This window comes from Halopiger goleimassiliensis (assembly GCF_000455345.1).
Taxonomy (GTDB): Archaea; Halobacteriota; Halobacteria; order Halobacteriales; family Natrialbaceae; genus Halopiger_A; species Halopiger_A goleimassiliensis.
In genome coordinates, this window is record NZ_HG315690.1 from 2,343,928 (window position 1) to 2,398,133 (window position 54,206).

The 54,206-nt window shown below is 67.8% G+C and carries 58 protein-coding genes and 1 pseudogene (2 of these 59 only partly in view); 21 read left to right on the forward strand and 38 right to left on the reverse strand.

Annotation, left to right across the window (positions count from 1 at the left end; genetic code table 11):
- Both TX79_RS11475 and TX79_RS11480 read right to left on the reverse strand, forming a co-directional pair.
- Nucleotides 1-195, reverse strand: the 5' end (the start) of a protein-coding gene (locus TX79_RS11475) for an Eco57I restriction-modification methylase domain-containing protein (protein WP_049927579.1). Its footprint begins 3,795 nt before the window's first position; only the first 195 of its 3,990 coding nucleotides appear in the window; its start codon is at nt 193-195; the stop codon falls past the left edge of the window.
- Between the two features lie 166 nt (nt 196-361).
- Nucleotides 362-1,597, reverse strand: a complete 1,236-nt coding sequence (locus tag TX79_RS11480) for a hypothetical protein (protein ID WP_049927580.1) — start codon at nt 1,595-1,597, stop codon at nt 362-364.
- 145 nt (nt 1,598-1,742) lie between these two features.
- Here TX79_RS11480 and TX79_RS11485 point away from each other — a divergent pair, with 145 nt between their 5' ends.
- A complete protein-coding gene (locus TX79_RS11485) occupies nt 1,743-2,141 on the forward strand; it encodes a DCC1-like thiol-disulfide oxidoreductase family protein (protein ID WP_049927581.1) in 399 nt (132 codons plus the stop codon).
- Between the two features lie 9 nt (nt 2,142-2,150).
- Here the strand turns inward: TX79_RS11485 and TX79_RS11490 are convergent, their stop codons facing one another.
- Nucleotides 2,151-2,945, reverse strand: a complete 795-nt coding sequence (locus TX79_RS11490) for an HpcH/HpaI aldolase family protein (RefSeq protein ID WP_049927582.1) — start codon at nt 2,943-2,945, stop codon at nt 2,151-2,153.
- Nucleotides 2,946-3,073: 128 nt separating this feature from the next.
- On the opposite strand from TX79_RS11490, the gene TX79_RS11495 reads away from it, so the two are divergent.
- A complete protein-coding gene (locus TX79_RS11495; RefSeq protein WP_049927583.1) occupies nt 3,074-3,616 on the forward strand; it encodes a cupin domain-containing protein in 543 nt (180 codons plus the stop codon).
- A gap of 3 nt (nt 3,617-3,619) precedes the next feature.
- Here the strand turns inward: TX79_RS11495 and TX79_RS11500 are convergent, their stop codons facing one another.
- From TX79_RS11500 to TX79_RS11510, 3 genes are all read right to left on the reverse strand, one after another.
- Complete coding sequence (locus TX79_RS11500; protein WP_049927584.1) at nt 3,620-4,846, reverse strand: MFS transporter; 1,227 nt, start codon at nt 4,844-4,846, stop codon at nt 3,620-3,622.
- 73 nt (nt 4,847-4,919) lie between these two features.
- On the reverse strand, nt 4,920-5,234 hold the full coding sequence (locus TX79_RS11505; RefSeq protein ID WP_230198570.1) for an Hsp20/alpha crystallin family protein: 315 nt from the start codon (nt 5,232-5,234) through the stop codon (nt 4,920-4,922).
- A gap of 103 nt (nt 5,235-5,337) precedes the next feature.
- The gene (locus TX79_RS11510; protein WP_049927586.1) at nt 5,338-6,825 is read right to left on the reverse strand and encodes a sulfatase; all 1,488 of its coding nucleotides are present in this window, start codon (nt 6,823-6,825) and stop codon (nt 5,338-5,340) included.
- A gap of 193 nt (nt 6,826-7,018) precedes the next feature.
- On the opposite strand from TX79_RS11510, the gene TX79_RS11515 reads away from it, so the two are divergent.
- On the forward strand, nt 7,019-8,428 hold the full coding sequence (locus tag TX79_RS11515; protein ID WP_049927587.1) for a sulfatase family protein: 1,410 nt from the start codon (nt 7,019-7,021) through the stop codon (nt 8,426-8,428).
- Nucleotides 8,429-8,571: 143 nt separating this feature from the next.
- Nucleotides 8,572-9,093, forward strand: a complete 522-nt coding sequence (locus TX79_RS11520) for a DUF7342 family protein (protein WP_049927588.1) — start codon at nt 8,572-8,574, stop codon at nt 9,091-9,093.
- A 38-nt stretch (nt 9,094-9,131) separates the two neighbouring features.
- Here TX79_RS11520 and TX79_RS19335 read toward each other — a convergent pair whose 3' ends face one another.
- Both TX79_RS19335 and TX79_RS11530 read right to left on the reverse strand, forming a co-directional pair.
- Nucleotides 9,132-9,371: a hypothetical protein gene (locus TX79_RS19335; RefSeq protein ID WP_154660510.1), complete on the reverse strand. Its 240-nt coding sequence runs from the start codon at nt 9,369-9,371 to the stop codon at nt 9,132-9,134.
- 278 nt (nt 9,372-9,649) lie between these two features.
- Nucleotides 9,650-10,609: a nucleoside hydrolase gene (locus tag TX79_RS11530; protein WP_049927589.1), complete on the reverse strand. Its 960-nt coding sequence runs from the start codon at nt 10,607-10,609 to the stop codon at nt 9,650-9,652.
- A 140-nt stretch (nt 10,610-10,749) separates the two neighbouring features.
- On the opposite strand from TX79_RS11530, the gene truA reads away from it, so the two are divergent.
- Nucleotides 10,750-11,610 carry a tRNA pseudouridine(38-40) synthase TruA gene (gene truA / locus TX79_RS11535; RefSeq protein ID WP_049927590.1) on the forward strand — a complete coding sequence of 287 codons (861 nt, stop codon included), beginning with the start codon at nt 10,750-10,752 and terminating at the stop codon, nt 11,608-11,610.
- A gap of 58 nt (nt 11,611-11,668) precedes the next feature.
- Entirely contained in the window at nt 11,669-11,914 is a 246-nt protein-coding gene (locus TX79_RS11540; RefSeq protein ID WP_049927591.1) for a hypothetical protein, read from the forward strand.
- A 7-nt stretch (nt 11,915-11,921) separates the two neighbouring features.
- Here the strand turns inward: TX79_RS11540 and TX79_RS11545 are convergent, their stop codons facing one another.
- Nucleotides 11,922-13,016: a bactofilin family protein gene (locus TX79_RS11545; protein ID WP_049927592.1), complete on the reverse strand. Its 1,095-nt coding sequence runs from the start codon at nt 13,014-13,016 to the stop codon at nt 11,922-11,924.
- Between the two features lie 166 nt (nt 13,017-13,182).
- Complete coding sequence (locus TX79_RS11550; protein WP_049927593.1) at nt 13,183-14,250, reverse strand: mRNA surveillance protein pelota; 1,068 nt, start codon at nt 14,248-14,250, stop codon at nt 13,183-13,185.
- Between the two features lie 263 nt (nt 14,251-14,513).
- Here TX79_RS11550 and TX79_RS11555 point away from each other — a divergent pair, with 263 nt between their 5' ends.
- Complete coding sequence (locus tag TX79_RS11555) at nt 14,514-14,798, forward strand: PadR family transcriptional regulator (protein ID WP_049927594.1); 285 nt, start codon at nt 14,514-14,516, stop codon at nt 14,796-14,798.
- Between the two features lie 291 nt (nt 14,799-15,089).
- Here the strand turns inward: TX79_RS11555 and rqcH are convergent, their stop codons facing one another.
- On the reverse strand, nt 15,090-17,246 hold the full coding sequence (gene rqcH / locus TX79_RS11560; RefSeq protein WP_049927595.1) for a ribosome rescue protein RqcH: 2,157 nt from the start codon (nt 17,244-17,246) through the stop codon (nt 15,090-15,092).
- 476 nt (nt 17,247-17,722) lie between these two features.
- Between rqcH and TX79_RS11565 the strand changes: the two genes are divergently transcribed.
- Nucleotides 17,723-18,382, forward strand: coding sequence for a hypothetical protein (locus TX79_RS11565; RefSeq protein WP_049928372.1), 660 nt, complete (start codon nt 17,723-17,725; stop codon nt 18,380-18,382).
- A 24-nt stretch (nt 18,383-18,406) separates the two neighbouring features.
- Here the strand turns inward: TX79_RS11565 and TX79_RS11570 are convergent, their stop codons facing one another.
- From TX79_RS11570 to TX79_RS11600, 7 genes and pseudogenes are all read right to left on the reverse strand, one after another.
- Nucleotides 18,407-18,736 (reverse strand): hypothetical protein, encoded by a 330-nt coding sequence (locus tag TX79_RS11570; RefSeq protein ID WP_049927596.1) that lies wholly within the window; start codon nt 18,734-18,736, stop codon nt 18,407-18,409.
- Nucleotides 18,737-18,800: 64 nt separating this feature from the next.
- On the reverse strand, nt 18,801-19,862 hold the full coding sequence (locus tag TX79_RS11575; protein ID WP_049927597.1) for an aminotransferase class I/II-fold pyridoxal phosphate-dependent enzyme: 1,062 nt from the start codon (nt 19,860-19,862) through the stop codon (nt 18,801-18,803).
- 275 nt (nt 19,863-20,137) lie between these two features.
- Complete coding sequence (locus tag TX79_RS11580) at nt 20,138-20,536, reverse strand: HVO_A0114 family putative DNA-binding protein (RefSeq protein ID WP_049927598.1); 399 nt, start codon at nt 20,534-20,536, stop codon at nt 20,138-20,140.
- Nucleotides 20,537-20,561: 25 nt separating this feature from the next.
- Nucleotides 20,562-20,859: pseudogene (locus tag TX79_RS11585) on the reverse strand (toxin-antitoxin system TumE family protein).
- Nucleotides 20,860-21,043: 184 nt separating this feature from the next.
- Nucleotides 21,044-22,156, reverse strand: a complete 1,113-nt coding sequence (locus TX79_RS11590; RefSeq protein WP_049927599.1) for an enolase — start codon at nt 22,154-22,156, stop codon at nt 21,044-21,046.
- Between the two features lie 123 nt (nt 22,157-22,279).
- Entirely contained in the window at nt 22,280-23,887 is a 1,608-nt protein-coding gene (locus TX79_RS11595; protein ID WP_049927600.1) for an ABC1 kinase family protein, read from the reverse strand.
- A 66-nt stretch (nt 23,888-23,953) separates the two neighbouring features.
- Nucleotides 23,954-24,418, reverse strand: a complete 465-nt coding sequence (locus TX79_RS11600; RefSeq protein ID WP_081655552.1) for an Hsp20/alpha crystallin family protein — start codon at nt 24,416-24,418, stop codon at nt 23,954-23,956.
- 181 nt (nt 24,419-24,599) lie between these two features.
- Between TX79_RS11600 and TX79_RS11605 the strand changes: the two genes are divergently transcribed.
- The gene (locus tag TX79_RS11605; protein WP_049927601.1) at nt 24,600-25,913 is read left to right on the forward strand and encodes a molybdopterin molybdotransferase MoeA; all 1,314 of its coding nucleotides are present in this window, start codon (nt 24,600-24,602) and stop codon (nt 25,911-25,913) included.
- Nucleotides 25,914-26,833: 920 nt separating this feature from the next.
- Nucleotides 26,834-27,307, forward strand: a complete 474-nt coding sequence (locus TX79_RS11610; RefSeq protein WP_049927602.1) for a DUF7384 family protein — start codon at nt 26,834-26,836, stop codon at nt 27,305-27,307.
- Nucleotides 27,308-27,425: 118 nt separating this feature from the next.
- Here TX79_RS11610 and TX79_RS11615 read toward each other — a convergent pair whose 3' ends face one another.
- Nucleotides 27,426-27,974, reverse strand: coding sequence for an XTP/dITP diphosphatase (locus TX79_RS11615; RefSeq protein ID WP_049927603.1), 549 nt, complete (start codon nt 27,972-27,974; stop codon nt 27,426-27,428).
- 99 nt (nt 27,975-28,073) lie between these two features.
- Here TX79_RS11615 and TX79_RS11620 point away from each other — a divergent pair, with 99 nt between their 5' ends.
- On the forward strand, nt 28,074-28,403 hold the full coding sequence (locus TX79_RS11620) for a cupin domain-containing protein (RefSeq protein WP_049927604.1): 330 nt from the start codon (nt 28,074-28,076) through the stop codon (nt 28,401-28,403).
- Here the strand turns inward: TX79_RS11620 and TX79_RS11625 are convergent.
- A complete protein-coding gene (locus TX79_RS11625) occupies nt 28,400-29,074 on the reverse strand; it encodes a helix-turn-helix domain-containing protein (protein WP_049927605.1) in 675 nt (224 codons plus the stop codon). The two genes, TX79_RS11620 and TX79_RS11625, sit on opposite strands and share 4 nt — an antisense overlap.
- 84 nt (nt 29,075-29,158) lie before the next feature.
- Here TX79_RS11625 and TX79_RS11630 point away from each other — a divergent pair, with 84 nt between their 5' ends.
- Nucleotides 29,159-30,817: an NADH-quinone oxidoreductase subunit D gene (locus TX79_RS11630; RefSeq protein WP_049927606.1), complete on the forward strand. Its 1,659-nt coding sequence runs from the start codon at nt 29,159-29,161 to the stop codon at nt 30,815-30,817.
- Between the two features lie 154 nt (nt 30,818-30,971).
- Here TX79_RS11630 and TX79_RS11635 read toward each other — a convergent pair whose 3' ends face one another.
- Complete coding sequence (locus tag TX79_RS11635; protein WP_049927607.1) at nt 30,972-31,259, reverse strand: DUF5808 domain-containing protein; 288 nt, start codon at nt 31,257-31,259, stop codon at nt 30,972-30,974.
- 198 nt (nt 31,260-31,457) lie between these two features.
- On the opposite strand from TX79_RS11635, the gene TX79_RS11640 reads away from it, so the two are divergent.
- Nucleotides 31,458-32,153, forward strand: coding sequence for a YqjF family protein (locus TX79_RS11640; protein WP_049927608.1), 696 nt, complete (start codon nt 31,458-31,460; stop codon nt 32,151-32,153).
- Nucleotides 32,154-32,209: 56 nt separating this feature from the next.
- Here TX79_RS11640 and TX79_RS11645 read toward each other — a convergent pair whose 3' ends face one another.
- From TX79_RS11645 to TX79_RS11660, 4 genes are all read right to left on the reverse strand, one after another.
- Nucleotides 32,210-32,644 carry a hypothetical protein gene (locus tag TX79_RS11645; RefSeq protein WP_049927609.1) on the reverse strand — a complete coding sequence of 145 codons (435 nt, stop codon included), beginning with the start codon at nt 32,642-32,644 and terminating at the stop codon, nt 32,210-32,212.
- A gap of 93 nt (nt 32,645-32,737) precedes the next feature.
- Nucleotides 32,738-34,456 carry a bifunctional N(6)-L-threonylcarbamoyladenine synthase/serine/threonine protein kinase gene (locus TX79_RS11650; RefSeq protein WP_049927610.1) on the reverse strand — a complete coding sequence of 573 codons (1,719 nt, stop codon included), beginning with the start codon at nt 34,454-34,456 and terminating at the stop codon, nt 32,738-32,740.
- 181 nt (nt 34,457-34,637) lie between these two features.
- On the reverse strand, nt 34,638-34,772 hold the full coding sequence (locus TX79_RS11655) for a 30S ribosomal protein S27ae (RefSeq protein WP_049927612.1): 135 nt from the start codon (nt 34,770-34,772) through the stop codon (nt 34,638-34,640).
- On the reverse strand, nt 34,773-35,105 hold the full coding sequence (locus tag TX79_RS11660) for a 30S ribosomal protein S24e (RefSeq protein WP_049927613.1): 333 nt from the start codon (nt 35,103-35,105) through the stop codon (nt 34,773-34,775).
- 189 nt (nt 35,106-35,294) lie between these two features.
- Between TX79_RS11660 and TX79_RS11665 the strand changes: the two genes are divergently transcribed.
- Together TX79_RS11665 and TX79_RS11670 are read left to right on the forward strand one after the other, a co-directional pair.
- Entirely contained in the window at nt 35,295-36,524 is a 1,230-nt protein-coding gene (locus TX79_RS11665) for a PQQ-binding-like beta-propeller repeat protein (protein WP_049927614.1), read from the forward strand.
- A gap of 2 nt (nt 36,525-36,526) precedes the next feature.
- Complete coding sequence (locus tag TX79_RS11670; protein WP_049927615.1) at nt 36,527-37,342, forward strand: hypothetical protein; 816 nt, start codon at nt 36,527-36,529, stop codon at nt 37,340-37,342.
- On the opposite strand, the gene TX79_RS11675 is transcribed toward TX79_RS11670, so the two are convergent.
- Nucleotides 37,339-38,361: a WD40/YVTN/BNR-like repeat-containing protein gene (locus TX79_RS11675; protein WP_049927616.1), complete on the reverse strand. Its 1,023-nt coding sequence runs from the start codon at nt 38,359-38,361 to the stop codon at nt 37,339-37,341. The two genes, TX79_RS11670 and TX79_RS11675, sit on opposite strands and share 4 nt — an antisense overlap.
- Nucleotides 38,362-38,532: 171 nt before the next feature.
- Here TX79_RS11675 and TX79_RS11680 point away from each other — a divergent pair, with 171 nt between their 5' ends.
- Nucleotides 38,533-39,672: an outer membrane protein assembly factor BamB family protein gene (locus tag TX79_RS11680; RefSeq protein WP_049927617.1), complete on the forward strand. Its 1,140-nt coding sequence runs from the start codon at nt 38,533-38,535 to the stop codon at nt 39,670-39,672.
- Nucleotides 39,673-39,760: 88 nt separating this feature from the next.
- Nucleotides 39,761-40,819, forward strand: coding sequence for an outer membrane protein assembly factor BamB family protein (locus TX79_RS11685; RefSeq protein ID WP_049927618.1), 1,059 nt, complete (start codon nt 39,761-39,763; stop codon nt 40,817-40,819).
- 135 nt (nt 40,820-40,954) lie between these two features.
- On the opposite strand, the gene TX79_RS11690 is transcribed toward TX79_RS11685, so the two are convergent.
- Nucleotides 40,955-41,164: a ribbon-helix-helix domain-containing protein gene (locus TX79_RS11690; protein WP_049927619.1), complete on the reverse strand. Its 210-nt coding sequence runs from the start codon at nt 41,162-41,164 to the stop codon at nt 40,955-40,957.
- 99 nt (nt 41,165-41,263) lie between these two features.
- On the opposite strand from TX79_RS11690, the gene TX79_RS11695 reads away from it, so the two are divergent.
- Nucleotides 41,264-41,593: a DUF5789 family protein gene (locus TX79_RS11695; protein WP_049927620.1), complete on the forward strand. Its 330-nt coding sequence runs from the start codon at nt 41,264-41,266 to the stop codon at nt 41,591-41,593.
- A gap of 15 nt (nt 41,594-41,608) precedes the next feature.
- Here the strand turns inward: TX79_RS11695 and aglJ are convergent, their stop codons facing one another.
- The 6 genes from aglJ to TX79_RS11720 all read right to left on the reverse strand — a co-directional run bounded on the left by aglJ (nt 41,609) and on the right by TX79_RS11720 (nt 49,155).
- Nucleotides 41,609-42,619, reverse strand: coding sequence for an S-layer glycoprotein N-glycosyltransferase AglJ (gene aglJ / locus TX79_RS11700; protein ID WP_049927621.1), 1,011 nt, complete (start codon nt 42,617-42,619; stop codon nt 41,609-41,611).
- 96 nt (nt 42,620-42,715) lie between these two features.
- Nucleotides 42,716-44,029 (reverse strand): UDP-glucose 6-dehydrogenase AglM, encoded by a 1,314-nt coding sequence (gene aglM, locus TX79_RS11705; RefSeq protein WP_049927622.1) that lies wholly within the window; start codon nt 44,027-44,029, stop codon nt 42,716-42,718.
- 168 nt (nt 44,030-44,197) lie between these two features.
- Nucleotides 44,198-44,596 carry a hypothetical protein gene (locus TX79_RS11710; RefSeq protein WP_049927623.1) on the reverse strand — a complete coding sequence of 133 codons (399 nt, stop codon included), beginning with the start codon at nt 44,594-44,596 and terminating at the stop codon, nt 44,198-44,200.
- An 86-nt stretch (nt 44,597-44,682) separates the two neighbouring features.
- A complete protein-coding gene (gene gdhB / locus TX79_RS11715) occupies nt 44,683-45,984 on the reverse strand; it encodes a glutamate dehydrogenase GdhB (protein WP_049927624.1) in 1,302 nt (433 codons plus the stop codon).
- A gap of 2 nt (nt 45,985-45,986) precedes the next feature.
- Complete coding sequence (locus TX79_RS19345) at nt 45,987-46,127, reverse strand: rubrerythrin-like domain-containing protein (RefSeq protein ID WP_154660548.1); 141 nt, start codon at nt 46,125-46,127, stop codon at nt 45,987-45,989.
- Between the two features lie 118 nt (nt 46,128-46,245).
- Complete coding sequence (locus tag TX79_RS11720) at nt 46,246-49,155, reverse strand: bacterio-opsin activator domain-containing protein (RefSeq protein WP_049927625.1); 2,910 nt, start codon at nt 49,153-49,155, stop codon at nt 46,246-46,248.
- A gap of 97 nt (nt 49,156-49,252) precedes the next feature.
- Here TX79_RS11720 and TX79_RS11725 point away from each other — a divergent pair, with 97 nt between their 5' ends.
- Nucleotides 49,253-49,912: a helix-hairpin-helix domain-containing protein gene (locus tag TX79_RS11725; RefSeq protein ID WP_049927626.1), complete on the forward strand. Its 660-nt coding sequence runs from the start codon at nt 49,253-49,255 to the stop codon at nt 49,910-49,912.
- Nucleotides 49,913-50,019: 107 nt separating this feature from the next.
- Here the strand turns inward: TX79_RS11725 and TX79_RS11730 are convergent, their stop codons facing one another.
- Nucleotides 50,020-50,880 (reverse strand): YihY/virulence factor BrkB family protein, encoded by an 861-nt coding sequence (locus TX79_RS11730; protein ID WP_049927627.1) that lies wholly within the window; start codon nt 50,878-50,880, stop codon nt 50,020-50,022.
- Between the two features lie 117 nt (nt 50,881-50,997).
- The gene (locus tag TX79_RS11735; RefSeq protein ID WP_049927628.1) at nt 50,998-51,204 is read right to left on the reverse strand and encodes a DUF2196 domain-containing protein; all 207 of its coding nucleotides are present in this window, start codon (nt 51,202-51,204) and stop codon (nt 50,998-51,000) included.
- Between the two features lie 200 nt (nt 51,205-51,404).
- On the opposite strand from TX79_RS11735, the gene TX79_RS11740 reads away from it, so the two are divergent.
- Together TX79_RS11740 and glmS are read left to right on the forward strand one after the other, a co-directional pair.
- Nucleotides 51,405-52,115, forward strand: coding sequence for a phosphoribosyltransferase family protein (locus TX79_RS11740; RefSeq protein ID WP_049927629.1), 711 nt, complete (start codon nt 51,405-51,407; stop codon nt 52,113-52,115).
- A 361-nt stretch (nt 52,116-52,476) separates the two neighbouring features.
- Nucleotides 52,477-52,926, forward strand: a complete 450-nt coding sequence (gene glmS, locus TX79_RS11745; RefSeq protein WP_049927630.1) for a methylaspartate mutase subunit S — start codon at nt 52,477-52,479, stop codon at nt 52,924-52,926.
- A gap of 38 nt (nt 52,927-52,964) precedes the next feature.
- Here glmS and TX79_RS11750 read toward each other — a convergent pair whose 3' ends face one another.
- From TX79_RS11750 to TX79_RS11760, 3 genes are all read right to left on the reverse strand, one after another.
- Nucleotides 52,965-53,378, reverse strand: coding sequence for an arsenate-mycothiol transferase ArsC (locus TX79_RS11750; protein WP_049927631.1), 414 nt, complete (start codon nt 53,376-53,378; stop codon nt 52,965-52,967).
- Nucleotides 53,379-53,459: 81 nt separating this feature from the next.
- Nucleotides 53,460-53,894 (reverse strand): universal stress protein, encoded by a 435-nt coding sequence (locus tag TX79_RS11755; protein WP_049927632.1) that lies wholly within the window; start codon nt 53,892-53,894, stop codon nt 53,460-53,462.
- Nucleotides 53,895-53,970: 76 nt separating this feature from the next.
- A protein-coding gene (locus TX79_RS11760) for a 50S ribosomal protein L15e (RefSeq protein WP_049927633.1) crosses the window boundary here: on the reverse strand, nt 53,971-54,206 show its 3' portion. It continues 355 nt past the right edge of the window; only the last 236 of its 591 coding nucleotides appear in the window; the start codon falls outside the window, past its right edge; it ends in the stop codon at nt 53,971-53,973.

The following is a 54,206-nucleotide window of genomic DNA, read 5'->3' on the forward strand; positions in this document are numbered from 1 at the left end:
GGCGGTCTCGAGGCGACGCCCGGATCGCTCGTTCGCGGGGGGATCTACTCGCTCCCACAGCCCCTCGATCGCCTCGAACGCCGACGTCGGATCCCTCGCCTCCTCGAAGTGTGCTTCGGTCGCGAACCGCTCGCTCGTCAGCGACGAGCGGGCGAACAGGCCGCGGTTCGTCCGGTAGGAAGGAGCGCGTGCCATCGGTCTTCCCTACCCGACGCCCGTCGCGACCGGCGTTTCGCGCTCGTGACAGTTCCGTGTCATCGCTACTCCGTCACACAGTCACGATCCGGACGGAAAAATATACATGATCGATATAGGGTATTGTGACGGTCTCCGGACTCGAGAACGACCGAACCGGGTCGCACTAGACGGGCTCCCGGAGCGCCCAGCCGTCGTCGGTCGGCTCGAGGCGATGGGGTTCGGTGCCCCTGTCGGCCAGGATCCCGGTGTGATACAGCATCGTCTTCAGCTGGAACACGGTCGGAGCGTGGTAGATCTCGCCGTCGGTCAGCGCGTCCCGGCGTAACGAGCCGTCCTCGGTGAGAACGCGACGCCGGACGGACTCGTCGCCGCGAACGAACAGCTCGACCGCAAAGGACGGATGGAGTTCGTGCATGTGGGTCACCAGCTCGACGAGGGTCGGCTCCGCGTTCCAGTCGTCGTGCATCGTCTGGAGTTCCTCGACGAGCAGTTCCGTCGCCGGATACGCGAACACGACGCGCCTCGCGAGTTGGCCCCACGCGGGCGCGAGGTCGACGAACCGCTTCCGGGAACGGTACCAGTCCGCGAACTCCTCGAGGGCCGCCGTCACCGAGCCACAGCGGTCGATAGCGAACCGGACGACTTCCCGACCGAGTCCCGTCAGTTCCACCCGGGGGCCGTCCGTGATCAACCCCAGAAACGCAGCGCCGCGTCGCGCGTCCTCGACTGCACCCACCACGTCGTACTCGTCGAGCAGCGACGCCGTCTCGCCGTCGGCGTACTGCGCCAGCGGATAGCCGAGGTAGTTCTTCGGATGGTTCAGGCCGAACGACTGGTCCGCCACGCCCTGTGCGCTCGCCTGGAAGCGGATCGCGTTCGCTTCGCCCGTCGTCGTGTTCCCGACGACACGGGGGACCTCGAGCACGGCGACGTCCCCGCCGGCGTCGACGCCGAGCACGCCGACGTTCAGCTCCCGTGCGAGGGTCCGGTCGGTGCCCGAGATGGCGGCCGTCGGCGCGGCGACGTAGGCCGCGTTCGCCTCGTGGAGTCGGTCGTGTGCCTGGACGATCCCGCGTTCGGTGTCGACGCCTCCGCTCGCGTACCCCTTGGCCTCGACGGCGACCAACGGCGGCTCGTCGCCGAGGCGATCGACCGCGAGTAGCTCCGACTCGAGGGGCGCGACGCCGACGAGGTCGGGGTAGCCGCCGCCGACCCGGACGTGGTTGAACGGCGCGAGCACCTCGCGGACCGCGTCGTCGACCGGCCGCCCCGGCAGCCACTCCCGCTGTGCGAACTGGGTGTCGGCGACCACGTACGACGACTCCGTCTCGGGGAACAGCCGCTCTTTGGTGTGAGCCAGCACCTGCGGTTCCGACAGCGACGCGGCCGAACTGCCCATACCCTCGAATGCGCGAGGGGTTTCAAGATCCTTTCGACGGATCGACCCCCTCGCCGGAGACGGAGAGCACGGGTGACGCGGGCGAATCCGACGCGTCCGACCGGCACGCACTGACACCTATAGGACTCGAGTCCGTGACTCCGGTATGGAGCGCGATACGTTCGTCTACGACGACGATTGCGGGTTCTGTACCTGGTGGGCCGACCGCTTCGCCGACCGTACCGACCTCCGGATCGTCGGCTTCAGCGAACTGCCGCCCGACCTGCGAGTGCGACTGCCCGCCGAATACGAGTCCTGTTCGCACCTGGTGACCGACGAGCGGGTCTACTCCTGCGGGGCGTCGATCGAGGAGGCGATCCGCCGAACGGACCTCCTCGAAGAGCAACTCGCGCCCGCGGCGGACGTCCTCGACTTTCTCCGGCAGTTCGAGGACTACGAACGGCTGCGGGAGCGGGCGTACCGACGCGTCGCCGACCGGCGCGATCGCTGGGGACAACTCCTCTCGAAGACCCCGCCGGCCCGACGGGACTCGAGCGAGGAGTAACTGCTCCCGTCAGTCGCGTTCGCCCCGATACTCGGTGTACCACGACTGCACGACGCCCTGTAACGCGCCGGTCGTGCTCCCCAGGTTCAGCAACTGGTAGCCGGTATCGGCCTTCTCGTTGACGTCGTCCATCCCGAAGCCCAGGCCGCCGAGGGGCACGTCGGTCTCGACCGTCGTCGCGCGGATCTCCTCGATCAGGTCCGCGACCTCCTCGTGGTCCGGTTCCCCGGGGTGGCCCGTCGCGACCGCCAGATCGAGCGGGCCAGCGAAGACGAATCCCAGCTCCGGCACCTCGAGGATCGACTCGAGGTTCGCCACTGCGGCCGGGCTCTCGATCGTCGCGCCGACGACGACCTCCTCGTCCTCGGTACCCGCGTAGTCGTCGGTCGTCCCCCAGCGACTCGCTCGTGGGCTGGCGAAGCCGCGTTTCCCGGAATCGCCGTCGAACTCGAACCGGGCGGCCTCGACGGCCCGTCGCACGTCGTCGGCCGTCTCTACGCGGGAGACGAAGAGGTTGCGCACGCCGACGTCGAGCGCCTTGCGAACCATCCCCGGGTCGGGTTCGGGGATGCGAACCAGCAGTTCCGTCCCCGAGACGTCGGCCGCCCGCAGCAGGTCCTCGAGTCGGTCGCCGTCGAACGGGCTCGGGCCGCCGTGCTCGAGGTCGATCCAGACGAAATCGAGGCCGCACTCGCCGTAGAACTCCACGAGCGTCGGATCGTACGCGTTCTCGAGGATGCCGAGCGCGACGTCCCCGTCCGCGAGGGTTCGCCGGAGCGCGTTCGTTCGCGGTGCCGTAACCATGGGCGCTCGACACCGACGACGCCGATAACCCTTCAGGGCGCGTGTGCCGGCGTTCGGTTTCCTGCCCCGCGAACACCGCGTTCTGACACCGGACCAATCACTTTGAGCGAAGCCATCCAACGACCGGTATGGAACACGTCGCGTTCGACGCCGTCGATCCCCAGCCCTACGACGGCGACTGGCAGACGGATCGTCGTCCCCTCACGGAGTCGCTCGGAGCAGAACACGTCGCGATCACGCGATACGTCCTCGATCCGGGCGAACGGCTCAGCGGCTCCGTCCACGCCCACGCCGACCAGGAGGAGATCTTCGTCGTCCTCGCGGGAGAGGCGACGTTCGAGGTGGAGGCTCCGGACGAGACAGCGAGCGAGAGCGATGCCGACGAAGCCAGCGACGGGGGTCTCGAGGAGATTCGGGTCGCCGCCGACGAGGCGATCCGGTTCGCGCCCGGCGAGTTCCAGTCCGGCCGCAACGACGGCGGCGACCCGGTCGTCGCGCTCGCGCTGGGTGCGCCGCGAGACAGCGACGACGTCAGGATCAGTCGGATTCCGGTGCTCGAGGATCGCGACGTCTCCTGTCCCGACTGCGAGTGCGATCATATGCGGGTCGGGTCCGACGTCGACGCCGAGTTCGTCTGTCCGGCGTGTGGGGCGACGATGGACCTCGAGTGACCGCTAGGGTCGTCTGGCCCACAGCGCCGCGCCCGAGCCGGCGATCACGAGTCCCGACGCCGCGAGCAAGGCGAGACCTGGGGCGAACGAGCCGGTCACGTCGTGGAGGGTCCCGATGAGCATCGGGCCGAAGAAGCCGCCGATCTCGCCGACGGCGAAGATGAAGCCCACCGCCGTGCCGGTCAGCCGCGCGCCGATCCCCTCGAGCGCCGGCGGGATCGCCCGGACGAGGGGCGAGACGCCGCCGGTTCCGACGCCCGCGACGACGATGCCAGCGACGACGAGCGGTCCGGACCCGCCCGAGACGATGCCGACGACGCCGACGAACGCGACGAGGCCGCAGCCGACGAGTGCGAGTCGCCGGACGCCGAACCGGTCGGCCAGTTCGGGGACCGAGAGCACGCCGACGACGTAGGCGAGGACGAACAGGCTCGTCGCCTGGCCGGCGAGTCCGGCCGCGATCCCGCGGGACTCGAGCACGGTCGGGAGCCAGCCCTGGACGCCGTGGTTGAGAAACAGGTACATCGTCCCGACGACGACCACCAGCTGGAGGTCGCGGTGAGAGAGGACCAGGCGGAGATCCGCGCGGATCGACTCGAGGGCCAGCCCGTCCTCGCCCGTCCGGTCGTCGATGCCGGTTCGGACGGCGACCGCGAGCCACGCGAGGCCGTAGCCGACGGCGACGACGCCGCTCCAGAAAAAGAGCGGCCGCCAGCCGCCGAGCGCGGGGCCGAGGATCGGTCGGCCGACGGCGAAGACGAACGCCGAACCGGCCGACGCGCCCACGAGGTAGATCGCCGACGGCCGACCCGTCTCCTCGGGCGGGAACAGCACCGAAACCAGCTTCGGGAGGCCGAACGTGATCGTCGTCGCACCGACGCCGATCGACAGGGTCGTCAGGAGCAGCGTCGGGAACCCGGACGCGGCGCTCCGGGCGATCCCCCCGAGGCCGTAGCAGAGGACGCCGACGCCGACGATCCGGCCCGGGCCGATCCGATCGACGGCCAGCCCCGAGAACAGCGCCAGCGGGATGTACGTCACCGGCACCGCGCCCGCGAGCACGCCGGCTTCCGTGCTCGAGAGGCCGACGTCGGCGATGATCGTCGTGAGGTACGCGGGCAGCGAGAACCAGACGACCATCAGGAGCGTGTACCCGAGCGTCGCCGAACACACCAGTCCGTAGGCCCGTCGCCGGTCGAACGGCGCGTTCGCCTCCGCGTCCGCCGTCACTGGTCGACCGATCCCGCGAGAACCACTTAAGGCCGGCTACCGCGGCAGCGCTGACTGCGACCTGGCGGAACGGTTACGGACGGCTCGCGGCCGAACTCGGGTGTCGGACCCTCGAGCGGCGCGTCCCGAGGTCGACCGTCAGGACGCCGTTGTTGCAGAACGCTCGCCGATCGTCGGTGAAGACCCGATCCGACGGCGGCTCGACGTAGCCGTCGAGGGACCTGCCGTCGCGGGAGACCGTCACTCGTAGACGCCTCGAGCCGACGGCTACCCGGACGTCGTCGACGGTGGCAGGGAAGACGTCGGCCACGAGCGTCAGCCGTTCGGTTTCCGGGTCGAACGCGGTCCGTACGGGAATCGTCTCCGAATCGATCGATCGGGAGGGCACGGCTACCGCTCGCGCCAGCACCGAGAAGTCAGTCCGCCTGTCCGTGTGAACGATTGATAGTCCCGGGTGGCTTCCACGTGGGGCTCGCCGGTATCGAGACGGCTCAGAGGTACCCCAGGTCGGCCAGCCGCTCTTTCGTCCCCTCGCGCATCTCGACCGAGCCGTCGGTATCGGCCTCCTCGAGCGGATCGAACCGACCCTCGAGACGCGAACGAAGTTGTCGGACCCGATCGGTCTCGGTCGCCGAGAGGTCCGTGCGCTCGCCGGGGTCGGTCTCGAGGTCGTGCAGCCGTTCGTAGCCGTCGTCGCCGCGGACGTACTTGGACGCGCGGGTCCGGACGGCTCGCAGTCGGCGGTCGTACTCGTAGACGTGCTCGGGCAGGTCGCCGAAACGGTTCTCGAGGCGATCGATCGACGGCTGGGGCGCGACGTACTCGGCGAAGACCGCCTCCCGAGAGTCGCTCGTCGCCGCGGGGTAGAAGGGGCGGCCGGCGGATTGCTCGCGCAACGCCGGATCGTCGACGCCGACGGTCTCGAGCAGGGTGTCGGGGAGGTCGAGCAACTGGACGAGGTCGCGCCGGCGGTCACCGTCGGTGAACGGCCCGCCGTGACAGACCAGCGGGACGTGGACGAGCGTGTCGTAGAGGTTGTACTGGTGACCGAAGAAGCCGCGTTCGCCGATGTGCTCTCCGTGATCGCCACAGACGACCAGCAGGGTGTCCTCCCACTCGTCGGCGTCCTCGAGCGCGGTCCGGAGCTCGCCGAGCTGGTCGTCGACGTAGGCGAGTTCGGCCCGGTAGAGGCCACGCAACAGGTCGAACTCTCGATCCGTCAGATCGTACTCCTCGCAGTCGAACGCGCGCGGATCCTGCCGGATCGACGTGGCCTCGCCGTAGCCGGCGTCGTCGGGGAGGAACGTCTCGGCGTACTCGCGCGGCGGGTCGTACTCGACGTGGGGCTCGATGAAGTTACAGAACAGAAAGAACGGTCGATCGTCGTCGCGGTCGACCAGCCAGTCGGCGATCCAGTCGGTCGAGCGGTCGGCACCGTCGTCGCCGGTCGGCTGCAACACCTCGCTGTAGAGGATGTTCGCCGCGTTTACGAGCGGGTTACCGTCGAAAATGCGTCGTCGAGTGGCCGCCAGTTTCTCCCGCAGGTCCTCGCCGCGGACGACCGCGCCCATGTCGGCGTCGGACTGGACGTATTGCCAGCCTTTCCGCAACTCGTCGAAGCCGCGGTCGAAGCCGAACTCCGCGGTGATCCAGGTGTTGTTCGAGACGCCGACGGTCTCGTAGCCGGCGTCGGCAAACGCCTCGGGCAGTGTCCGCAGATCGTCGTCGAGATAGGTGTGGCCGCCGTGAGCGCCGTGTTCGGAAGGGTAAGTTCCGGTGAACAACGAAGCGTGAGAAGGCAGCGTCCAGGGCGCGGTCGCGAAGGCGTTGTCGAACGCGGTTCCCGCGGCGGCCAGTTCGCACAGCGTCGGCGTCGTCTCCGGACCGACGCTCCGAGCGCGAGCCGTATCGAACACCACGAGAACCACGTTCCGGACCGTCGTATGTGACTCGTCATCACGTCCGTTGGAATCGTCCATGCGTGACTCTCACTCCGCCCCTCGTGCGGAAGGTCACCGGCCCGGATTATGCAGGGATTTCAGGCCGTCGCGTCACGATATTGGAACGCAGATCGCCGTACGGGTCGGCCGACCCAACTGTCCGCAGGAAGCGACAGTCGGCCGACTCGAGACGTGCGAACCCTTACTCCGGCGGTAGCCGTACGGTGGCGACATGCCGCCCAGTATCGTGTTGATCCACACCCACGACCTCGGGACCTACCTCGGGTGTTACGGTGCGGCCGTCGAGACGCCCCGGATCGACGATCTCGCGGCCGACGGCGTCCGCTTCGATCGCCACTTCGTCACCGCCCCCCAGTGTTCGCCCAGTCGCTCGAGCCTGGTGACGGGTCGCCACCCCCACCAGAACGGGCTGCTCGGGCTGGCACACGAGAACTGGGAGATAAGCGAGGACGAACGGTTCCTGCCGGATCTGCTGGGCGAGGTGGGTTACGAGACGCACCTGTTCGGCCTCCAGCACGTGACCGAGTATCCCGATCGGCTGGGCTACGATCGCATCCACACCGACCAGCCGTTAACAGCCGAGAGAGACCCCGCCGTTCACGAGACGTCTCGAGCGCGCGCCGTCGCCGACGAGTTCGAGCGCGTCGTGACCGAGGAGGGACTCGGCGATCCGTTCTTCGCCTCGGTCGGCTTCTTCGAACTCCACCGCGTCGAGGAGAACGGCGGCTTCGGCTTCGACGGCGAGCGGTACGACGCGCCGGATCCCGAGAGCGTCGAGCCCCTCGAGTTCCTCCCCGATCGCCCGGGGATCCGCTCGGACATCGCGGGCATGCAGGGGATGCTCCACGCGATCGACGACGCCGTCGGAACGGTCCGCGACGCGCTCGCGGCGGTCGACCGCGCCGACGACACGCTCGTCGTCTTCACGACCGAACACGGGCTGGCGATGCCCCGCGCGAAAGGCACGTGTTTCGATCCCGGCATCGAGGCCGCGCTGGTCCTCGCTCACCCGACTGCCGTCGAGGGTGGCCGGGTCGTCGACGACCTCGTGAGCAACGTCGACGTCTTCGCCACGTTGCTCGACGTCGCCGACGCGCCGATCCCCGACGTCGAGACCGGCGGGAAGCCCATCGCCGGGCAGAGCGTCGCACCGCTGTTGCTCGAAGGCCGAGATGCCGACGGCTACGAACCCCGTGACAGACTGTTCGCCGGGATGACCTGGCACGATCGGTACAACCCGATCCGGGCGATCCGCACCGAGCGCTGGAAGTACGTCCGCAACTTCTGGCCCCTGCCGGAGGTCTACCTGACGACGGACATCTACTGCAGCGACGCCGGCCGCGAGGTCCGCGAGGACTTCTACGGCAAACAACGCCCCTACGAGGAACTGTTCGACCTCGAGAACGACCCCCTCGAGGTGGACAACCTCGCCGTCGCTGCCCGGAACGCCGACGCGTCGATGGAGACGGCCCCGGACGATCCGGACCTCGAAGCGGTCCGCGACCGCCTCCGGGAGGAACTGCTCGCGTGGATGCGCGAGACCGACGACCCGCTACTCGAGGGACCCGTCCGCCCCAGCGACTGGGAGCGGATTCAGCCGCGATCGGACGACGACCGGTAGATGCGCGTGTGGCGATTTTTGGCCGTCCGTCACGCTCGGGAGAGACGACAGGTAGAACGAGATCAAGTACCTACAGACGAGCAAACACACATATGCTATCCTCGAGCAAATTTATTGAGTTGCAGGTGTAACACGCACCTGTAATGAGCGAGGACCCACCCGGCGTGAACGCGTGGACGGAAGAAACGAGTGCGTTCGATCGTGTAAGGGCCGTGGCCGGGACGCTGTCGGAACCAACCTCGGCTCAGGAGATCGCTGTGGAGGCCCACGTCGCTGAGAACACGGCACGGGAGCATCTTGACCGGCTCGTCGAGATGGGAATCTTGTTAGAGAGCACGGAGGGGAGATCAACCGTGTACTCCCCTGACCCTCTACACACGCGGATGCAAACGCTCAGAGACCTCCTCGAGGAACACGATCACGATGAACTCATCGAACTGAAGGCAGACATGCAGGATCGAATCGAGCAGTGGCAGGATGAGTATGGCGTCGACGGGCCAGCAGACCTCAGAGAAGTAGCTGCAACCACTGAGAACGCAACTGAGACGAGAGATATTATGAAGACAGCCAGTGACTGGGAGCTTCTCGAGTATCGGTTGGACGTCGTCGAGGATGCGATCGAGCGCTACTCGACGTACAGTCGGGACTATCGGGCCAACGCATAGGCATGGTCGGTGATCGATCGTATTCCCCCGGTGAAGCGTCACACCGGGCTCTGCGGGCCATTCAGCGGGAGCTCGAGCGTCACCCGGTCGTCGTCTCGACGCAGGGCTTTCCAAGCGGGCAATTCACGGAGATCGTTGCTGAGATCGCGACGGATCGACTCGAGATCGACACCGAAGAAGCGACGCTCACTGCTCGGTGGTTCGCGGGAGAGCGTCGCGACGATCGCTCGGAGTTCGTCTTTCATTTCAGTTACGACGACGGCGATTGTGGATGGCATCACGAACCGAACCCCCACGTCGACGGCTGGGGACACTTTCAGGAACGCTCATCGGGAAAAGAGTACAGCTACGAACCGTACGAGTTTGGATCGACGACGCCCAGTAGAGTCGTTTGGGAAGTTCTCGAGCAGGTCGAACGCTATGAGTGACTCGAGAAGGCAACCTACCGCTATCGCAGTTCCCAAACGTCACCGACACTCGTGCCCGTCGCCTCGACTGCCACGCGTTGGACGCGCCTCGAGCCCTCCGTCATGCTCGTGGGAGATGACGGGGGCAGTCACTCCGGAACGCTGACGTCAACTCGTTCTACCAGCCGCTCGAGCGAGCCACCGACGAGCGCCCGAAACCGCTCGTAGTCGGCCGCCACGGCGACGCGACCGTTCGGCTCCCGGCCCGTCACGCCGTCGGCGTCGGCGACGAGCGCGCCACGAGCGAGGCCGTCGTCGGCTCCGACCTCGAGCGGGTAGGGGTCGGTCTCGAGGACCCTGTCGTCGGCGACGGCCGCGAGGACGAGCGCGTCGTGGAGCGCGGCCGCGTCGATGCGGTTGCGCTCGAGGTCCTCGGGGCCGTAGTAGGTGAGCCAGGCGTCGATGGACCGGCCCAGCGGATCGTCCCGCGGGAGGCCGTCGATGCGTTCGGGTGGTAGCGTCGCTCGGCGCGTCACGTCGAGGCCGACGACCGTCGGACGGGCGTCCCGGACGACGCGCTTCGCGGCGTGTGGATCGGAGTGGACGTTCGCCTCCGCGAGCGGCGTCACGTTGCCGCGGGTGAACGCGGCCCCACCCATGAAAACGAGTTCGTCCAGCAGGTCCGGCAGTGCAGGCTCCATGGCCAGCGCCAGCGCAACGTTCGTCAGCGGACCGATAGCCGCGAGCACGAGGTCGCCGGTGTGGGCGCGAGCCTGCTCGACGATGAATCGGGCACCGTGGACGTCGATCGGTCGGGTCGCTGCGGTCGGTTCCGGCAGGTCGCCCTGAATGCCACCCTCGCCGTGAATGTGCTCGGCCGTCTCGAGGTCCACGAGCAGCGGTCGGTCCGCACCGCGCGCGACGGGGACGTCCGTGCGACCCACCAACTCGAGGATTCTTCTGGCGTTTTCGGTCGTCTCCGCGACGGGCGCGTTGCCGTGGACCGTCGAGAGACCCACGACCTCGAGATCGGGGCGCTCGAGCGCGTGGAGGAGGGCCACGGCGTCGTCACAGCCTGGATCGGTATCGATCAGGACGGGGCGGCTCATCGGGGCCGTTTCGCCCCCGCCCGGGATAAGCCGACGGGCGGAAAGAGACGGCCTCGATCGGGGGATCGACGGCACTGGCAAACCCCCGTCGTCGCCCGCGGTCGATGCGTCTAACACGCTGGCGTCCCACGCTCGAGTCGATGCCGACCCGTGCGTTCCGGATCGCCTACGACGGCACCAGGTATCGGGGCTTCCAGCGTCAGCCCGACGTTGCGACCGTCGAGGACGCCGTTTTCGACGCGCTTCGAGACCTGGGAGCGCTCCCGGCCGATGCGGACAAACCCGACGGCTACGCCGCCGCGGGCCGGACCGACGCCGGCGTCTCGGCGCTCGCCCAGACGGTCGCCTTCGACGCGCCCGACTGGCTCACGCCGCGGGCGCTCAACGCCGAACTGCCCCCCGACGTCCGAGCGTGGGCCGTCGCCGAACCGGACGCGGGCTTTCACGCCACCCACGACGCCGTCCGCCGAGAGTACACCTATCACCTGTACGCGCCGCCCAACGAAGGCGACTCGAGCCGACGCCGACGACCGATCGCCGCCGAGCACGCGGTCGACGACGATCGCGTGCGAGTTGCCTGCGACCGCCTCTCCGGCCCCCACGACTTCCACAACCTCACGCCCGACGAGCGCAACACCGAGCGCTCGCCCGCCATCGAGGCCGTCCGCGACGGGGACTACCTCGTGCTCACCGTCACCGCCGGCGGCTTCGCGCGCGAACTCGTCCGCCGGCTCGTCTCGCTGATCCACGCGGTGGGAACCGGCGACGCGTCCCTCGAGACGGTCGACCGCGCCCTCGAACCCGACCCGCTCCCGGGTCACGAGGGCATCGCGCCCGCGCCACCCGAACCGCTCGTGCTCACCGACGTCGTCTACCCGGACCTGTCGTTCGAGGCCGATCCGGAAGCGGCCGCGAGCGCTCGAGCGGTCTTCGACGCCAGAGCGGTCGATCGACGGACGGGCGCTCGCGTGGCGCGCCGGATCGTCGACGGGATGCGGTAAGGAGCGACTGACGGCGCGGTTCGCTATTCCTTTGACCCGGGCGGACACACGTCGGCGTATGGAACTGTCGCCCGAGGAGTACGGCGCGTACTGGCGCGCGTCGATCTACGTCGCGGCGGGGTCACTGTTCGTCTTCCTCAGCTACCGGTTCGTGATCGCGTCGCTGTTCGGCTACGGCGAGGCAGGTGCAGTGATCGTAGGGATCTTCATGCTGGCAGCGGTCACCTTCGCGGGGACGTTCGTCGCGATGCTCGGCCTCGCCCGGGCCGTCCGGACGGCCGTCGACGCGGAGATGCGGGGCTGACCGCGGATCACTCGTCCCCGGCGGGCGGTGAACCGCCGTCGGAGGCGACCGCCCGACCCCTCGGCTCGACGCGGTGACGCCGCCGGTGATCGTACAGGCCCATCGCGAGCGCCCCTAGCCCGAGGAGAAACACAACCAGGTTCAACAGCCCCCCGACGAACGGGATTCGGACGAGGACTGCCGCGCCGGCCAGGCCAACGACCAGCGCCAGCCAACGGTTGTCGACGTCGATCGCCCCGAGCAGCCAGGCCGCGACGGCGAACCGGCCGTAGACCAGCCCGATCCAGGCCACCAGTGCGAACAGGAATGCCCCGGCGACCGACAGCGGAATACCGACGACCGTGATCGCGATGGCGATCAGTAGAATCGGCACACCGACGAGCGCGACCAGGCCGGCGACGCCCGTCCGAACGGGGTCGCCTGCCACCCGCTCGGCGACGCCGCTCGAGAACCGCGGGAAGAGCACGAGCAAGGCGGCCCCCAGGAGCAGGTTGAGCGCGAGCGTGTAGAGCGCGAACAGCCACTCCGTGAACGGTTGGATCGTCGGCAGCAACTCCAGGCCGAGCGAGGGGTCGTAGGTGACCTCGCCGGCGACCGCGTCGGTGTCGCCCTCGAGCGAGCCGCCGTAGCGCAGGTCGCCCGCGATCGAGGCGTCGTCCCCCAGGACGACGGTATCCGCTCCGACGCTCACGTCGCCCTCGACGGTACCGTCCAGTTGCACCGTCCCGGCACCGGCCTCGAGCGAGCCGCCCACGGTCGCGTCCTCGGCGACGACGACGTTGCCCGCGGCACCGGCGACGTCCCCCTCGACCTCCCCGAGAACGCGGACGTTGCCGGCAGCCGTGCTTACGTCGCCCTCGACAGTCCCCCCGATGCGAACGTCGCCCGCCAACGCGTTCACGTCGCCGGTGACCGTGCCGCCCTCTTCGACGGTCACGCTCCCCGCGATGCCCTCGATACTGTCGACGGTTTCGCCGTCCGCGACGACGACCTCGCCGCCGATACCCGTCTCCGACTGCGCGCTGGCGATCGGAGCGATCGTCCCCAGGAGGAGCGACGCCACGATCACCGCGATACCGAATCTGACCGTTCGCCTGCGCATGCCTCTCGCCACCTCGAGGAGCGCGATAAAAACCGATCCCACGTGACACGACCGGAGAGTGTTCTCTCCAACGTGATACGACTGGAGAGTGTTCGGCGTCGAACGATCACGAAAACGGGCGGGTGGGCCGGCAGCGGCGATAGGGGTCCCGCCTCGATGCGGCCAGTCACTCCAGTCGGTACCGCAGCAGTGCGGCGATCCCGCCGAGATTCGACAGCTGTTGGCCGGGCGGGAACTCGCTCGAGAAGACGGTCACCTCGCCGCCTTTCTGCTCGGTCGTGCGGACGATGTCGTCGACGTCGACGGCCCACTCGCCGTCGGGGCCGCGCTCTTTCCGCAGACGGTCATCGAGGATCAGCAGTTGCTCGATCGCGCCGAACTCGGCGGCCTGTTTCACTTCCTCGGGGCCGTAGGCGGCTTTCGCACCCTGGGCGATGCGTTCGGTCAGTTCGTCGATGTACTCGGCCTCGCGCTCGATGCGGGTCTCCTGCTGGACGTCCGCGACGGCACCGCGCTTCAGGACTTCGTGGACCCCGCGGTCGCCGACGCTCGCGGTGTCGACCATCGTGACCTTCTCGGCGACCTCGGGGACCTCGTCCTCGACGTACTTGTAGGCGTCTTGCTTCGTGAAGCCGGGTCCGGCGAGGATGATCGCGTCGGCGTCCTGGCGCTTCAGCACGTCCGCGAGTTCGGCGAACAGTTCCGAGCGGTCGCGGGCGTACTCCCCCTTGCCCGTCGGCCCGGTGATCGTCGCCCGTTCCTCAGCGCCGTACTGGGCGACCGTGTGGACGTGGGCTTTCCCCTCCTCGACCGTCGCGATGGCGACGTCGGGGTTCTCGGTGGCCTCCTCGGCCTCCTCGAGGCGGGCCTCCTGATCGGGTTTGAAGCGCTTCTCGATGGAGATCTCGTCGCGCTCCTCGACGTTCAGCGTGTGATGAAAGCCCAGTTGGTCCTCCCGCGAGCAGGCGACGATCTCGCCGCCGACCCGCAGGCGGTTGGCGAACCGGTGGAACTCGATATCGTCGACGGCGATGGCGACCCACATGTGTTCGCGCTCGCCGCCCGTGTCCCGCATCTGGTCGTCGTTGCGCTGAATCCGCCGGGTCGTATCCCCCGCGACGCGGTCGCCGGGCTCGAGGACGTACTGCAGGTGCCAGAGGTCGTCGACGCTCTCCGGGACGAGGGTCACCCGCTCGCGTCCACCCTCGAGTTGCTCCCGGTCGTTGATCTGCATGCCCGTGGGTTCTCGCGGTGGGGCTAAGTGGCCTGCGATCCCTCGAGCGAGGCCGGCCGCCCCCGTCGGGCGGTCACGAACGCGGCGTCGGGAGAGTGGTCGCCCGTCCGGCCCGATACCAGCGGCGACCGTCGGTCGTCACGGCTGTGACAGGAATGGTTGTATGAATGACAGGTTTGTCCGGACGACTGACCGTCACGAGATAGCCGTGACATTCATATTCGACAGATATATTTGTCTTTCTTATCTATCCATACGTAGATATGTACGACCTGACCGGTTTCCAGCGCGACCTGTTGTACGTGATCGGCGGCCTCGACGAACCCCACGGCCTCGCGATCAAGGAGGAACTCGAGAAGTACTACGAGAAAGAGATTCACCACGGCCGGCTGTATCCGAACCTGGACACGCTCGTCGACAAAGGCCTCGTCGAGAAGGGTACCCGGGACCGGCGCACGAACTTCTATACCGTCACCCGGCGCGGTCAGCGCGAACTCGAGGACCGACGCCAGTGGGAAGACCAGTACGTCGAAGAACTCGTCGAGTGATCGGCGACGGCCACACTCGCCCTATCGGTTTCGGTGACCTCCTCCCGGCGATCGGTGTCCCTGCTGCCCCGTCCACCCCTCGACCCCCGCGGTGCCGGCCGGGCCGCCGATTCTCCGACTCCACTACGTCATCGAACCCGCCCGAACGATCACTCAGTTTTCTTTGCATTTTGCCGAACCGGTATTCGTTCGAACTCGTCCGTGACGGATAGAAACTTGCGCTCGGACGGCTGTCAGCCGTTACCATACCCCAGACCTGCGATGGCCGATCCGTCGGGGCAACCGGTCGCGTCACTCCTCCGCGATCCGACTGCCACCCGGCGGCATGAAATGTTGGATACGATCCGGACTCGCGATCTTCCGGACGAACGCCTCGTCCTCGAAGCGCTCGCGGAACCGCCGGTAGCACCGTTTCGCCGCGTCGGCCTGGGCGTACCGACCGGGCTCGAGTTCGATCGTCGTCGCGGCCTGGTCCTCGATGGCCGACGGCGGACCGCCGATGACGCGCGTGTAGGGCTCGCACTGGATGCCGACGGCGACGCCGACCGGCGTATCCCGGTAGTACGTGCGGTCGCCGCGGACCGCGAACCCGCCCTTCTCGAGGTACTCGCCGCTTTCGGGGGTCTTCGTCACCTGGTCGGCGTCGACGGCGTAGACGTCGCCGGCGTAGCGGCCGTCCTTCCAGACCGACGCGTAGGAGACGGCGAACTGGGCGGCTTCCTCGATGCTCGACTCGGGCAGTTCGATGTCCGGTGAGGACGATTCGCTCGGGTCCGTCGCCTTCAACACGGTGACCGGGCCGCCGTGGGCCTGCGTGTGGAGGACTTTATCGCCCGGCTCGAGGTACTTCTTGACGAGTTCCTCGTTCTGGTCGGCGTTGCGGCCACCGATCACGAGGTAGTCGTCGCTGGTGTGGAACCACCGAAAGCGGTCGTACCAGGGTTCGTTCTCCCGGATCGGCACGGAGGCCATCGAGAGCCAGTCGCGATCCGCCTCGTCGTCGTCTTCGTCGTCCGTGTCGGTGTCGTCGGCGTCGTCGGCCTCCCACCGCTCGCGGCGACGTTTGACCGCCTCGAGGTCCTCGCGGGTGTCCTCGATGGCCGCGAGCGCGCCGTCCTTCTTCTCCTCGACGGCCTTCGCTTCCGTGTAGAGGCGGTCGGCGTTCTGCTCGACGCCCTGGTCGACCTCGAGGTCGACGTGTGCGCCGTCGACCTCGACCGTCACCGTCCCCTCGCTGCCGTCGACGTCGACGACGGCCTCGGCCGCCGGGATGCCGCGTTCTTTCCCCTCCTCGAAGCGCTCTTCGATCTCGTCCCACGGGCGGTCCTGCTCGCGAGCCGTCCGGATCGTCGAGAGGATCTCGTCGACCAGGTCGTAGTGGGCGTACAGCGATTCGGCCTGCTCGCGGAGCGCTTCGGCCTGCTGTTCGAACCCTTCGATCGCTCCCTGCTGTTGTTCGATGATCCGCTCGTGTTTGGCGATCTCCTCCTCGAAGTCGGGGCGTTGCTCTGTCGGATCCGGCTCCTCCTCCTCGTCGAGTTCCAGCCGGAAGAAGTAGTCGTCTAACGCCTCGAGGAACGAGTCGTAGGCCTCGGCGGCCAGCCCCTCGGCTTCGTGTTCCTCGAGCGGGAAGGGGGTGACGTCGACGACGCGTTCCGTCGCAGCTTCGTCGTCTGAGTCTCCGTCTTCGTCGCTCTCGCGCTCGAGGTAGAGCCGCGGGTCGACGTTCCCGTTCCGGATGTCGAGCGCGAGCCGTTCGATCGCCTCGTAGACCCGATCGTAGACGCCCTCGTCGGCCTCCGCGATGTCCAGGGCTTTCTCGACCCCGGCGCGGGTACAGAGCTCCTCGGCGTAGAGGCCGCCGAAGTTGAGCTGGGTCGCGAGCGTCCGGACGACGTCCGTATCCGAATCGTCCATCTCGTGGGAGAACGCTTCCCGCGATATCGTGAGGGGGTTCGTCCGCGTCTCGGGGAACTCGTAGCGCGAGCCGGGCACCACCGTGCGGGACTTCAGCCGGACCGTCTCGAGACAATCGATCACCTCGTACTCGCCGTCCGTGACCGCGACGTTGCCCTGTCCGAACAGTTCGACGATGATCCGGGTGGTGCCGTCCTCGCGCTCGAAGACGAACTCGAGGATGCGGTCGAACTCGTACTGCTCGACGCCGACGAAGTCCGCGCCGGAGAGTCGATTCCGGAGCATCATCGCGAACTGCGGCGGCCGCCCCGGGGCGTCCGGTACCCGCTCGGGGGCGACCGTGTGGGCGCGTTTGACCTCGCCCACCTCGAGCAGCAACTCGACCCGCCCGCGGTCGAAATCCCGCATCTTGAGCCGGACGAGGTCGTCGCCGTAGAGGTAGGCCTTGTCGACCTTCGCGCCCTCGTAGGCCCCGAGTTCCCTGACGATGGCGGCGAGGTCGACGCTCGTAAGCTCCCGCTTCGGATCCATACCGTAGACTGCCCGGCGCTGTCAAAAAGACGTGTCGCTCCTAGTTGCACCGATTCGAGTTCGTACGGACGGACCTGCAGTCGGGATTACCAACACCACGAAAGCCCCTGCCTCGCTCGACCACCCGGGGCTCGTTGCGGTCCTCGCTTCGCTGCGGTCCTTACGTCGCCCGGGGAGGATCGAGCGAGGCAGCCCCTTTCATTCCCACCCCGCGGTGGCCAGTCCGGTCAGCCGACACGGGTGGGAATGAAAGGGGCTGGCGCTCTCGGTAGACGAGACGACGCAAGCACCGGAGTGAAACGAGGAGCGCAGCGAGTCGCAGTCAGCGAGAGCGCCAGGGGCTTTCGTGGTGTTCTCGAGTACGCGAACCTCGACGATGACGAATCCAACCGATCTCGAGCAGGAGAGTCGGAACGCCTAACCGGCCCGCTCCCGGACCGTTCGGACATGAACCTCGGTCACGGAGGCCGATGCCCGTGAGCGCGCCGACGGACCAGCGCGGCTGGCAGGACCTGCTCGAGTTGCCCGAGTTCCTCGACCAGCTCGAGGAGCGCGGCGGACTGCCCGTCATGGAGCTACTCGAGGACCTGAACGACCAGGCCGACCTCGGGCTGGAGGCCGACGGCGTCGTCTACCACGACCGCGGGATTCGGGTGCCGGGATACGACGCCACGTTCGTCCACGAGCGGACGGGCGCACGCGGCCGGCCCGCGTTCAGCGTCGAGATCAACACCGTCGGCCCGCGGAACGCGTGGGCGAAGTTCGACCGGACGCTCGAGTGGGACGTCTACCTCCTGCGAACAGAGGGGCTGGCGGCTATCGCCTGGCTCAGCGACGAGGAGTACCAGGTCGAGGAGTCCGAGATGTTCGACTCGAAGGAGCAAGCCGCCCTCGCGGGCCGCTTTTCCTTCGGCGTCTACTGCTACGCCGGCGACGCCTGGGCGGAACAGCGCGAGCGCATCCAGCGCACCGACGCGCCGGCCTATCTCCAGCGCGAGGACGGCTCCGTCATGTTGCCCTCGACCCAGTCTGAGTTCTACCAACTGGTCGACTCCTCGCCGACCGAGTTCCGCACCAGCGGCGGCAACGCACCCTCCTATCTCGGCGTGCTCGAACTCGAGATCACCATCGACTGAGCGAGCGCTCCGTCCATCGAGTCACTACGCCTCGACCCGATACGGCCCGTCCACGGTCTCGAACCGATCGATCTCGAGCACGCGCTCGAGGTCGCGAACGGAGTCGCTACCCGCCGATTCGTCCGGGGCGTCGGGATCGACGTGCAGCGTCAGCCGACAGTCGACTGAGACTGCCAGTCCCGACTCACCCGCATCGACCTCGCCGATCTCGCGGACGTCCGCGTACCGGACGACCGCTAGCGACTCGAGGGCGTCCTGCGCGCCGGCGGCCAGTTCGTCGCCGCGCTCGATCGGCACGTCGACGACGAGCGCCGCCTCGGCGATGGTTTCGGTGACGACGTCGCGACGGACCATGGTCCGACGTAGGGGGCCGAGCCCCGAGAACGATTCGCTCGAGTCGCCCGCCACGCCTGGAGCGTTACCGGCTCTCGAGCACGCCCTCGATCCGCTCGAGTCCCGTCTCGAGTTCCCCGGTCGGGAGGCCGAACCCGATCCGGAACCGGTCGGGGTGGCCGAAGAACTCGCCGGGCGCGAGGACGACCCCCTCCTCGAGGACCGCCTCGCAGAACGCGCGGCCGCTCTCGAACCCCTCGGGGATCGTCACGAAGACGTTGACGCCCACCGGTTCGTACCACTCGAGGTCGTGGCGGTCGACGAACTCCCGGACGCGCTCGCGGTGGTCGACCGCGTGCGCGCGGTTTTCCGCGAGGATCTCGTCCTCGCGCTCGAGGGCCTGGCTCGCGACGTGCTGGCTGATCGTCGGCGGCGAGATCGTGGTGTAGTCCTTCCAGTTCCAGGCGGCGTCGATCACCTCGCGGTCGGCGACGAGCCAGCCGAAGCGGAGGCCGGCGAGGCCGTAGGCCTTCGAGAGCCCCGCCGTCGAGATGGCGCGGGGACCGAGGCTCGCAGCCGGCGGATGGGGCTGCTCGGCCAGTTTGCGATAGACCTCGTCGCAGAACAGGTACGCGTCCGCGTCCGACGCGAGGTCGTACAGCGCCTCGAGCGTCTCCCTCGGGTGGTAGCGCCCGGTCGGGTTGTTCGGGTTGTTCACCACGATCAATTCCGTCTCGGGGCGGACGGCCTCCGATACCGCATCGACCGACAGCTCCCAGGTCGGCGGCTCGAGTTCGACCGTCGTCACGTCGCAGATGGTCTCCGGAATCGTCCGGAGCGACTGGTAGGTCGGCGTGACGACGACCGCGTGATCGTCGGGCTCGAGGAGCGTGTGAAACGCGAGGAAGTTCGCCTCCTGCGTGCCGCAGGTGCACAGCACCTCGTCGGCGTCGCGGTCGTAGCGGGCGGCGATCCGCTCGCGGATCTCGGGATCGCCGTTCGTCGGGATGACGTACCCCAGTTCGCCGGGATCGGTGTCGAACCGGCCGCTCTCGAGGCTCCGAACCCCGCTCTCGGCGAGCATGAGATCGGCGTCGTGTTCGTGTGCGGCGAACCAGCGCTCGAGGGCGAAGTCGTCGATCTGCATGGGCGGCTATTTGCGCGAGCCATACATGCACCTTCGGCTTCGCCGAGCCGACGTTCTCGGCGGGTCGTCCCACCGAAAACACCAGAAAGGGCCGTACGGCATTGCTGACTGCACAGCTATGGGAGTGAAGCGAGACGTGACGAACGGTTTCGGTAACTGGGCGGATACGGACCTTCGTGCCGAAGTCGAGTCGTATCGAACCGAACTGAACTGCGATCTGGTGGAGCAGGTCGATCGGTTTGCGTGACGCGGCGCGGTCGCTTCGAACGAAAGCCTTACGCCGGAGCAACGTCCGGCGAGTGCTTGCCGAGCGGAATGTCGACATCGATCTCGTCGTACCAGATGGTCGGCCGCTTTGCCCGTCCGTTCGGTTCGAGTTCGACTAACCCGTAGTCGGAAAGTTCGGTCACGTTCTGGGTTACTTCAGGCGGATGTCGATCGACGAGCCGTGCGAGCTCACGAATGCTCTCCGGTTCGTGGTTCGCGATCGCCTCGAGCAACTCGAGGTTCGTCGGCCGGAAGATGCGGCCAAACGTCTCGAGATCGTCGACAGTAAGCGTCGACGGCTTCGGATCGACGGCCTCGGTTCCGTCGGCATCGAGGGTTGCGAGGGTGTCCTCGAGATCGTTGCGATCGGACGACGAGCCGATTCGGACGTGAAGTGTTCGGGTCATGATTGGATTTGGGGTCGGGACATCGTTACCAGTCGGATCGTTTCTCCGCGGGGGAGTGCCGCACGCCACGCGCGGTAGAGCGGTTGCAACCCGGGGAAATCGATTTCGAAGACCTCCGAGTCGAGGTGTAGTTCGTTGATGCCGTGGTGATTGTCGAATCGGATGATCGGGTCGTCAGCGCCCGCCTCCCCGTAGTGGTACGCGTACTTGATGCCGTCTGGAAACGTCTCCGACTCGGGGACGGCGAGCACTCGAACCCGGGCAACAGTGCCGTCCGAATACGCTTCGATCTCGTCGCGGACGACGACTACGTCGTCGCTCATCCTCGTTTGTTAGTTCGAACCCTAACACAATAAGCGTTATCTTTGATCCTAACACAACTGTTACAGCCGGACCGAGATGCGTCGAACTGCTCCGGCCGAACAGCGACTCAGCCAAGTGTTGGAACGATTTACTGGCGCAACTACGATCTGGGTAGCGATTGCGAAGGTCTTGCTGGAATCCGTCTCAGTCCCGTCCCACGTTCCACCGAAAACCGACCGGATCGGCCGACGGCTCGAGCGGACTCGCCGGCAGCCCCTCCCCCACGTCGGGATCGTTGTACGCCCGCGGGGCGACGTCGTTGGGGCCGTCGGGATAGAACAGCGAGGCGAGCGTCTGGATCTGCCCGCGGCCGACGCCGAGTTCGAACTGGCCGCCGCCGTAGAGCCGAATCCCGCGCTCCGCGCAGTACTCGATCGTCTCGAGCAGCGACGCGAGCGAGCCAAAGCGCGAGGGTTTGACGTTGAGCCAGTCGGGCTCCCATGGGAGCGCCTCGACGTCCTCGAGGCCGTGGATCGGCGCGTCCCAGGACACCCGGGAGCGAACGTCGGGATCCTCGAACAGCGGCTCCGTCTCGGGCGTCAGCGCCGGATCCTCGATCACCGCCTCGGGGAACCCCTCGAGGACCCGCTCGTAGAGGTCGGGATCGGCGGGGACGTCGACGTCGGTCCCCTCGTACTGCCCCTTGAGGTCGAGGATGCGGACGGCCCCGGTGCCGACGGTCTCGTCGATGGCGTCGACGACCGCGTCGTCCCAGTCCGGCGTCGGGTCGAGTTTGAACTCGAGGTCGGGCACCGCCGCGCGCAGTCGCTCGAGCCGATCGGTCGTCGGCGGGTCGCCCAGCCGGGTGCTGGCGACGAACCGAACGGGCTCGAGCGAACGGTCGAGCAATCCCGCGAGATCCGTGCCGGCCTGGCGCAGCGCCAGATCGAGCGCCGCGCTCTCGAGTCCCCACCGACGGTAGTTCCGGAACTCCTCGCGGTCGGGTCCGTCGCCGGGAAAGAGCTCGAGATCACCGACGTACTCGGAGAACGACGCCAGCGTGTACTCGCCGGTCAGATCCGGCAGGCCGGACGCCGCGAGGGCGTCGTGTTCGGCGGCCTCGTAGGTGACGTCCTCTCCCTTGCCACGGACGGTATCGGCGTTCCCCGTCCCACCGACGGTATCGGCGTCGGGGGCGGGACCCGTGAGGGTGAACTCGGTGGTGACGCGCGTAAACTCGCTCGAGGTCTCGCGCTCGCGGCGCTCCCGTGAGACGTCCGTGATCGACAGCGACAGGTCGGCGAGGCGGTCGTCCATACCCGTCTGATTCGCGGGCCGTCCGTATAGCTCCGGTGCCGGGTCACGAACGCGACGCGCTCGAGGCCCGTGCCGGACCGGAACGATCGGACTCGACGCTCTCGAGGCCGTCGCCGAATCGGCTCACTCGTCCCCGCCGCGGCGCTTGCGCAGGTTCTGGCGGGTGAACTGGGGTTTGACGCGCATCCCCTTCTTCTCCTTGAAGCTTCGGTAGAGGACGATCAGGAACACCACCGAGAGCGCGCCGGCGACGGCCGCCGCCTCGGGGGCCTCGAGCGCGTAGAGCAGCCCCGTCGAGAACAGCGACGTGGAGAGCAACATGCCGTAGACGAGTCGCTTGGCGAGCTGGGTGGCGACGTCCTCGGGGTCCTCCAGCCCCATCCGCACGTAGAGGTCGTCGCGCTCGAGGCGGTCGAGCGCGCGTTCGGTCTTTGGGGCGATCCGCGTGAGCGACTCGCCCGAGCGTCGCACCTGCTGGGCGGTCTCCGAGAGGTACTGGCGGACGGACTCCTCGCGGTAGCCCCGTTCGGTGAGGAAGTCGGTCGCGACCGAGATGAAGTCGAAGTCCTGATCGAGGGTGACGCAGACCCCTTCGACGACCGTCGCCACGCGCAGGACGAGCGCGAGGTTCTTCGGGAGGCGGAAGGGGAAATCGTAGATCGAGTCCTCGATCTGGCCGACGATCTGGTTGACGCGGTACTGTTCGACGTCCTCCCCGCGGGCGTCCCGGATGGCGATCTCCATCACCTCGGCCATCACGGCCCGGTCGGCCTCGGGGCTGAGCGTGCCAACCTCGATCAGGACGTCGAGGATCGCGTCGATGTCCTGGTTCGCGACCGCGACGTAGAACTCGACGATCTTCCCCTGGACGAACTCGTCGACGCGGCCGGACATCCCGAAGTCGTAGAAGACGATCCGGCCGTCGTCGGTCACCGCCAGATTCCCCGGGTGGGGGTCGGCGTGGAAGACCCCGTCGTCGATCACCATCTGCAGGTAGGCCCGCTCCAGCCGTTCGGCGAGTCGCGTCCGGTCGATCCCCTTGCGCTCGAGTTCCTCGAGGTCGTTGATCTTCGTCCCCTCGACGTACTCCATCGTCAGGACCCGCGACCCCGAGTGGCTCTCGAGGTGGTCGGGGACGACGAACCGGTCGTCGCCCGCGAAGTTCGATCGGATCTCCGCGAGCATCGCCGCCTCGCGCTCGTAGTCCATCTCCTCGCGGATCGTGCGGGCGAACTCGTCGGCCAGGTTCTCGAGCGAGAACGACCGGGCGTCGTCGACGAAGTAGAGGATGATCGGCAGCGACCACCGGATCACCCGGAGGTCGGTCTCGACGATGGACTCGACGTTCGGGCGGCGAACCTTCACCGCGACGGGCTGGCCGTCGACCTCGGCCCGGTAGACCTGCCCGAGGCTCGCGCCGCTGATCGCCTCCGTCTCGAACGCGTCGAACCGTTCGTCGACGGGTCCGAGTTCGTCCTCGATCACCGCCTTCGCCGACTCCCACTCGGCCGGGGGAACCTCGTCCTGCAGCGCCGAGAGGACCTCGATGTACGCCGGCGGGAGCACGTCCGGCCGCGTCGAGAGCAACTGGCCGAGTTTGATGAACGTCGGCCCCAGCTCGAGCAAGGAGTCGAGCAACACCTCCGCACGGCGACGGTGGACCTCCGGCCCGGGACGTCTCGAGCGCCCGAACAGGAGAAAGCGCCGGCGGTCACGCGCGTACGCGATCAGCAGCGGCAGGAACTGCCGGGCGACGACGACGAACCGCCAGTACGCACGGAGAGCCGGCAGGATCGGTCACCTCGGTTCGGCGTCGTCGGTCGGCGGCGTCTCTCCGTCGGTGCCCGTGCGTGGCTCCGCTGCACTGGTGTCGTCGGTGTCCGCGGTCGCGTCGCCGTCAGTCGCGTCGGCCCCGGTGTCCCCGCCGCCAGTCGCATCGGCCGCGTCCCGCTTCGGAACGTGAATCTCGAGGACGCCGCGGTCGACGTCCATCGAGAGGCCGTCGCCGCTCGCGTCCTCGGGCAGGGGCAACTCGACGTCGAGGAACACCGGCCGGTTCTCCTCGACGTACTGGAACTCGCCCGGGAGGGACTTCTCCCGCTTGGCCTCCAGTCGTACCGTGTCGCCCTCGACGGCGAGGTCGATCGCGTCGGCGCGCACCCCCGGAACGTCGAGGACGAGGAGATAGGCGTCCTCGCTCTCGAGTAGATCGAAGAAGACGTCGTCTGCGAGGTCCCGCAACGCGTCGCGGAGCGTTGACATAGCTTCGGGTTCGAACGCCGATACGAAAAAGCCCGCGGTCGCGGGATTTCCCACCTGAACCCCTCGAACGCGCGCGGCCCAGCGTCAGCGGTTCGGTGGAACGGTCCCCGGCGGCGACTCGAGTCGCGTGGCTCGGCGGCGGTCCCCCACGCTTTTGCCGTCCGGCGACCCCCGTTCACGTATGAAAGGTGCCGATCGCGAGCGGACGGAGGCCGGCTTCAAGGTACGAACGCCGGCCGCCGAGGCCCGCCGGATCCTCCGGGAGGCGATCCTCGAGCGTGCGCCGACGGACCCGGCGGCGGACGACGAGGCGACCGATCCCCCCACCGGCTCGGAGACCATCGACGTCGAACGCGCCGACGGCCGCGTCCTCGCCGCGCCGGTCGAAGCCGCACGCGACGTTCCCCACTACCGCCGGGCGGCGATGGACGGCTACGCCGTCCGCGCCGCGGACACGTTCGGAGCCAGCGAGCGCTCGCCGGCCGTCCTGCGGGTCGCCGACGGTACCGGGGCGGAGGCCTCGGTCGGACCCGAGACGGCCGCTCGCGTCCACACTGGCAGCGCACTTCCCGACGGGGCCGAGGCCGTCGTACGGATCGAGCGCGTCACCGAACTCGAGTCGGCCGGCGAACTCGAGGTCGAGGCCGCCGTCGCCGAGGGGGAGAACGTCGCCCCCGTCGGCGAAGACGTCGCGGAGGGACAGCACCTCTACGACGCGGGTCACCGGCTCCGTCCCTCGGATCTCGGCCTCCTGCGGTCGGCCGGCTACGCCCGCCTCGCGGTCGCCCAGCGGCCGCGGGTGAGCGTGATCCCGACCGGCGAGGAACTCGTCGCGGGCGACCCCGATCCGGGCGAAGTGGTCGAAACCAACGGACTGACCGTCTCCCGACTGGCAGAACGCTGGGGGGCCCGCACCACCTCCCGCGAGGTCGTCACCGACGACCCCGAGTCGCTGCGTGTGGCGATCCAGCGCGACCTCGCGAAGGACGTCGTCGTCACCACCGGCGGCTCCTCCGTCGGCGAGCGCGACCTCCTGCCCGAAGTGATCGACGACCTCGGCGAGGTGCTCGTCCACGGCGTCGGGATCAAACCCGGCCACCCCGTCTGTCTCGGCGTCGTCGAGGAGACCCCCGTCCTCGCGCTGCCCGGCTACCCCGTCGCCTGTCTCGTCAACGCCGTCCAGTTCCTCCGTCCCGCGCTGCGCTGGCTCGAGGGCACCACCCCCGACTCCTACCCCACAACGCGGGCCGTCCTCGAGCGTAAGATTCCCAGCGAACCCGGCACCCGAACCTTCGCCCGGGTGCGGCTCGAGCGCCGCGACGACGAACTCGAGGACGACGAACCGCAGTACCGGGCCGTGCCGACCCGGGCCAGCGGCGCGGGCGTCCTCTCGAGCGTCGCCCTCGCGGACGGCTGGGTCGTCGTCGACGACGACCGCGAGGGAATTCCCGAAGGCGAGGTCGTCCAGGTCCAGGACTGGGAACCCGATCCGTAACAGTGCTCGAGTTCGAACCCGCACTCGTGGCGGCGATGTGTCGCCTGTCTTGTTCAATCCCTGGTGTGGATTTATCGATGGTGCCACGATAGCAGCGGAACGGATGTCAACGTCTGGATCGGGCTATCGACGACTGGATCGAGAACGCGATGAAAGCCCCCGGCCATCTCGAGTCGGGGGGCTCGCTGCGCGCCTCGGTCTTCGACCTGCGGTGCTTGCATCGCCCGCCTTCCTCGAGATGGCCGGCCCCTTTCAGTCCCGCCCAGACCCTCGTCCTCCCCAGCCGACTTCTGCTCACGGGTGCGCAGCACCCGTTCGCATGGTTCGCGGAACCGAAGGTTCCGCGCTAACGCTCACGCTGTTCGCTCGTCCCTCGCGAGATAGCGAGACGACCTCGCATCTGCTCACGGCTCACTCCGTTCGCCGTTCGCGTTCCGAGGTGCTCCCGTTGGTCGCACCTCGCTTTGCTCGGCCGTCTCGCCAGCGCGCCACTCGGCCGGGAGCGCGGCTCCGCGCCTGTCACGCGGAGCCGTGCGACCCGGGGAAGGGCAGGCTCCTCCCTGGTGGACTGAAAGGGCGAGCCGCTGTGGCGTAACGTGTAGTCGCCTCAGCGACCCCTATCCGCGCTTGCGCGGATATGTCGCTGAGCGACCGCCACAGCGGCGAGGGCTTTCGAGGGGTCCGACGTTCGAGTGCTCGCCGCACTCACGAAAACCAAATCGCCAACTCGCTCCCGAAGTGATCGATTCACACCCGAGCTGTACCGACGAGTCACCGTTCCTTTTGCTCGCGGAGCGCCAAACGGGAACCGATGACCGACAGCTGGGGTGACCTCTTCGAGCGGGCGACGGCGTACGACGTAGATCTCGAACGGATCCGGGCCGCAGACGAGCGACTGCGGGAGGGAGGTGACGAAACGGATGCCTGACCGGCCGAACCCCGCCCGCGTCGTCGCGTCGCCCGCGGTGCTGGCCGCGGACCTCCTCGCCGGCGGCGCGGCCCGCGAGGCGCTGGATCACGTGCGCCGACACTCGTGGGTCGAACTCGTCGCGAGCGACGCGCTGCTCGAGCGCACCGAAACCCTCGTCGCGTCGCTGGCCGATCCGGATCTCGCGGCGGCCCACCGGGAGCGACTCGAGGCCGAGCGCGTCGCGGTCGAGCACCCGCCGGAGGACCACCCGGCGCTGGCCTCGGCCTACCGGGGACGGGCGGCGCATCTGCTCTCGTACGACGAGAACCTGACCTCGGCACAGGCGGGGCTCTCCCTGCAGCCGCGCGTCCCGGTCAGCGTCAGGCCGCCAGAGGCGTTCGCCCGCCTGTTCGACCCGGAGAGCCTGTACGAAGCGGTCGAAGGCGGCTCGTATCCGGGGCCGGACCGGGATCCCAGAGCGTGATCGTTCACGAGAAGGGGTGATCGGGCTCGAGTGACGCGAGAGGGAACGTCGCGACGTCGAGTCGACGAGCAGGTCGCGATGGTCGAGTCGACGAGCAAGATACGACCTCGAGCGACCCCTAGTGCTGGTCGGCGTACCACTCGGCGAACGCCGCGAGGGCGCGCCCGCGGTGGGAGATGGCGTTTTTCTCCTCGGTGCTCATCTCGGCCATCGTCGTCCCGTTGTACTCGAAGATCGGATCGTAGCCGAAGCCACCCTCGCCGCGCGGGGCGACGAGCGTGCCCGCGACCGACCCCTCGAACGTCTCCGTGCGCTCCCCGTCCGCGTAGGCGAGCACCGTCCGGAAGTGCGCCCGCTTGTTCTCCTCGTCCTCGACGAGCCGCCAGAGGCGCTCGACGCCGACCGTGTCCTCGACGTAGGCCGAGTACGGGCCCGGGAACCCCTCGAGCGCGTCGACGAACAGCCCCGCGTCGTCGACCAGCACCGGTTCCGTATCGCCGAGCGCCTCGTAGGCCTCCCGCGCCCCGTGGGCGGCGATCTCTGCGAGCGAGTCGCTCTGGATCTCCGTGTAGTCGTACTCGACCTGGTTGACGGCCGTGATCCCCTCGAGGTACTCCTGGGCCTCGCGGGCCTTCCCGTCGTTGCCGGTGACGAACCGAACGAGCATGTGCGAGGCGCGGCGCTCCGGGTGAATATAGCCGTCGATTCCGCGGATCGTGCCCGATCGACGCGAAACTATTTACTCGATTGACAGTATACCGACCGTATGGACGTCACGGACTGGGACGATCCCACCCGAATCGACGATATCGACGGCGGTGAGCGTCGCGTCCTGGCGTGTACCGACGACCTGATGGTCGTCCACTACGCGCTCGAGGCCGGCGCGGAAGGCGACCCGCACAGCCACGAGGAGACGACGCAGGCGAGTTTCGTCATCGAAGGATCGCTCGAACTCCGCGGTGCGTACTCGCGAACCGTCGAGGCGGGCGACTCGTACGTCGTCCCGCCCGGGACGGAACACGGCGTCCGCGCCCTCGAACCCTGCCGGGTCGTCGACGCGTTCGCGCCTCCGCTCGAGGAGTACCGGCCCGACTAACGATCGGTGAGCGACAGGTCGAGTTCTCCGATTACGGCCGCCTCCGCTTTCCGGAGGTGTTCGGCCGCCGTCCCCGCCGAACAGCCGAGTTCCGCGGCCACGTCCTCGACGCTCGCCTCGCGGGGCACGGCGAAGTAGCCCATCTCGCGAGCGACGCATAGCGCCTCGCGCTGACGGTCGGTGAGCGCCGCGACCGCGGCGTCGCTCCCATCGTACTCGCCCACGCGCTCGACGGTCGCCTCGATCCCGTCGGGGATTCCCTCGAGCGCCCGCCGGAGGTCATCCGACTCACCGACGACCGAGAACCGGACCGTCCAGTCCGAGCGGTACTCGAGCGGCGGCAGCGGGACGAGGCTCCCCCGCGAGAAGGTCTCGAGCAACTGCGTTCCCACGTCGTCGGGCACGTCGCGGACGTAGACGGTGAACGACCGGTCGCCGACGCGGCGCACCTCGAAGCTCCGGATTCCGTCGACCGACTCGAGGGCGGCCTCGTACTCGGCGGCGGCCCCGGCGTCGGCGACGACGTGAAAGATGAACGCGTACTCCTCGGAGCCGGTGAAGTTGCCGTGGACCATCCGGTAGGAGTCGAACGCGTCGCGCTCGGCGACGAACCGGTGCATCGGGTGGATCGTCTCGGCGTCGTGTCGGAGTGTCAGCCGGACGGTCTTCATGGCCTGACGTTCGCCCTCGCACATAAATAGCCTAGCGCGTGGCGCAGCACCGCCTCCCGTCCGCCGTTCGAACGGACGGCTAGCATGACGACACCGGAACTCGAGTCCGCGGCGCGTCGGTCGGGTGGAGCGACCGACTTCGAGGGGCTGTTCGCCGAGTACGCGATCGACCGCGACGACCACCTCAACGCGCCGGCGTTCGTCGTCCGGCCCGACGAGGTTCGGGCGACGCTGCGGCGACTCCGCGAGGAGGCCGGCTTCGATCACTGCGCCTGCGTCACCGCCCAGCAGTACCCCGATCGGTACGAGACGATCTACCACCTCCGCTCGTACGACGACCCGACGCGGGAGGTGAGCGTCGTCGTTCCGACCCCGATCGACGAGCCGACGAGCGAGTCCGCCGCGCCCGTCTACGAGACGGCAAACTGGCACGAACGGGAAGCCTACGACCTGATCGGCATCGCGTACGAGGGTCACCCCGACCTGCGGCGCATTCTGCTACCCGAGACGTGGCAGGGCCACCCGCTGTCGCTCGAGTACGACCAAACGCGGCCCCAGATCGTCACGCTCACCGAGCACGAGAACCCGATCGCGGGTACCGAACGCGACCCCGAGTCGGAGACGCTCTTTCTCAACATCGGCCCCCATCACCCGGCGACCCACGGCGTGATGCACGTGAAAGCCGTGCTGGACGGCGAGACCGTCGTCGACGTCGAACCCGACATCGGCTACATGCACCGCTGCGAGGAGCAACTGTGCCAGGAGAGTACCTACCGCCACCAGATCATGCCCTACCCAGACCGGTGGGACTGGGTGTCCTCAGGGCTGTTGAACGAGTGGGCCTACGCCCGTGCGGCCGAGGACCTGGCGGGAATCGAGGTGCCCGACTACGCCCAGGTGCTTCGCACGATGGGTGCCGAACTCTGTCGCATGGCGTCGCACTTCATCGCGATCGGTTCCTACGCGCTGGACATCGTCGGCGAGTTCACGGCGGCGTTCATGTACGCGATCCGCGATCGGGAACTCGTCCAGGATATCCTCGAGGAGCTGACCGGCCAGCGGATGATGTTCAACTACTTCCGACTCGGCGGCGTCGCCTGGGACCTCCCGAAACCCCGCGAGGCGTTCCTCGAGCAGTGTCGCGACTTCCTCGACAGTCTCCCGCCGAAGATCGAGGAGTACCACGACCTGCTCGTGCAAAACGAGATCTTTCAGGCGCGCGTCGTCGACACCGGTATCCTCGAGCCGGACGTCGCGAAGGCCCACGGCTGTACAGGGCCGGTCGCACGCGGCTCCGGGATCGACTACGACCTCCGGCGCGACGACCCCTACGGCTATTACCCGAACCTCGAGTGGGACGTGGTCACCGAAGACGGCTGTGACAACTACAGCCGCGTCCTCGTGCGGCTGGGGGAGCTCGAGGAGTCGGCCAAGATCGTCGAGCAGTGTCTCGACCTGCTCGAGGCGTGGCCCGCGGACGAACGCACGCTCCAGTCCAACGTTCCACGGACCCTGAAGCCCGATCCGGACACAGAGGTCTACCGCGCCGTCGAAGGGGCGAAAGGCGAGCTCGGCATCTACATCCGATCGGATGGCACGGAGACGCCGGCCCGGTTCAAGATCCGCAGCCCCTGTTTCTCGAATCTCTCGGCCCTCCCAGAAATCGCCCGGGGCGAGTACGTCGCCGACCTGATAGCGGCCATCGGCAGTCTCGACTGCATCATGGGCGAGGTCGATCGGTGACGGCGCTGACCGTTCAGCGCGTGATCGACGCGTCTACCGCTCCGCCGAACAGGAAACGTCGGTCGCAGTCGATTCGGGCGTCGTCGTTCGCCCGACGGGAGCAGGATGGCCGACGCTACGCGAGCCGAGAAGCGAAACTGCGAGAACGGCGGGACTACTCGTCGGCGTCTTCGTCGACGATGACCTCGACCGGTTCGTCCTCCGCGCCCTCGTCGGACTCCGAGGGGCCGCGTTCCTGATGCCACAGCAGCGCGCCGGCGACGCCGATGACGACCCACGACCGCCAGTTCGCCAAGTTGAGGGTGTAGCCGACGCCGAAGGGTTTCTCGACGAGCATCCCCTTGCCGGGCTGCCAGTACGACGAGAGCATGCGACCCAGACTCGGTCGTTCGAAGTTGTACGGTACGCCGAGAATCTCACCGGATGTCGGCTTGTCTGCCATGCTCGATGATACGTTCTCCCCCGATAAGAGTATTGTGTGCTCGTCTCGGCGGTCGAAATCAGGAGGCCCCGGTTCGAGACTCCGGACGGCGGCGTCGGTCCGACCTCGAGCGAGCGATTCAGCCGCCCGGCTCAGACGCGGCGGGAACCTCGCGCTCCCACGGAAACCCTTTCACGTCGACGAGCCAACGCGTTCCGTATGGTCCTCCCGCTCGAGATGGGGTGGCGGCACCTCCTCTTCCAGAACTGGCCGGTCGACGACGGCGTGCTGGAGCCACACCTCCCGGCGCAACTGACCGTCGACACGCACGATGGCACCGGCTGGCTGTCGGTCATCCCGTTCACGAACGTCGACGTGCGGCCCTGCGGCCTGCCCCGCCGACTGGGCGTCCCGCTCCCCGAGATCAACGTCCGGACGTACGTCACCCACGACGGCGAGCCGGCGGTCTACTTCTTCAGCCTCGACGCACAGGGGATCGCGAGCGTGCTGGGTGCGCGGCTCTTCCACCACCTCCCGTACTACTACGCGCGGATCTCGCTCGAGCGGACCGCCGACGGAATTCGGTTCGAAAGTCGCCGGCGACAGCCCGGCGACCGGCCCGGCGCGTACGAGGCCACCTACCGGGCGACGGGGGAGCCCTTTACGGCGACCGAAGACCCGTTGGCGCGGTTTCTCGTCGAGCGCTACCGATTCTACACGGAGGCGCTGGACGGATCGCTCCGCTACACCGACGTCGACCACGAGTCGTGGACGCTGTACCCGGCGACGGCGACCGTCGAGCGGAACACGCTGCTCGCGGCGAACGGGTTCGCGGTGCCCGATTCAGATCCCGTCTGCTACTACAGCCCGGGACTCGACGTCGTTGCAGCGACGAGTCAGCGGTGCGATCCGTAGCGCTTCCGTTGCCGCCGTCGGACGACCCGGCCGCTAGCCGTCGAACAGCGCGGCGATCACCGCCGATTCGGAACGTCGTCGACCGCAGCCTGGACGTCCGGGTCCGAACCGACGACGGTGAACGTCGTACTCCCGTCCCGGTTGCACTCGATCGGCGGGACGGTCATGAGCGTCCCGCGAATGAAGTTCTCGAACAGACCTCGCGCAGCCGTCGACACATCGCCCTCGAAGAAGCAGTGACACTCCCGCTCCGAGAGGGGCAGAATCTCGTAGTCGCGACCGCTCTCGTGACCCTCGAGAGCCGCAGCGAATCGGCGGTAGGCTCCCTCGAGCCGGAACAAAAACGCGGTCGGCGGCGTCGAAACGTTCCAGTTGACGATGCGCGCTCGCTCGAGGTAGCTCGCGCCGCCGGCGAGGAGTTCGTAGATAGGAGGGGAGTACTCGCCGGTGGGACGCAGTCTCGTGGATCGCCGGCTTCGGACTGCTTTCAACGTGGTGGTCGGGTTCTGTGGCGGCAACTACCTGCTCGGCGTCGATACGACGGTCGGCGACACTTGCGACGCTTGCGAGGAGACCCGATCGGATTAGGCGTCGTCGCCCGCGCCGTCGTCCTCGACGTACCGACCCCGCCCCTCGACGTCCTCGAGCCGCTCTAACACGCGTTCGTCGCCGACCTCGCGGTAGCCCTCGAGCACTGCCTCGCGCAGCGGTTCGGGGTCGTCGGCGGTGCCGACGAGGCTCTGGTCGAAGACGTGGACGTCCATCGCGTAGTCCTCGACGTGGTCGGTGTGGTAGCCGAGGCCGAAGTCGATGAGGTAGGTACGGCCCTCGCCGACCCGCACGTTCCGCGTCGTCGGATCTCCGTGCACGAAGCCAGCGTCGTGCAACCGCGCGAGGTGCCGTCCCACGTCCCGAACCCGCTCGACCGCCAGGGACTCGCGGAGGTCCCGGTCGCCGACGTACTCGAGTTCCAGTCGCGCCTCCCGGGGATCGACGTCCGAAAGTACTGGCGTCGGCACGCCCTCGCGCCTGGCGAGGCTCGTGAGCCGGGCCTCGAGCGTCGTCCGCTCGCGCCGCAGGCGCTCGTCGAGTTGCGGGTGGCGATAGGTCTTCGACTCGCGGCGTTTCGTCACGCGGCCGGCGTCGGACTCGAGGTCGACCAGCGCCTCAGCGCCCTGGACCTGCTGCTTGCCCTCGGCCGCGCCGCGGCCGGCTGCTAACTCGGGTTCGTCGGCATGCTCGCGGTTCCGGTCGTCACCGCTCGCATTCTCGAGGTCCTCGCTTCGCTCGGACCTCGCACGCCACGTCACGGGCACCTGATCCGGGCGGAAATTGGGATCGACCTTCGATTTCTCGAGCGCGAGCGTATCGCCGGCGTCGTACATCTTCGCGCCGAGGACGGCGATCATCCCCGCGTTGTCCCGCAGGAATCGCGGTTCGGGCGCGTGGAACTCGGCCCCGCGCTGGTCGCACATCTCCTCGAGCATCTCGCGCAGGCGGGCGTTCTGTCCGACGCCGCCGCCGAGGACGAGTTCGTCGCTGCCGGTCAGCGAGAGCGCGCGCTCGGCGACTTCGGTCAGCATGCCGAAGATGTTCTCCTGCAGCGAATAGCAGATATCTTCCACGGGGACGCCGTCGTCGTAGCGCTGCTTAGCGGCGCTCATAATCCCCGAGAAGGAGAAGTCCATCCCCTTGACGACGTAGGGGAGGTCCACGTACTCGCCGTCCTCGGCGGCCGCCTCGACCTTCGGCCCGCCGGGGTGGGACCAGCCGACGTGGCGCGTGAACTTGTCGATAGCATTGCCAACGCCGGTATCCATCGTCTCGCCGAGCACGCGGTACCGGCCGTTCCGGTAGGCAAGCAGGTGGGCGTTCGCGCCGCTGGCATTGAGACACACGGGGGAGTCGAAGTCGGCGGTGTGGCGGCCGATCTCGAGGTGGGCCACCATGTGGTTGACGCCCACGAGGGGCACCTCGAGCGACTGAGAGAGCGCGCGGGCGGCCGTTCCGACGATCCGCAGGCACGGGCCGAGACCGGGACCGCGCGAGAAGGCGACGGCATCGACGGGCGGTTCGTCCGCAGGGCCGTCGTGTGTTTCGCGGGCGCGCTCGAGCGCCGTCTCGACGACTTGAGGGATCGCCTCGTGCATGTGCTCGGCCGCCTCGCGGGGGTGAATGCCGCCGCTGTCGGGCTGGTAGGCGTCGCTCTCGATGAACACGTCGTCGGTCGCGGAATCGAACACCGCCGCGCTGGCCGCCCAGGCGGTGCCCTCGATGCCGAGAATGCGGGTGTCAGAACTCACGGGTTGGAATCCGATCGCGATACGGCGGTGAACGAACGACCGCGGCGGTTACGCGCTCGCGGTTCACGTCGTTCACCGTTCGCGTTCTCGAGGGATCTCGCTGCGCTCGATCCCTCGCAGGCTCACGGGCGTTTCACGCCCGTTCGCTTGTTCGATGCCCCTCGCTTCGCTCGGCGCATCGCTACTCCCACTCGGTGTAGCCGCACTTCCCGCAGTGTTTGCGGTCGCCGTGGTCGGCGAGGAAGGAGTCGCCACACCGGGGGCACTGCTCGCGGTCGGTGCTGCCGTCGTCGTCGTAGAGTTCGTAGCGCGCCATCTATGCTTCCTCCGCTTCGGCTTCGGCTTCGGCTTCGGCCTCGGCCTCTTCGTCGACGCCGATCTTGTTGCGCTCGAGCATGTGATCCTGCTCGACGTCGCGGGCGTCGTCGGCGCTCTCGTAGACCTTCGCTTCGCCGACGGTCTTTCGCATCCCGAACTTGGTGTCGAGTTTCCGGACGACGACCTCGTCGGCGTCCTTGTTGAGTTTCGCCGCGAGGCTGTCCCGAACCTGCAGGCGCTCGGGCGTGGCGTCCTCGTGGGTCAGTTCGAAGGTGACGTCGGTCCGATGCAACATGGGGTTCTCCGCTTCGGAGACGATGTCGATGTCCATGATATCACTCAGTTACCCTACTATCCCCCTGTCGCGACTAAAAGGATTTCGAAGCACCCGACCGGTACCGGCCGCCGGGCGGCCTGCACCGAGTCCAGGGCGAGGCACCGCACGGACGACTGCTTCGCTATTCGATCCGCGACTCGGGATGGAAGAATTTACGCTTCCGTGACGAGTTGCTCCGAACCGATGCCCTCCAGACGACGGGTACTCGCCGGCGGTGGGGTCGCCTTCGGGGTCGGATTCGGTACCACTCGTTCGTTAGATGGGCCGATCTCGCTATCGGAAGCCAACGGGTCGGAGTGGCCGATGGCTCGCTACGACGCCGCCGGGACCGGTGGCAACCCAGCGGCCTCGGGCCCGAAAGACGGGGTGCAGGTCAGGTGGGAAACGGCACCGGAGACGGCCGTCTCGGGACCGGCACCGCCGGTCCTGATCGGCGAGACGCTGTTCGCCGTCGGTCGGGAGGGGCTGGTCGCACTCGAGCGGGACACGGGTCGCCTCCGATTCGAACGTCTCGGCCACTCCTATCTCTCGGCACCCGCGCGGGTGTCGACCACTACGTACCGATCCGATACGCTGGCCGTCACGGGAATCGACGGGGTCCACGGACTGAGCGCCGACGGCGGCTACGCAGCGGCGGGGTACAGCGTCGGCCTCGAGCGGTGGTACGCGCCGGGCCGAGAACCACCGATGAAGCGGTACGCGAGTCCGGCGGGACCACCCCCCGTCGCCACCGAGGGATCGGTGTACGCGGTCCTTCCCGGGTCCGATCGAATCATCGCGCTCGACGGCAATAGCGGCCGGGTCCGCTGGGAGCAGGACGTCGAGACGTCGGTCGCAACGCTGGCGTCTCGACCTGCCGTTCGCAACGGCACCGTCTTCGTCTGCGGCTGGGAGTCGGTCCTCGCGTTCGACGCCGAGACCGGCCAGCACCGCTGGACCGGAATGCCGGGAACCGACGGCACGGGCCGGCATCGCGACCTCCTCGCGCCGACCGCGACCGATGAGGGGATCGTCGTCCCGAGTCGGTCGGACGTCGCACTGCTCGATCCGGCCGACGGCAGCCTCGAGTGGGAGTACCGCCACGACGGGAACGCGACCGATGGCAGCGCCGCCGTCGCCGACGGAACGGTATTCGTCTCCGACGGCGACGACGCGCTCCACGCGATCGACCTCGAGACGGGGACGAAGGAGTGGACCGCCGAGTACCGACACGAGGTCCACCCGGTGGTCGCCGACGGCGTCGTCTACCTCACGTACGCGTGGCACCCCGAACTGGTCGCACTCGACGCCGAGACGGGCGAGCGACGCTTTACGTACGAGGGCCTCGAGTGGCCCTCACAGCCCGTCGTCGGCGACGGCGTCCTCTACGTCGTCGGCCACGAACGCGTCGTCGCGCTCGAGGAGGGGGAGTGAGCATGGCGAACGAATCCGGTCGCGGATCGAACGGACTGGAACCAACCGACGGGCAGTCGGAGCCGCATCCGGTATCGGTCGCGTTCGCGCGTCTCCGCGAGGATCCACTCCTGTTCGTCCCGTTCGTCCTCGTCGGCCTCGTCCTCTCGGCGGTCGACTGGCTCCACCGACGGGATCCGATCCACGTGGTCGAGTGGGGCCGGGTGGAGACCACCGGACTCGACGTTCGCGTCGAGTTCGTCGGCTATCCGACGGGAGTCCAGCAGACGGTACGGCCGCTCGAGTCGTTGATCGGTCTGGAGCAGTTCCACCTGGTCTGGGGGATCGGCCTCTACGTCCTGCCGATGGCCGCGATAGCGATCGCTGGCACCGTCACGATTGCGCGCTCGATGGGGCAGCGCGTGTCGGTCCGGGCGGTCGGTTCGCTGTTTGCTTTCGTGGTCGCGGTAGACCTGTTCCACCGGCTGCTCGGGTCGATCGATGGGCTCCAGACGATGGGAGTCTGGGGGCTCGCACCGCTTGCGGTCTACTTCGGCCTGCTGGTGAAACTGTTCCTCGTTCCGGGGCTGCTCGTCGACGAACGCTCGATTCGGACGGCGCTCGGGGAAAGCGCCCGACGAACGGCGGGTCGTGGCCTGTCCGTGTTCGGGCTGATACTCCTGCTCGGACTCGGGGGCTGGCTGCTCTCGGCGGCTCCGCTGGTCGGGACGGTGCTGAGTAGCGCCCTCGTCGCGCCGGTACACGCCCTCGTTATCGTTGCCGTCCTCGAGCAAGACGGGGGCGTCGCCTCCCGGGCCCTGAGGGAGGCCACCGATTAGTCGGCCAGCGCGGCGATTCCTCGCGGCGTCTGAGCCTCGAGCGATTCCGGCCACTCGATCTCCAGTGGCTCCCAGCGGCCGCCGAAGTCCTCGGTGACGAAGACGCCGCGGTTTGTGAGCGCGTAGACTGTCTCCGGTTCGCCGGTCGTGGCGAAGACCGCCCGGACGACGCCCTCGCCGGTCGGGAGGCCGTGATCGTCGAGCCGTTCCCACGTCTCGGCCGTCGAATCCTCCACACCGGCGGCGGAGCGACGGTAGACGTACGACTCCGCCGTATCGGCCGTGTGCGCCTTGGAGGCACCCGACGCGCTCGAGACGATGACGGCGTCCGGATCGCCCGGATCGCGGGCCAGCCCCCAGCAGTAGGTGTGCTCGAGGCCCGCCTGCGGGTGGGTCCAGCTCTCGCCGCCGTCGTCGCTCTCGGCGTAGCCGTCGCCCGCGGCGGTGTAGAGCCGTCCCTCGCGGGCCGGGTGGGTCGCAAGCGTGTGATTGTCCCGTCGGGAGCCTTCGGGCCGTTCGTGCCAGCTCTCGCCGCCGTCGTCGCTGTAGACGAACGCGCCGGCCTCGATGCCGACGTAGAGCCGCTCGGGATCGTACGGATCGACCTCGAGCCAGCGGACGTGGTGGGTGTCCGGTCGCGGCGGGAAGTACCACTCGTCGGCCGAGGGCAGGTCGACGATCCCCTCGAGGTGGGTCCAGGAGTCTCCGGCGTCGGTGCTTCGGTAGACGCGGCTGGGTTCGGTGCCCGCGTAGATCACCGCGGGATCGTGCGGGCTGATCGCCAGCGACGTGACCGCCTCGCTCACGAACGGCGTCTCGAGGCGGTCGAACGAGTCGCCGGCGTCGTCAGAGCGGTAGAGGCCGTCCTCGAACGTCCCGACGAACGCCCGCTCGGGCGCGTCGGGCGAGGCGGCGACGCACTCGAGGCGCCGACCCTCGAGTCGGGTCGTCGTGGTCCACTCGTCGCCGTCGGTACAGACCAGGAGCCGGTCCTCCAGGGCAGCGTAGACGGTCGCCATACCGGATGTACGCTCGCGACGGCTAAATGTTCGTGGGGGTATCGACCGCGACCCCGGTTCGGTGTTTGCCGCTCGATTGTGGCTACGAACGACCCCGGAGGGGGTTCCGATTATATTGGTTCAGATATTAATAGGGAAACGAATATACGACTGAAATATCCGCATTCGAGTATGGATCGGCGTAGCTTCGTGCGAAGCGCGTGCGTGGGGGGTTGCATCGGCGTCGCCGGTTGTCTGGGGGCGTTCTCCGACGACGCGGAGTGGACGTTCGGGACCGATCTGGAGCGGACGATTACCGTCGACGACGACGCCGTGTACGTCAACGAACGGACCGAACACCGCGAGAGCGTCATTCACGCGCTGGATCGACGGACGGGTGAGGAGGAGTGGTCGATCACCATCGACGGCGTCCCCTGGGGGCCCTGGGTGACGGAAGGTGGACGGCTCATCGCGGCATTACGGGTGTTCCCGGACGACGGCGACAGCCAGTTCTACGTCCGGGCGATCGATACCGCGAGCGGACACCAACTGTGGGAGACCAGAGCGTTTATCGGATCCGGCCGACCCCGAATTTTCCCGGTAGCGGACGGCGAGGAAGTGTTCTTCCAGGAAGACGAAGAGATCGTCGCCGTGGACGCCGACTCCGGGGACGAACTCCGGACGTACGAGATGCCGTCCCACGTGAGAACGGACTCGCGCCGGATCGACCTCCACGACGATATCGTCTGGGGGGTGATCCGCAAAGAGAGCGGCCAACCGTTATTGGCCGGGCTCTCTCGCGGCCTGGACGACGTGTTCTGGGAGTGGGACACCGAGGGGAACGGTGTGGAAACCACGATCGCCGGCGACGAGTACCTGTACGCCCTCGTGGACGAGGGAACCGGGGATCCGTACCGGATCGCGGCCGTCGATTCACAAACCGGCGAAGAAACCTGGAGCGTACGAAAAGGTACTGTTGCACAGCTCACGTATCGGCGTGGAGACGTGTACTTCCTCCACAGCTCCGCCTCCCCCTCGGACAACCAGTGGGCGATCGACTGCCTCGAGGCGTCGACGGGGGAACAGCGGTGGTCCACAACCGTGGAGTACCAGGACGTGACCGCGGACGAGGAGTTCGTGTACTTGACGAACGACCGTGGAAAGGCCACCGCACTCGACGGATCGGACGGTAGCGAGGTCTTCGAGACGGACCTCAACGCCGGAATGCTCGGGGACGACGAGGGGTTCGAACGGGGCGTCGGAGACGACGGCTACCTCTACGCCATTTCCGATCGAGGAACCCTCTACGCGTTCGACGCCGACGATGCCTGAGCGATCGTCGGGACGGCGACGATTCCTGGGGCACGGGGCCGCGATCGTTACAGCGGGCCTCGCGGGTTGCGTCGGGAGACTCCGCGAAGTGGCTCTCGGGAACGGGTACGACGAGTCGGGGCCGGTGTCCGTCGCCTGGACCACGGAACTGGAAGACCGGCCCGCCCGTGCGCGCCCGATCCTCATCGGCGACACGATCGTCGTTCACGGACGCGACGGTACGGTGACGGGGATCGACCTCCGCAACGGCACGATCGAGTGGACCCTCGACGGACACGAGACCTCGCAATCGTACGTCCCGGTCGCGGCGAGTGCCGTAGAGGGACTCGCTTACGCGTGGGCCGGTGACCACGTGACCGCGATCGATCCCGCTGACGGTGGGGTAGCGTGGCGCTCCGAAACCGTCGACGGCGTCGACCCGGATCTGGCCTCCGTTCCGTTGCGCGCCGACGGCGATCTGCTGTACGCGGGGGCGGACCGACCGACTGCGTTCGACGCCGGTTCGGGCGACCTCCTGTGGCGACACGACTCGTTCGAAACGTTCGGGGTCCCGTACTTCACCCCGACGTTCGAGGGAGACCACCTCTACGTCCCCACCGACGAAGGGATCGTCGTCCTCGAGCGGGCGACGGGCGACGAGCGCATCCTGGCGACGGATCCGACGACGGACGAGGAGATCGTGGCGTATCCGCCCGAACTCCACAACCTGACTCGACCCGTCGTGACCGACGAGTACGTCATCGTGCTGGCACACGGCGAGGGGATGTACGCCTACGATCGGCTGAGTACGCGGCCGCAGTGGGAGGTAGCGGACAGCTACTACTGGGGACACGTCCTCCGCGACGGGATCGTCTACGCCTCCACGTACCGGACGGTAAAAGGACTCTCCATCGAGGACGGGTTCGAGGCCGTCGCGTACGACACCGGCGATCGAGCACCCAACGGCGTCCCCGTCCTGGACGGCTCCTCGATCTACGTCGGCACGGGCGGAAGCGACGGCGGTGCGATCTTCTCGTTCGACGCCGCGTCCCGCGATACCAACTGGCGAGTCACGACGCCGTCCGACGTACGAACCGCACCGATCGTTGCCGGCGACAGAGTCGTCGCCGCTACCGAAGGGGAAATATTCGCGCTGACCGAGGAGTGAGGACGGATCGAGCGCGTCGGGCCGATCCGTAGATCCAGCCCGTTACCGGAACAGGTCGGTACTCATCGACCAGTCGGCTCCGCGCACCGCTGTGAAGGGGACGGTTATGAGACGGTACGCGCTCGAGGGGCCCCGTTACTCGAGGTAGCCGAGGCCGCGCAGTTGCTCGGTGATCTCCTCGAACTCGGCTTCCGTCAGTTGGCCCTCCTTCTGGTGCTGGATGACGATGCTCCGCAGGAGAAACCGCACGAGGTCGCTGGTGCTCTGGAAGCTGGTTCCCTCGATGGTCTCCTCGACGCGTTCCGCGAGGTCCTTCGGAATCGAGACCGTGGTATACTCGGTCATACTGGCTAGTTCGTCGCCCCCGCCAAATGCGTGTCGACGCCGCGCCCAGCGATGTCCGTCTTCGTAGCGGTTTTGAGACGGGACGACGAATCCGCGTGCATGGGAGTCCGGCCACCATCGAGCGGAGACGACGAGGAACCCGAGAGCATCGAGTTCGGTATCGCGGCCGTCGACGCCCGGCTTAAGGACGCCGACCTCTCCTTTCCGGCGACGAAGGACGACGTCAGGGCCGAACTGGGTCACGAGCGGATCCCGTACGACGTCCACGGCAACGACGTCGCGCTCGGGGAAATCCTCTCGGAGGTCGAGACGCGCCAGTTTCGCTCGCGCCAGGAACTGCTGAACGAACTCCACGAACCGTTCGAGGAGTACCGACAGAACCGCTCCGGCGGCGTCTTCCAGCAGGTCCGCTCGATGCTCCCGTTCTGAGACCGAAATTCAGTTTCACTCGTCGTCGCGCGCCTCGCGGGTGATCTGCTCGAGGCGGCGTCGCTGCTCGCGGTGTAACGAGACGAGCATGTCCGAGAGGACGCCGAACATCACCAGCTGGAAGCCCAGCAGGATCGCGGCCGCGGAGACGAGCGCGAGGATCTCGTGGCCGACGCCGTACTGGAGCCACCGCCAGAGGACGTAGCACGCGATCGCCCCGCCGCTCGCGATTCCCAGCACGCCGAGGCTCCCGAAGTAAAACAGGGGGTTGTTCGTCTTCGCGAGCGAGTACAGCGCGACGATGATCGTCCCGCCGTCTCTGACCGGGTGGAGGTTCGTCTCGGACTCCTCCGGTCGGGCGCTGTAACTGATCGGGACGACCGTCGTGTCGATGCCGTGTTTGACGCACTCGACGGCGAGTTCGGTCTCGATCGTGAAGCCGTCCGAGTCGAGCGACAGCCGCTCGAAGGAGTCGACCGTGAACGCCCGGTAGCCCGAGAGGATGTCCTCGAAGTCCGCGCCGTGGATGGTGCGGAACGCACGGTTGATCAGCCGGTTGCCGAAGCCGTTCAACGCCTTCATCGCGTCGTCGTCCATGTCCGCGAAGCGGTTGCCGATGACGTGTTCGTACCCCCGCGAGAGGGGCTCGAGCATCCGCTCGGCGTCGGCCGGATCGTACGTGCCGTCGCCGTCGACCATCAGCACGTACGGCACCTGGATGTACTCGACGGCCTCGCGGACGGCCTGGCCCTTCCCCTCACCGGACTGGACGATCACTTCAGCGCCGCGTTCGCCCGCGATGTCGCGGGTCTCGTCCTCGGAGCCGCCGTCGACGACGACGACGTTGGTGTAGCCTTCCTCGTAGAAGCCGTCGATCACGTCGCCGATCGTCGCCGCTTCGTCGAGCGTGGGGATGAGGATACAGACCTCGTCGGACGAAATCTCGCGCCTCTCGTCGGTCATGGCCACGACCTCACCGCCGTCACCACGGAGCCGGGAGCCGGCACGAACCGCGTCATCTTCCATCGGGGGATAGATCCCGGCCGTGACTGCAAAAGACTACTGATTGATCCGTCGCCCAGTGAAGACCGCCAGGATGGGCCGCGTTCGAGAACCGACCGATCACCACGTCAGCCCCTCGTACACCTCGAGTTCGTCGGCGTCGACGTCGATCCGACGGCCGTCGACGACGACGCGCCGGGCCATCCCCTCGAAGGAGAGGTCGTCGAACGCTGGCCAGTCGGTGGCGACGACCGCGCCCTCGGCTTCGTCGAGGGCGTCTTCGGCGCTGTCAGCGTAGGCGACCTCGAGGTCGGGGTACGTCTCGCGGACGTTCTCGACGGCGACCGGATCGTACGCCACGGGGTCGGCTCCCCGCTCGAGCAGGTGCTCGATCACGTCCAGCGCCCGGGACTTGCGGACGTCGTCCGTGCCGGGCTTGAACGAGAGTCCAAGTACCGCGATCCGCGCGCCCTCGAGGTCGACGTGCTCCCCGAGGAGGTCGACCAGTCGGCGTGGCTGGGCGTCGTTGACCGCGACGACGGCGTCCAGCAGTTCGGGGTCGTACCCCTGTTCGCGCGCGCCCGCTCGGAGGGCGTCGACGTCCTTCGGGAAACACGAACCGCCCCAGCCCAGCCCCGAGCGCATGAAGCGTTCGGAGATCCGGTCGTCCAGTCCGACGGCCTCGAGCACCTCATAGGCGTCCGCACCGTACTCCTTGGCGACGTTGCCGAGTTCGTTGACCAGCGACACCTTCGACGCGAGGAAGGCGTTGTTGGCGTACTTGATGAGTTCGGCCTCGCGGACGTCCGTCTCGACGAGGTCCGGCGTCCCGTCGGCCGGCTCCGTCTCGCCCTCGAGGATCGGAGCGTACAGCTCCCGCAGGGTCGCCGCGGCCTCGTCGCTCGTCGCGCCGACGACGACCTTGTCGGGCGCGAGGAAGTCCTCGACGGCGGTGCTCATCCGCAGGAACTCGGGGTTCATGGCCAGTTCGAGGCCGTCGCCGACGGCCGTTCCCGACGCTTCCTCGAGGAGCGGGCCGACGACCTCCTCGGTCGTCCCCGGCAGGACGGTGGATTTGACGACCACCAGGTGCTCCTCGGATGTCGCCGCGAGCGCGTCGCCCAGCGATTCGGTCCCCGCTTTCATCGGACCCAGCTCGAGGCTCCCGTCGTCGGCACTCGGCGTCGGGAGACAGAGGAACGTGACGTCCGTATCCAGGACCGCGTCGTAGTTGGTCGTCGCCCGCAACCGCTCGCCGCCGTGTTCGGCGATGCGCTCCGCGAGACCGGGTTCGTGAATGGGCGTCTCGCCGGCGTTGACGGCGTCGACGATCTCCTGATCGATCTCGACGTTGACGACTCCGTGGCCGAGGTCGGCGAGACAGGCGGCGATCGTCGTGCCGACGTAGCCGCTGCCGACGATGGAGACGTTCATAGCTTGGACCACGGCGGCATCGATTAGGTGTTTTTGGGTTCCGTTCGGCACCGCTGCGAACTGTCTGTCAGCGTTCCCCGCACGTATCCGCGGTAGCTATCGAGCCATCCCGACTCTCGAGCGCGTGCTCGTCACGGCTCGGTTCGAACCCGACTGATCGCGACCGATTCAGTCGGCCACGAACGTCCCGAAGACGATCGGTGCGAGAACGAGCGTGACGGGGACGAGTATCCAGACCTGTCCGGCCAGCACGTCGTACTGCCCGATGGTGACGGCGGGCGGCGTCCCTTCCAGGTATCCGACGACGAACTCGAACCCGACCGTCAACGCGGCCCACAGCACGCCGATCCCGACCAGTTCCGTGAACCGATAGTCGATCGTCGTGGTGGCGAAAAACGAGTACGCGATAGCCAGGACGACGACGATCAACGCGGCCGTGCTGACGACGTGGGCAGTGTACGTCTCCGTTCGCGGAACGATGAATAGTTCCCTGGTTACACCGTTGAGGACGGCCATCACGGCCATCAGTGCCCAGACGCCGAGCGGATACAGGAACCGGCGGACCATACCGTGTCTTCGCGTCCCACCGAAAGGACCGTTCGGTGGTTTCTCACGGAGCAAAACCGTCCCCGACGACTGCGTCTCGAGCCCGATTACGGCCAGAGGCCGCGCGAGTCGTGGGCCTCGGCGATCCGCGAGAGCGCGACGACGTAGGCCGCGTCGCGCCAGGTCACGTCGCGGCGCTCGCGCTGTTCGCGAACGGCGTTCCAGGCGGTCACCATCTCGGACTCGAGTTCGTCGTGGACGCGCTCGAGCGACCACGCGCGGCGGTTGATGTCCTGGAGCCACTCGAAGTAGGAGACGGTGACGCCGCCGGCGTTCGCGAGGATGTCGGGGACGACCGGAATTCCGCGTTCCGCGAGGATGGCGTCGGCGTCGACCGTCGTCGGACCGTTCGCGCCCTCGACGACGAGGTCCGCCCGGACGTCGTCGGCGTTGTCGGCAGTGAGAACGTTGCCGACCGCGGCCGGGACGAGGACGTCGACGTCGAGCACGAGCAACTCGTCGTTCGAGAGCCGCGTCACGTCCGTCTCGGCCGCGTATCGGGTGACCGCCTCGGGTTCCTCGTCGTGGGAGGGGATCGCCGCGACGTCCAGGCCGTCCGGATCGTAGATCGCCCCGTTGACGTCCGAGACGGCGACGACGGTCGCGCCCCACTCCTCGAGCAGGCGGGCGGCGTTCGCGCCGACGCTCCCGAAGCCCTGCACGGCGACGGTGACGTCCTCGAGCGGTCGGTCGTAGTAGTCGCAGGTCTCGCGGGTGACGATAGCGACGCTGCGGCCCGGCGCTTCCTCGCGGCCGCGACTGCCGCCGACCGCGGGCGGTTTACCGGTGACGACGCCTGGAATCGTCTCGCCTTCCTGCATGCTGTAGGCGTCCATCAGCCAGGCCATCGTCTCCGGATCGGTCCCCATGTCCGGCGCGGGGATGTCCGTGTTCGGGCCGATCACGTCGCGGATTTCCTGGGTGAACCGCCGCGTGAGACGTTCGGTCTCGTCGTCCGACAGGGACTTGGGATCGACGACGATACCGCCTTTCGCGCCGCCGAAGGGGAGATCCATCACGGCACACTTCCACGTCATCCACATCGCCAGACCGACGCACTCGTCGCGACCCACCTCGGGATGGTATCGAAGGCCGCCCTTGTACGGTCCCCGGATGCTGTCGTGCTGGGCGCGGTAGCCCGTGAACACGTCGACGCTACCGTCGTCGCGTTCGACGGGTACCGTCACCTCGTGGACCGCGTCCGGGTACGCGAGCCGCTCCCTGATTCCCGGCTCGATCTCGAGACAGTCGGCCGCGCGGGCGAGCTGTCGTCGCGCGGTCTCGAGGGCGTTGTCGGACGCCGTTACCGTCGGCTGTTCGTCGGTGGAAAACCGCGGTTTCGTCGCCATCGTTACTCGATCGGCGTGGCCCGGTTGCGCATGTCAGCGCCACAGTCCGGACACCGACGGGGTGCCGTCGCGACGACGACGGTGCCACAGCCGAAACACTCGTAGGTCGATTCCGTCTCGGGGTCGGGTTCGACGTCTCTCATGGGCATAGCGTGCGACGACGAGCGGCGGGTCGTGGCGTTCGTCGCATCTAGGCATCAAAGGGATATTAGGATATACGTGTCCGTCAGATAGCTAGCCCCGTCGATCTATTGGGGTTCACTATTCAACCATCTGCGCAACGTCTGCCTGAACATCCAGCTCCTCGAAGAGGATCGCGAACAGTTTCCGCTGGACCGTCCGGGCATGGCGGTAGAACGCAGCCGGCGAGATCTCGAGCGTCTCGGCGACCTCCTCGCCGGAGCGGTCCCGCGGCGTCTCGAAGTAGCCGCTGTAGTAGGCCACCTGGGCTACCTCGAGCTGGCGGTCGGTGAGCCGATCCAGCAGCGCGGAGCGCAGGTCGCGCGCCGAGGTCCGTTCGACGCGGCGTTTCGACCGGAGGTCGACGTCCGGGAAGGCGGTCGCGACGACGTCGGCGCTGGTTCTGGCCTCGACCGACCGGGGGACGTCGACCACGAGTCGCGCGCCGTCGGGGGTCGCGTCGACGCTCCGGACCACGACGCCGTGGTCCGCCAGCCGAACGGCGAAAAACGGCCGGGAGAACTGCAGGCGGAGCGTTCCCCCGCGTTCGTCGTCCCCGCGTTCGTCGCCGAGCACCTGGACGTCCCGGACCGCCACGAGGTCGGCCGCCGCCGACGCGACGGCCTCCGGATCGGCACCTTCGACGGTCGCGAACAGCGCCGTGCCGTCCTCGCGGTGGCGCATCCCGCCGTCGAACGAGATGGTACACTCCGCGCGACGGGCCAGTCGGGTGAAGACGAACCCCTCGTCGTTCACGTCGAACTCGAGACGGGTACGCGCGTCCGAGAGCAGCGCCCGCTTGCGTTCGACGGCGGCGATCGCCGCGGCGATCGTCTCCCCGAGTTCGGAGAGCACCGTCCGCGTCATCTCGTCGAAGGCCTCCGGTCGGTCGGCGTACACCGTCAACACGCCGTAGGTGAACCCGTCGTACGACAGCGGCACGCTGACGACCGACTGGTAGTCGCGACTCAGCGCCGCCCGACGCCAGGACTGGTCGCGGAGATCGCGGGCGACGTTCGAGACGACCGTCGTCGTGCCCTCTGCGGCCGTCCGAACCGCCGGTTCGTCGCTCTCGAGCGACAGCGACACCGCGTCCAGATAGTCGCGGCCGTGGTCGGAACCGCCGTGGGCCTGTACCGCGAGGCGGTCGTCCTCGGCGTCGGCCGCGCCGATCCAGGCGAACGCGAACCGATCGGCCGCGGTCAGTCGATCACAGACCGCGGTCGCGATCGCCTCCTGCGTTTCGGCCCCGACCAGCGCCCCATCGATCTCCCTGATGATCTCGTTGACCTGGTTCAGCCGGGTCAGCCGTCGATTCTGCCGTTGCAGTTCCCGATCCCGTTCGCGAAGCCGCCGTTCGCGCTCGACGCGATCGAGCGCCGCCTCGGCCGTCGCCGCCAGGAGGTCGGTCAGTTCCCTCGAGACCGCGTCGAAGGCCTCGACCTCGTCCGCGCCGGCGACGAAGACGCCGTGGTCGCCGAGGGGGACGACCGCGACGCTTCGCAGTTCCGTCGTCGGGTTCGAGAACGCCGCCGACTCCTGAAGATTCGGGACGAACCGCGGCTCCCCCTCGACGAACACCTCGCCCGGGAGCGTGTCGTCGGCCGCCCGGTGGGCCGACAGCGGCCCGTGGAGGTCCGTCATCCCCGCGGAGTGGGCGGCGGGCCGGAGGACGTTCTCGTCGGTGTCGAAGAGGTACGCCGCGGCGGCCTCGCAGTCGAGCACGTCCGTCGCGTCGTCGACGACCGCGGTCGCGATCTCGTGGTCCGTCTCGGCGTAGAGGAGGTCTCGTGCCGTCCGGTGCAGCGCCGTCAACGCCTCCTCCCGGCGTTTGCGCGTCGTCACGTCCCGACAGCTGTAGAGGGTCGTCCCGCCCTGGATCGACACCTCGCGGACGTTGACCAGGAGGGTGTGTTCTCGCCCCGCCTTGTCCGTCGCCGTACACTCGAGGTTCGTCAGCACGCCCTCCTCGGCGAGTTGCTCGCGATCGAACAGGTCCGGTTCGAGCAACTCGTCGATCGTCCCCATCTCGTAGATCTCCTCGTCGCTGTAGCCGAAGATGAAGTGGACGTTCGGACAGACGTAGGTGAACGCGCCGTCGTCGTCGGTGACCAGAACCGTGTCGGTCATGTTGTTCAGCGTCACCCGGTGGAGTTCCTCCGACTCCCGGAGTTCCGTCTCGAGCGCGACCCGGTCGGTGACGTCGACGGTTCGCACGAACAGCGAGCGGATCGTCCCTCCGTCGTCCCGAACCGGTCGGATCGTCACCTCGAGCGTGCGCGCGTCCGCGTCCCCGGCCGCACCGCTGGTCGCGTGCGAATCGTCGTCGGCCGACGGGAGCGTCACCTCGCGGTGGACGATTTCACCGTCGGCGGCGGCCTCGACGGCCTCTCGAATCGCGTCGTCCTCGAGCGGCGTCCACCAGGGCGACGCCGGGAACGGACGGCCGCGAACGTCTGCGGCGCTCGCGTCGACCGCCTCGAGCGCGCGTTCGTTGGCCCGGCGAATCCGTCCGTCCGGTTCGAGTACCCAGGCGAACGAGTCAGGGTCGTCGAAGACGGCGTCGAACGCCCGGGCACGCGCCCGACGATTGCGACGGCGTCGTCCCGTCCGGATCGCGCGCTCGAGCGCCGACTCCAGGTCGGCCCTCGGACGGTCACCCGGGACGTACTCCGTGACCCCGGCCGACACGGCCGCGCTCGCGAGCGACTCGTCGCCCGCGTCCGGTGCCAGAACGGTCGGCGGGCCGGCATCGCCGACCGCCTCGAGCAGTTCCAGCCCGGTCCCCTCGGGGAGGTCCTGCGCGGTACAGACGCAGGCGACGGACCGCTCTTCGAGGGTCGCCAGCGCGTCGTCCACGCTCGAGACCGTCCGAACGTCGGCGGCCTCCTCGCTCTCGACGACGCCTCGAGCGGCGTCCGCGATCCGGGACCGGGCCGGCGGTTCGACCACGAGAACGGGAACCTCGGTTTCGATGCGTCCGGTATCCATTCGTCGCGTGTACGCGGACCGGCGGATAGAACCCATCGGTTTCGGGGACGCACGCGCAATCGACAGCCGTTCCCGCCTCGAGCGCGTACGAGCGGCCATGCGCGTTGCCGTGACCGTCGACGACCGGGAGCCGTCCGTCGTGACGGCGGCCGTTCGGTCCCACCCCGACGTGACGACGGTCGACGTCGATCGGCTCGCCGCCGGCGACGTCGCGATCGGTGCGGTCGGCATCGAACGGAAGACGCCGCGGGATTACGTCACCGGCGTCGCCAGCCGCTCGGGGACCGACCTCCACGAGCAGATCGAACGGCTGGCCGCGGCCTACGATCACGCCTACCTGCTGCTCGAGGGTGATTTCGCCGACCTCGAGTCGCTGCGGACGGCCGTCTCCCCGGAGGCGATCCGGGGGTCGATGGCGTCGATCACGGCCCGCCACGGGGTGCCGGTCGTCCCGTGTACCGATCGGACGGCCCTGGTCGACTACGCCGTCCGCCTCGGGCGGAAACACGTCGAGGACCCCTCGAGTCGGCGGCTCCCCGTCGGTTCCGTGCCGAACCGGCGGGAGCCGACTACCAAGCGGATGTATGGTTGCATCGACGGCGTCGGCCCGGAACTGGCGGCCCGACTGTACGAAGCGTATCCGACCGTCGCGGACCTGCTCGAGGCCAGTCCGGCGGAGCTGACCGCGCTCGAGGGGATCGGCGAGACGCGAGCGCGACGGATCTACGAGGCGTTTCGGACGGACGACGCTCCCTGACGGAGAGCGGACGGGGATCGAGGCCCATACGGTTTACTGTACGTCATTACCGGCGCACCCGCGACCCGGGCTGCGGGTGCGCCGGTACATCGTTACAGTAATCCGTTTCAGAACAGGTCGTACTTCGACCACACCTCGCGCATCGGGATCCAGCCGGATTCGGGCTGGACGCGGTTGGCGAGGACGGCGTTGACGACCGCCCCGAGGAGCAGACAGAGGCCGCCGAGGTAGACCCACGTCAATACGATGAGGACGGCACCGGCGACGCCGAAGAGCGCGACGCTCTCGGACGTGTTGACGTAGATTCGGAACCCGACGGCCAGGGCGGTCCACGACAGCGCCGCGAAGACGGTACCGGGCAGGATCTCCCGGGCCGAGACATCGGCCTGCGGAAACAGGTAGTACATCGGAGCGAACACCGCGATCAGCAGTCCCAGCAGGGCGACGGTACTGGCTACTCGCGCCGCGAGGCCCCCGACGAACACCGAGAGGCTCACCCCGACGACGCTCACGAGCGCCACCGCCACCGCGACGGTCCCGGTCACGAACGCGACCTCGAGGGCCGTGACGAGGGTGACCGTCGTCGCGGCCGCCAGCGACGACTGTTCCTTGCGCGCACCGTAGACGTCCGTAAAGGCGCTGTTGACGGCCTGGAACAGCCTGACGGCGCTCCACAGGAGGATCGCGACCGCAAGCACCGCCGCGCGGGTTCGGTCGACGCCCGTCGCGCCCTCGAGTCCGCCGTCGGTGACGACCCCGTCGACGCCGGCGGCCCCCTCCAGGCCATGGAGTACGGGTTCGAGAGCGTCGACCAGCGTGGCAGCCACGAGCGCGAGGACGACGAGCGGGACCAGGGTGTTGAACGCGTGGTAGGCCAGTCCCGCGGCTTTGACGCTGATCTGGCGCTCGCGAGCGACCGCCGCGACGTCTCGAACGATCGCTCCGACCCTCGAGCGCGACTCGCTCATGGGGTGGCGTCGACGACTCGTCGGAAAGGCGTTCGGCCGGCAGATCGCTGCCGCCGGACCTACCTCCGCCGATTCCCGGTCCTGATTGCTACCGTCGTCGTCACGCTAGCGACGCCGTCACTCGTCGTGGACGACCGACTGGACGTGTCCGACGACGCCGCTTTTCAGTTCGACCTGTGGCCCCTCGGGGGCGTCCTCGTAGATCGTCCCGACCTCGCCGACGATCGGTTCCCGGTCGGTCGACTCGACGTCCTGATCGCCCTGGACGATCTCGACGGTCATCCCCTGTCGGAGCTCCTCGGCGGTCGGTCGTTCGTTGGACATAGCTAGGGGTGTGCCAGTTTGATCGAAAAGCGTCGTGCCTGCAGTCGCGTCGCCCCATAGGGAACCGCGACCCACGACCACTCGGTAGACGGCGCTCCGACGGCCGTGAAGACGGTGAGCGGCACCACACCACGAACGTGGTCTTTCAACCGGTTGAAATGGATCGAAATACCCATGGTTGCGGAAGCGTGGATACCGGTATGAACCGCGCGGAGAAGGCCGCCCTCCAGCTACGGGCGGTCGACGTGTTGCGGATGTTGAAGGAGACGCGAACGTACGACGAACTCGCCGACGAGACCGGGCTTCCCGCGGGGGACCTCAACCGGTACGTGAACGGGCACGTCCTCCCCGGGGCCGACCGCGCACGCGAGATCGTCGACGACCTCGGGCGGGCGGCGTTGGCCGAGGAACTCGAGGCCCGAATCCGGGTCGACGACGAAGGGTACGTCGACAACACCGGGACCGTCTTCGATCAGCCGTTGCTCGATCTCGCCGCGCCGGTCGTCGCGAACAGCTTCGACTTCGATCGCCCGGACGTCGTCCTCACGGCTGCGACCGACGGCATCACCCTGGCCGCGTCGCTCGCCAGCTACTACGGCTCCCCCTGTGTCTACGCGAAGAAACGCAAGGAGACCGCCGTCGAGGAGTTCATCGAGGCCCGCGAGCGCCTCGAGTCGGGCATTCAACTCACCTACTACCTGCCCGCCTCGGCGATCGATGCCGGCGCGTCGGTGCTGGTCGTCGACGACCTGATCCGGTCGGGCGAGACCCAAGAACTCCTGCTGGATATCGTCGACGCCGCGGACGCCGAGACGGCCGGCGTCTTCACCCTGATCGGCGTCGGCGACGACGGGATCGCTCGAGCACGCGAACGGACCGACGCGCCGGTCGGCGCGCTCGTCTCGATCTGACTGCGTGATCCCTGTCGATCGGGGTGTACCGACCGGATACCGCAGTACGAGCATCTGTACCCGCCCACTGATAGCCGAGACCGATTCTTCCTCGGCCGGCGTTCGACCGACGCGACGAACCATCGGGTCAGCTGATCGATGCGTCCGACAGGATTTGTAATGGTCGATAATAGAATAGGCGATTCGGTACAGATGTTCAACACACTACCGGCATTCTTCACAGGATCAGTGGAAATAACCCGGAATCGATGTCGGCCCGTGATTCGAACCCCGACGCCGTCCGGCGAAAATCGTGTCACTGAGTGGCGTATGATTAATCATTAGGTTTATGGTGGTCGCCCGATTCTGTGGGGGTACGCGCATGACGAAGACAGTCATCCTCGGCGTGATCGGGTCCGACGCCCACGTCGTCGGGATCACCATTCTCGAACAGGCATTCGAGGCGGCCGGGTTCGACGTCGTCAACCTGGGCGTCCAGACCTCCCAGGAGGAGTTCGTCGACGCCGCACGCGAGAACGACGCCGAGGCTGTACTCGTCTCGTCACTCTACGGGCACGCCAAACAGGACTGCGAGGGGTTCCACGAACGGATCGCGGCGGCCGGCCTCGAGGAAGTGACCACCTACATCGGTGGCAACCTCGCCGTCGGCCAGGACGACTGGGAGGAGACCCGACGGTACTTCCGCGAACTCGGCTTCGATCGCGTGTTCGACTCCGAGACCGACCCCGAAGACGCGATCGAAGCGCTGCGTGCCGACCTGGACATGCGCTCCTCGGAGACCGAAGGGGAGAGCCACACCGTCCGGGCCTGAACCGCTCGCGCGGTCGGCCACGAGCATCCGATCGATTTTCAGTTCTCGAGTTCGTCGAACAGCTCCTGTACCCGACGTTTCACGTCGTCCCGAATCTCGCGCACCGTCTCGAGGTCCTCGCCGTGAGGGTCCGGCAACTCCCAGTCGCGGACGTCGACGTCTGCGTCGAGTTCGAGGGTCGAACAGCCCATCGTCGCGACGTGCGAGCAGGACTCGAGGGTCTCCGTCGCGATGGGCCGTGGCTCCCGGTCGGAAACGTCGATTCCGTCCTCAGCCATGGCCTCGACGACCACGTCGTGGACCGAGTCGGCCGGCTGCGTCCCGCCGGAGTGGATCGTCACCGCGTCCTCGAGCCCGCGGGCCTCGCGCTCCCGTTCGGCGTATGCGGTCGCCATCTGGCTCCGACCGGCGTTCTGGACGCAGACGAACGCGACGTGGGTAGACTCGCTCATGCGCGAAGGGAGCGAACAGGGGTACCTAACGGTTCGTATGTGCCGTCGTGTGCGAAACGTACACGAACGGAGACGACCCGATTACCGGACGATCGTTACCGGCACCGGCGAGCGACGAGCGACCGTCTCCGCGACGCTGCCTAACAGAATCCGGCTCGCGCCGGTCCGACCGTGGCTCCCGATCGCGATGTGATCGACGTCGTGTTCGGCCGCGTAGTCGACGATGGAGCGCGAGACCCCGCCGACGACGTGGTCGGTCTGGATCTCTCGCCCGAAGTCGGCCGCCTGTTCCCGGGCCTCCTCGAGGACGGCTGCGGCGGCGTCCTCGTGGGCTTCCCGGAGCTGTTCGTAGTTGGCCATCGTGCCCCCCTCGACGCCCGTGGCCGCGTAGAAGTCGCCGGGATCGACCACGTGCAACGCCGTGATCGTCGCCTCCGGGTACTCCCTGCAAGCGAACTCGAGGGCCTGGGTCGATTGGTTCGAGTCGTCGACCGGGACGAGTACGTGGTCCGTCATACCCGAGGGTACGCCGGGCCGCGAGTTAAGTCCCCAGCACTGCTCCCGAGGATCGAAAACGAAGCCGTCGGTCGGGTTACTTCGCGCCGCCCTTGCCGCCGTTGTTGGACGGGCGGACCTTCTCGGCACCCTTGCCGCGGGTGTTGAGGCCGCGGTTGTCCTTGCCCGCGTTCGTCAGCCCGCGGAAGGCGCGGTTCGTGTGGGCGTCGTCGCAGATCCAGTTCAGGTCGTCGTCGTTCTGGATCGCCGGGTGTTCGGGATCCACGAGGATCACTTCGAACCACTTCTGGCTGCCGTCTTCGCCGACCCAGT

Excerpts from the sequence above, each read along its gene's own strand:
- TX79_RS11725 (WP_049927626.1), top strand. The coding sequence starts at position 49,253 with ATGCGCGTTGCCGTGACCGTCGACGACCGGGAGCCGTCCGTCGTGACG.
- TX79_RS11640 (WP_049927608.1), top strand. The coding sequence starts at position 31,458 with ATGGTCCTCCCGCTCGAGATGGGGTGGCGGCACCTCCTCTTCCAGAAC.
- TX79_RS11530 (WP_049927589.1), bottom strand. The coding sequence starts at position 10,609 with ATGAGCCGCCCCGTCCTGATCGATACCGATCCAGGCTGTGACGACGCC.
- TX79_RS11610 (WP_049927602.1), top strand. The coding sequence starts at position 26,834 with ATGCCTGACCGGCCGAACCCCGCCCGCGTCGTCGCGTCGCCCGCGGTG.
- TX79_RS11490 (WP_049927582.1), bottom strand. The coding sequence starts at position 2,945 with ATGGTTACGGCACCGCGAACGAACGCGCTCCGGCGAACCCTCGCGGAC.
- TX79_RS11665 (WP_049927614.1), top strand. The coding sequence starts at position 35,295 with ATGCCCTCCAGACGACGGGTACTCGCCGGCGGTGGGGTCGCCTTCGGG.
- TX79_RS11590 (WP_049927599.1), bottom strand. The coding sequence starts at position 22,156 with ATGGACGACCGCCTCGCCGACCTGTCGCTGTCGATCACGGACGTCTCA.
- TX79_RS11480 (WP_049927580.1), bottom strand. The coding sequence starts at position 1,597 with ATGGGCAGTTCGGCCGCGTCGCTGTCGGAACCGCAGGTGCTGGCTCAC.
- aglJ (WP_049927621.1), bottom strand. The coding sequence starts at position 42,619 with ATGGAAGATGACGCGGTTCGTGCCGGCTCCCGGCTCCGTGGTGACGGC.
- TX79_RS11675 (WP_049927616.1), bottom strand. The coding sequence starts at position 38,361 with ATGGCGACCGTCTACGCTGCCCTGGAGGACCGGCTCCTGGTCTGTACC.
- TX79_RS11750 (WP_049927631.1), bottom strand. The coding sequence starts at position 53,378 with ATGAGCGAGTCTACCCACGTCGCGTTCGTCTGCGTCCAGAACGCCGGT.
- TX79_RS11540 (WP_049927591.1), top strand. The coding sequence starts at position 11,669 with ATGGAACTGTCGCCCGAGGAGTACGGCGCGTACTGGCGCGCGTCGATC.
- TX79_RS11600 (WP_081655552.1), bottom strand. The coding sequence starts at position 24,418 with ATGTCAACGCTCCGCGACGCGTTGCGGGACCTCGCAGACGACGTCTTC.
- TX79_RS11495 (WP_049927583.1), top strand. The coding sequence starts at position 3,074 with ATGGAACACGTCGCGTTCGACGCCGTCGATCCCCAGCCCTACGACGGC.
- TX79_RS11660 (WP_049927613.1), bottom strand. The coding sequence starts at position 35,105 with ATGGACATCGACATCGTCTCCGAAGCGGAGAACCCCATGTTGCATCGG.
- TX79_RS11630 (WP_049927606.1), top strand. The coding sequence starts at position 29,159 with ATGACGACACCGGAACTCGAGTCCGCGGCGCGTCGGTCGGGTGGAGCG.
- rqcH (WP_049927595.1), bottom strand. The coding sequence starts at position 17,246 with ATGGATCCGAAGCGGGAGCTTACGAGCGTCGACCTCGCCGCCATCGTC.
- TX79_RS11575 (WP_049927597.1), bottom strand. The coding sequence starts at position 19,862 with ATGCAGATCGACGACTTCGCCCTCGAGCGCTGGTTCGCCGCACACGAA.
- TX79_RS11620 (WP_049927604.1), top strand. The coding sequence starts at position 28,074 with ATGGACGTCACGGACTGGGACGATCCCACCCGAATCGACGATATCGAC.
- TX79_RS11555 (WP_049927594.1), top strand. The coding sequence starts at position 14,514 with ATGTACGACCTGACCGGTTTCCAGCGCGACCTGTTGTACGTGATCGGC.
- TX79_RS11655 (WP_049927612.1), bottom strand. The coding sequence starts at position 34,772 with ATGGCGCGCTACGAACTCTACGACGACGACGGCAGCACCGACCGCGAG.
- TX79_RS11720 (WP_049927625.1), bottom strand. The coding sequence starts at position 49,155 with ATGGATACCGGACGCATCGAAACCGAGGTTCCCGTTCTCGTGGTCGAA.
- glmS (WP_049927630.1), top strand. The coding sequence starts at position 52,477 with ATGACGAAGACAGTCATCCTCGGCGTGATCGGGTCCGACGCCCACGTC.
- TX79_RS11730 (WP_049927627.1), bottom strand. The coding sequence starts at position 50,880 with ATGAGCGAGTCGCGCTCGAGGGTCGGAGCGATCGTTCGAGACGTCGCG.
- aglM (WP_049927622.1), bottom strand. The coding sequence starts at position 44,029 with ATGAACGTCTCCATCGTCGGCAGCGGCTACGTCGGCACGACGATCGCC.
- TX79_RS11625 (WP_049927605.1), bottom strand. The coding sequence starts at position 29,074 with ATGAAGACCGTCCGGCTGACACTCCGACACGACGCCGAGACGATCCAC.
- TX79_RS11740 (WP_049927629.1), top strand. The coding sequence starts at position 51,405 with ATGAACCGCGCGGAGAAGGCCGCCCTCCAGCTACGGGCGGTCGACGTG.
- TX79_RS11605 (WP_049927601.1), top strand. The coding sequence starts at position 24,600 with ATGAAAGGTGCCGATCGCGAGCGGACGGAGGCCGGCTTCAAGGTACGA.
- TX79_RS11690 (WP_049927619.1), bottom strand. The coding sequence starts at position 41,164 with ATGACCGAGTATACCACGGTCTCGATTCCGAAGGACCTCGCGGAACGC.
- TX79_RS11680 (WP_049927617.1), top strand. The coding sequence starts at position 38,533 with ATGGATCGGCGTAGCTTCGTGCGAAGCGCGTGCGTGGGGGGTTGCATC.
- TX79_RS11735 (WP_049927628.1), bottom strand. The coding sequence starts at position 51,204 with ATGTCCAACGAACGACCGACCGCCGAGGAGCTCCGACAGGGGATGACC.
- gdhB (WP_049927624.1), bottom strand. The coding sequence starts at position 45,984 with ATGGCGACGAAACCGCGGTTTTCCACCGACGAACAGCCGACGGTAACG.
- TX79_RS11580 (WP_049927598.1), bottom strand. The coding sequence starts at position 20,536 with ATGACCCGAACACTTCACGTCCGAATCGGCTCGTCGTCCGATCGCAAC.
- TX79_RS19345 (WP_154660548.1), bottom strand. The coding sequence starts at position 46,127 with ATGAGAGACGTCGAACCCGACCCCGAGACGGAATCGACCTACGAGTGT.
- TX79_RS11635 (WP_049927607.1), bottom strand. The coding sequence starts at position 31,259 with ATGGCAGACAAGCCGACATCCGGTGAGATTCTCGGCGTACCGTACAAC.
- TX79_RS11520 (WP_049927588.1), top strand. The coding sequence starts at position 8,572 with ATGAGCGAGGACCCACCCGGCGTGAACGCGTGGACGGAAGAAACGAGT.
- TX79_RS11695 (WP_049927620.1), top strand. The coding sequence starts at position 41,264 with ATGGGAGTCCGGCCACCATCGAGCGGAGACGACGAGGAACCCGAGAGC.
- TX79_RS11615 (WP_049927603.1), bottom strand. The coding sequence starts at position 27,974 with ATGCTCGTTCGGTTCGTCACCGGCAACGACGGGAAGGCCCGCGAGGCC.
- TX79_RS11670 (WP_049927615.1), top strand. The coding sequence starts at position 36,527 with ATGGCGAACGAATCCGGTCGCGGATCGAACGGACTGGAACCAACCGAC.
- TX79_RS11510 (WP_049927586.1), bottom strand. The coding sequence starts at position 6,825 with ATGGACGATTCCAACGGACGTGATGACGAGTCACATACGACGGTCCGG.
- TX79_RS11710 (WP_049927623.1), bottom strand. The coding sequence starts at position 44,596 with ATGGTCCGCCGGTTCCTGTATCCGCTCGGCGTCTGGGCACTGATGGCC.
- TX79_RS19335 (WP_154660510.1), bottom strand. The coding sequence starts at position 9,371 with ATGCCATCCACAATCGCCGTCGTCGTAACTGAAATGAAAGACGAACTC.
- TX79_RS11545 (WP_049927592.1), bottom strand. The coding sequence starts at position 13,016 with ATGCGCAGGCGAACGGTCAGATTCGGTATCGCGGTGATCGTGGCGTCG.
- TX79_RS11570 (WP_049927596.1), bottom strand. The coding sequence starts at position 18,736 with ATGGTCCGTCGCGACGTCGTCACCGAAACCATCGCCGAGGCGGCGCTC.
- truA (WP_049927590.1), top strand. The coding sequence starts at position 10,750 with ATGCCGACCCGTGCGTTCCGGATCGCCTACGACGGCACCAGGTATCGG.
- TX79_RS11755 (WP_049927632.1), bottom strand. The coding sequence starts at position 53,894 with ATGACGGACCACGTACTCGTCCCGGTCGACGACTCGAACCAATCGACC.
- TX79_RS11550 (WP_049927593.1), bottom strand. The coding sequence starts at position 14,250 with ATGCAGATCAACGACCGGGAGCAACTCGAGGGTGGACGCGAGCGGGTG.
- TX79_RS11515 (WP_049927587.1), top strand. The coding sequence starts at position 7,019 with ATGCCGCCCAGTATCGTGTTGATCCACACCCACGACCTCGGGACCTAC.
- TX79_RS11485 (WP_049927581.1), top strand. The coding sequence starts at position 1,743 with ATGGAGCGCGATACGTTCGTCTACGACGACGATTGCGGGTTCTGTACC.